This is a genomic window from Enterococcus sp. XAF26B05_ASV22 (assembly GCF_056727285.1).
This window is the reverse complement of the sequence record NZ_CM161538.1, coordinates 2,075,699-2,133,369: the sequence shown is the minus strand read 5'-3', so window position 1 is coordinate 2,133,369 and position 57,671 is coordinate 2,075,699. Positions and strand designations below refer to the sequence as shown.

At 36.1% G+C, this 57,671-nt stretch carries 49 protein-coding genes and 1 pseudogene (1 of these 50 cut by a window edge); 44 read left to right on the top strand and 6 right to left on the bottom strand.

The window, feature by feature from the left end:
• A protein-coding gene (locus tag AC1PU0_RS10585; RefSeq protein WP_206850292.1) for a DEAD/DEAH box helicase crosses the window boundary here: on the top strand, positions 1-230 show its 3' end. 1,123 nt of this gene lie to the left of the window's left edge; 230 of the gene's 1,353 nt are visible here — the last part of the coding sequence; the start codon falls outside the window, past its left edge; it ends in the stop codon at positions 228-230.
• Positions 231-258: 28 nt separating this feature from the next.
• On the opposite strand, the gene AC1PU0_RS10580 is transcribed toward AC1PU0_RS10585, so the two are convergent.
• A complete protein-coding gene (locus AC1PU0_RS10580) occupies positions 259-693 on the bottom strand; it encodes a GNAT family N-acetyltransferase (RefSeq protein WP_111247091.1) in 435 nt (144 codons plus the stop codon).
• 127 nt (positions 694-820) lie between these two features.
• Between AC1PU0_RS10580 and AC1PU0_RS10575 the strand changes: the two genes are divergently transcribed.
• Positions 821-1,927 (top strand): DUF7278 family profilin-like fold-containing protein, encoded by a 1,107-nt coding sequence (locus AC1PU0_RS10575; protein ID WP_206850291.1) that lies wholly within the window; start codon positions 821-823, stop codon positions 1,925-1,927.
• Between the two features lie 137 nt (positions 1,928-2,064).
• Here the strand turns inward: AC1PU0_RS10575 and AC1PU0_RS10570 are convergent, their stop codons facing one another.
• Positions 2,065-2,937, bottom strand: a complete 873-nt coding sequence (locus AC1PU0_RS10570) for a hypothetical protein (RefSeq protein ID WP_206850290.1) — start codon at positions 2,935-2,937, stop codon at positions 2,065-2,067.
• A gap of 594 nt (positions 2,938-3,531) precedes the next feature.
• Between AC1PU0_RS10570 and alaS the strand changes: the two genes are divergently transcribed.
• From alaS to AC1PU0_RS10440, 26 genes are all read left to right on the top strand, one after another.
• Positions 3,532-6,171 (top strand): alanine--tRNA ligase, encoded by a 2,640-nt coding sequence (alaS, locus tag AC1PU0_RS10565; protein ID WP_206850288.1) that lies wholly within the window; start codon positions 3,532-3,534, stop codon positions 6,169-6,171.
• Positions 6,172-6,631: 460 nt separating this feature from the next.
• Positions 6,632-7,342: a tRNA (adenine(22)-N(1))-methyltransferase gene (locus AC1PU0_RS10560; RefSeq protein WP_206850287.1), complete on the top strand. Its 711-nt coding sequence runs from the start codon at positions 6,632-6,634 to the stop codon at positions 7,340-7,342.
• Entirely contained in the window at positions 7,332-8,450 is a 1,119-nt protein-coding gene (locus AC1PU0_RS10555; RefSeq protein WP_206850285.1) for a Nif3-like dinuclear metal center hexameric protein, read from the top strand. The genes AC1PU0_RS10560 and AC1PU0_RS10555 overlap by 11 nt, the downstream gene beginning before the upstream one ends.
• Before the next feature lie 22 nt (positions 8,451-8,472).
• Positions 8,473-9,702, top strand: coding sequence for a peptidase T (pepT, locus tag AC1PU0_RS10550; RefSeq protein ID WP_206850282.1), 1,230 nt, complete (start codon positions 8,473-8,475; stop codon positions 9,700-9,702).
• Positions 9,703-9,832: 130 nt separating this feature from the next.
• Positions 9,833-10,741 (top strand): diacylglycerol/lipid kinase family protein, encoded by a 909-nt coding sequence (locus AC1PU0_RS10545; RefSeq protein WP_206850281.1) that lies wholly within the window; start codon positions 9,833-9,835, stop codon positions 10,739-10,741.
• Between the two features lie 75 nt (positions 10,742-10,816).
• Positions 10,817-11,095 (top strand): DUF1294 domain-containing protein, encoded by a 279-nt coding sequence (locus AC1PU0_RS10540; protein WP_069654242.1) that lies wholly within the window; start codon positions 10,817-10,819, stop codon positions 11,093-11,095.
• A 30-nt stretch (positions 11,096-11,125) separates the two neighbouring features.
• Entirely contained in the window at positions 11,126-12,172 is a 1,047-nt protein-coding gene (locus AC1PU0_RS10535; RefSeq protein WP_069654241.1) for a lysylphosphatidylglycerol synthase transmembrane domain-containing protein, read from the top strand.
• Positions 12,173-12,299: 127 nt separating this feature from the next.
• On the top strand, positions 12,300-13,742 hold the full coding sequence (locus tag AC1PU0_RS10530) for a catalase (protein WP_206850280.1): 1,443 nt from the start codon (positions 12,300-12,302) through the stop codon (positions 13,740-13,742).
• A gap of 398 nt (positions 13,743-14,140) precedes the next feature.
• A complete protein-coding gene (locus AC1PU0_RS10525; protein WP_206850278.1) occupies positions 14,141-15,574 on the top strand; it encodes an amino acid permease in 1,434 nt (477 codons plus the stop codon).
• Positions 15,575-15,849: 275 nt separating this feature from the next.
• Positions 15,850-16,380 carry a transposase gene (locus tag AC1PU0_RS10520; RefSeq protein ID WP_479998306.1) on the top strand — a complete coding sequence of 177 codons (531 nt, stop codon included), beginning with the start codon at positions 15,850-15,852 and terminating at the stop codon, positions 16,378-16,380.
• On the top strand, positions 16,377-17,261 hold the full coding sequence (locus AC1PU0_RS10515) for an IS3 family transposase (RefSeq protein ID WP_479998811.1): 885 nt from the start codon (positions 16,377-16,379) through the stop codon (positions 17,259-17,261). Before AC1PU0_RS10520 ends, AC1PU0_RS10515 begins: the two co-directional genes overlap by 4 nt.
• Before the next feature lie 240 nt (positions 17,262-17,501).
• Entirely contained in the window at positions 17,502-19,010 is a 1,509-nt protein-coding gene (locus AC1PU0_RS10510; protein ID WP_206849601.1) for a hypothetical protein, read from the top strand.
• 287 nt (positions 19,011-19,297) lie between these two features.
• Positions 19,298-20,050, top strand: coding sequence for a trypsin-like serine peptidase (locus AC1PU0_RS10505; RefSeq protein ID WP_242596570.1), 753 nt, complete (start codon positions 19,298-19,300; stop codon positions 20,048-20,050).
• 415 nt (positions 20,051-20,465) lie between these two features.
• A complete protein-coding gene (locus AC1PU0_RS10500; RefSeq protein ID WP_206849599.1) occupies positions 20,466-21,179 on the top strand; it encodes a YcjF family protein in 714 nt (237 codons plus the stop codon).
• Positions 21,180-21,591: 412 nt separating this feature from the next.
• On the top strand, positions 21,592-22,095 hold the full coding sequence (locus AC1PU0_RS10495; protein ID WP_069654235.1) for a DNA topology modulation protein: 504 nt from the start codon (positions 21,592-21,594) through the stop codon (positions 22,093-22,095).
• Positions 22,096-22,291: 196 nt separating this feature from the next.
• Positions 22,292-25,060 carry a helicase C-terminal domain-containing protein gene (locus AC1PU0_RS10490; protein ID WP_206849597.1) on the top strand — a complete coding sequence of 923 codons (2,769 nt, stop codon included), beginning with the start codon at positions 22,292-22,294 and terminating at the stop codon, positions 25,058-25,060.
• A gap of 76 nt (positions 25,061-25,136) precedes the next feature.
• Positions 25,137-25,643, top strand: coding sequence for a cell wall elongation regulator TseB-like domain-containing protein (locus AC1PU0_RS10485; protein WP_069654233.1), 507 nt, complete (start codon positions 25,137-25,139; stop codon positions 25,641-25,643).
• Positions 25,644-25,788: 145 nt separating this feature from the next.
• On the top strand, positions 25,789-26,979 hold the full coding sequence (locus AC1PU0_RS10480) for a pyridoxal phosphate-dependent aminotransferase (RefSeq protein ID WP_206849595.1): 1,191 nt from the start codon (positions 25,789-25,791) through the stop codon (positions 26,977-26,979).
• Between the two features lie 49 nt (positions 26,980-27,028).
• Positions 27,029-28,327, top strand: coding sequence for an asparagine--tRNA ligase (asnS, locus tag AC1PU0_RS10475; RefSeq protein ID WP_069654231.1), 1,299 nt, complete (start codon positions 27,029-27,031; stop codon positions 28,325-28,327).
• Positions 28,328-28,487: 160 nt separating this feature from the next.
• Positions 28,488-29,414, top strand: coding sequence for a hypothetical protein (locus AC1PU0_RS10470; RefSeq protein ID WP_167351513.1), 927 nt, complete (start codon positions 28,488-28,490; stop codon positions 29,412-29,414).
• 240 nt (positions 29,415-29,654) lie between these two features.
• A complete protein-coding gene (gene murC / locus AC1PU0_RS10465) occupies positions 29,655-30,992 on the top strand; it encodes a UDP-N-acetylmuramate--L-alanine ligase (RefSeq protein WP_206849593.1) in 1,338 nt (445 codons plus the stop codon).
• Between the two features lie 140 nt (positions 30,993-31,132).
• Positions 31,133-31,615, top strand: coding sequence for a MaoC family dehydratase (locus tag AC1PU0_RS10460; protein ID WP_111247507.1), 483 nt, complete (start codon positions 31,133-31,135; stop codon positions 31,613-31,615).
• A complete protein-coding gene (locus tag AC1PU0_RS10455) occupies positions 31,608-32,288 on the top strand; it encodes a Bax inhibitor-1/YccA family protein (protein WP_111247506.1) in 681 nt (226 codons plus the stop codon). The genes AC1PU0_RS10460 and AC1PU0_RS10455 overlap by 8 nt, the downstream gene beginning before the upstream one ends.
• A 236-nt stretch (positions 32,289-32,524) precedes the next feature.
• The gene (argJ, locus tag AC1PU0_RS10450; protein WP_206835244.1) at positions 32,525-33,682 is read left to right on the top strand and encodes a bifunctional glutamate N-acetyltransferase/amino-acid acetyltransferase ArgJ; all 1,158 of its coding nucleotides are present in this window, start codon (positions 32,525-32,527) and stop codon (positions 33,680-33,682) included.
• A 146-nt stretch (positions 33,683-33,828) separates the two neighbouring features.
• Entirely contained in the window at positions 33,829-36,186 is a 2,358-nt protein-coding gene (locus AC1PU0_RS10445) for an ATP-dependent DNA helicase (RefSeq protein ID WP_206849591.1), read from the top strand.
• 186 nt (positions 36,187-36,372) lie between these two features.
• The gene (locus AC1PU0_RS10440; protein ID WP_206849589.1) at positions 36,373-37,338 is read left to right on the top strand and encodes an asparaginase; all 966 of its coding nucleotides are present in this window, start codon (positions 36,373-36,375) and stop codon (positions 37,336-37,338) included.
• Between the two features lie 56 nt (positions 37,339-37,394).
• Here AC1PU0_RS10440 and AC1PU0_RS10435 read toward each other — a convergent pair whose 3' ends face one another.
• The gene (locus AC1PU0_RS10435; protein ID WP_111247502.1) at positions 37,395-37,889 is read right to left on the bottom strand and encodes a YajQ family cyclic di-GMP-binding protein; all 495 of its coding nucleotides are present in this window, start codon (positions 37,887-37,889) and stop codon (positions 37,395-37,397) included.
• A 273-nt stretch (positions 37,890-38,162) separates the two neighbouring features.
• On the opposite strand from AC1PU0_RS10435, the gene AC1PU0_RS10430 reads away from it, so the two are divergent.
• From AC1PU0_RS10430 to scrK, 12 genes are all read left to right on the top strand, one after another.
• Entirely contained in the window at positions 38,163-39,092 is a 930-nt protein-coding gene (locus AC1PU0_RS10430; protein WP_206849587.1) for a YitT family protein, read from the top strand.
• A 234-nt stretch (positions 39,093-39,326) separates the two neighbouring features.
• Positions 39,327-40,940 (top strand): alpha-glucoside-specific PTS transporter subunit IIBC, encoded by a 1,614-nt coding sequence (locus tag AC1PU0_RS10425; protein ID WP_206849585.1) that lies wholly within the window; start codon positions 39,327-39,329, stop codon positions 40,938-40,940.
• Positions 40,941-40,962: 22 nt separating this feature from the next.
• Positions 40,963-42,294: a 6-phospho-alpha-glucosidase gene (locus AC1PU0_RS10420; RefSeq protein WP_206849607.1), complete on the top strand. Its 1,332-nt coding sequence runs from the start codon at positions 40,963-40,965 to the stop codon at positions 42,292-42,294.
• A gap of 102 nt (positions 42,295-42,396) precedes the next feature.
• On the top strand, positions 42,397-42,726 hold the full coding sequence (locus AC1PU0_RS10415; RefSeq protein WP_479998302.1) for a MurR/RpiR family transcriptional regulator: 330 nt from the start codon (positions 42,397-42,399) through the stop codon (positions 42,724-42,726).
• Positions 42,674-43,171 (top strand): SIS domain-containing protein, encoded by a 498-nt coding sequence (locus tag AC1PU0_RS10410; RefSeq protein ID WP_479998300.1) that lies wholly within the window; start codon positions 42,674-42,676, stop codon positions 43,169-43,171. Before AC1PU0_RS10415 ends, AC1PU0_RS10410 begins: the two co-directional genes overlap by 53 nt.
• Positions 43,171-43,620 (top strand): hypothetical protein, encoded by a 450-nt coding sequence (locus tag AC1PU0_RS10405; RefSeq protein ID WP_206849584.1) that lies wholly within the window; start codon positions 43,171-43,173, stop codon positions 43,618-43,620. The genes AC1PU0_RS10410 and AC1PU0_RS10405 overlap by 1 nt, the downstream gene beginning before the upstream one ends.
• 215 nt (positions 43,621-43,835) lie before the next feature.
• On the top strand, positions 43,836-44,702 hold the full coding sequence (locus AC1PU0_RS10400) for a class II fructose-bisphosphate aldolase (RefSeq protein ID WP_010760933.1): 867 nt from the start codon (positions 43,836-43,838) through the stop codon (positions 44,700-44,702).
• Positions 44,703-44,947: 245 nt separating this feature from the next.
• The gene (locus AC1PU0_RS10395; RefSeq protein ID WP_206849583.1) at positions 44,948-46,228 is read left to right on the top strand and encodes a UDP-N-acetylglucosamine 1-carboxyvinyltransferase; all 1,281 of its coding nucleotides are present in this window, start codon (positions 44,948-44,950) and stop codon (positions 46,226-46,228) included.
• On the top strand, positions 46,225-47,517 hold the full coding sequence (gene rho / locus AC1PU0_RS10390) for a transcription termination factor Rho (RefSeq protein WP_111247497.1): 1,293 nt from the start codon (positions 46,225-46,227) through the stop codon (positions 47,515-47,517). Before AC1PU0_RS10395 ends, rho begins: the two co-directional genes overlap by 4 nt.
• A gap of 98 nt (positions 47,518-47,615) precedes the next feature.
• On the top strand, positions 47,616-47,885 hold the full coding sequence (locus AC1PU0_RS10385; RefSeq protein WP_069654216.1) for a type B 50S ribosomal protein L31: 270 nt from the start codon (positions 47,616-47,618) through the stop codon (positions 47,883-47,885).
• A 444-nt stretch (positions 47,886-48,329) separates the two neighbouring features.
• Positions 48,330-48,533, top strand: coding sequence for a hypothetical protein (locus AC1PU0_RS10380; protein ID WP_242596569.1), 204 nt, complete (start codon positions 48,330-48,332; stop codon positions 48,531-48,533).
• Positions 48,534-48,796: 263 nt separating this feature from the next.
• Positions 48,797-49,672 carry a fructokinase ScrK gene (gene scrK / locus AC1PU0_RS10375; RefSeq protein WP_206849582.1) on the top strand — a complete coding sequence of 292 codons (876 nt, stop codon included), beginning with the start codon at positions 48,797-48,799 and terminating at the stop codon, positions 49,670-49,672.
• 70 nt (positions 49,673-49,742) lie between these two features.
• Here scrK and AC1PU0_RS10370 read toward each other — a convergent pair whose 3' ends face one another.
• Positions 49,743-50,186, bottom strand: a complete 444-nt coding sequence (locus AC1PU0_RS10370; protein WP_069654371.1) for a VOC family protein — start codon at positions 50,184-50,186, stop codon at positions 49,743-49,745.
• 85 nt (positions 50,187-50,271) lie between these two features.
• On the opposite strand from AC1PU0_RS10370, the gene AC1PU0_RS10365 reads away from it, so the two are divergent.
• The 3 genes from AC1PU0_RS10365 to AC1PU0_RS10355 all read left to right on the top strand — a co-directional run bounded on the left by AC1PU0_RS10365 (position 50,272) and on the right by AC1PU0_RS10355 (position 52,266).
• Entirely contained in the window at positions 50,272-51,213 is a 942-nt protein-coding gene (locus AC1PU0_RS10365) for a helix-turn-helix transcriptional regulator (protein ID WP_206835206.1), read from the top strand.
• Between the two features lie 100 nt (positions 51,214-51,313).
• The gene (locus AC1PU0_RS10360) at positions 51,314-51,913 is read left to right on the top strand and encodes an alpha/beta hydrolase (protein ID WP_206849581.1); all 600 of its coding nucleotides are present in this window, start codon (positions 51,314-51,316) and stop codon (positions 51,911-51,913) included.
• Between the two features lie 98 nt (positions 51,914-52,011).
• Positions 52,012-52,266, top strand: coding sequence for a CsbD family protein (locus tag AC1PU0_RS10355; RefSeq protein ID WP_069654374.1), 255 nt, complete (start codon positions 52,012-52,014; stop codon positions 52,264-52,266).
• Between the two features lie 110 nt (positions 52,267-52,376).
• Here AC1PU0_RS10355 and AC1PU0_RS10350 read toward each other — a convergent pair whose 3' ends face one another.
• Complete coding sequence (locus tag AC1PU0_RS10350) at positions 52,377-52,595, bottom strand: transposase (RefSeq protein ID WP_242596568.1); 219 nt, start codon at positions 52,593-52,595, stop codon at positions 52,377-52,379.
• Between the two features lie 845 nt (positions 52,596-53,440).
• Between AC1PU0_RS10350 and AC1PU0_RS10345 the strand changes: the two genes are divergently transcribed.
• Positions 53,441-55,861, top strand: coding sequence for a MucBP domain-containing protein (locus tag AC1PU0_RS10345; protein ID WP_206849580.1), 2,421 nt, complete (start codon positions 53,441-53,443; stop codon positions 55,859-55,861).
• 77 nt (positions 55,862-55,938) lie between these two features.
• Here the strand turns inward: AC1PU0_RS10345 and spxB are convergent.
• Positions 55,939-57,661 (bottom strand): annotated as a pseudogene (gene spxB, locus AC1PU0_RS10340) (pyruvate oxidase).
• Between the last annotated feature and the right edge of the window lie 10 nt (positions 57,662-57,671).

Sequence of the window (57,671 nt, the reverse complement as noted above, 5' to 3'; positions counted from 1 at the left end):
TGATCGATACTTACGACCGTAATCGAAGAACCAAACGTGAAAAATCAAAAGATGCTTTGGAAGATCCGACCTTGATTGGGTTGGTCAAAAAGAAAAAGAAAAAAATCAAACCAGGCTATAAAAAGAAAATTGAATGGGCAATTTCTGCTAGTAATAAGCAAAAACGTAAGGTAGAACGCCGTCAGCAAACTCGGACAGCGAAAAAGTCTAAAAAAAATAGTTATAAATAATAGTAAGCAGCGAGATGAGTAGTTCATCTTAGCTGCTTAATTTTTTGATCATTTCTACGCAGACAATGCCATCTTCTAGATACTCTTCAGAATTTATTGAGTAATTTAAGGCTTGATAAAAAGACAAAGCAGTTTTTTCAGCAGAAAGAATACTATATTTAAAGCCATCTTTCATAGCTTTATCTTCTAAAAGCAGCAATAAATTTCTGCCAAGGCCTTTGCCACGATATTCTTTTCTTACACAAAAACGATCTGGTTGAATCGTGTCATCGTCTTTTTTTTGATAACGAATCGTTGCAACGGCAAGTGACGCTTCATAAACAACGAAATAATTACGCTCTTCTGTATCTCGTTCATCAAATTCATTCTGTAATGAAATTCCTTGCTCTAAAACAAAAACATCATAACGTAATGCAAAGGCTGCGGCTTGGTGCCAGCGTTCACAACCAAAGTGAGTATGCATATAATTCCTCCAGATAATATTCTTATAGAATGTTTCATTCAATGGTATACTTAATCATAGCAGATAGTTTTGATGTCATCTAGCTTTAGTGACTAGCTCTGTTATTAACATACGAGGAGGGGTTAACTTGGATCTGTTTGAACAAATTGAGTGGGCAAATTGGAAAAACTTAAAAGATACTGAAAAAGAAGCACTTTTACACCAATTATTGATGTATTTTGTTCCACCTACAATAGAAATTAATTCAATGGAATTAGTAAATTTTGAGCTCTATGGCATTAAATGCCGTACATTTGAATTAGAATTAGATGGTGAACTATTTGTTTTTATTCCTGGAAATAAAGAAACAATCCTCGGCTGGGATTTAGGCGCGGAAGGGTTACGACCTCATGAATTGTTAGGTTTTGATGCGGCACATTTTGCCAAGAACACCTTTAAAACCACGCTGACAAATGAAGCCATCGATTCTGTCGCTCAGTGGAATGAAAAAGAATCGACGGATGAGTTGACTTCCTTGGAAGGCATTTCAGCATACATAAACAAACATACAACAGACTTAAGAAAAGTTAAGATTCCTGCGATGATAGTTCAGAAATATGCCTTACCAGCAGGGACAGAGTTTTTAGGGATCTTTGATACAGTCACAGGAACCTTTGAAGGAGAAATTGAGCAGTATGTTCCCTATGAAAAAGAGATTTGCGAAACATTCTTTCCAAGACTGTCCGCTGCCGAAAGCCTCAGTTGGTCATTTCCTAAAACTGTGTTAATAAAAAATAAAGTGTATTTGGAATTCTTGCCTGAATCAGATTATTATTTCGTCTATAGTCATTCAGATTGGACTCATGATGAATTGAAGCATGCTCTTAAGCGTGAGGGTTTTGATTTATTATCAGAAGATCAGTGGGAATATGTCGTTGGTGGGGGGACTCGACGCTTATTCCGTTGGGGCAATGAGTTATTACTCCAAGAGAATGAGTCTGGTCGGCAAATCAAAAATAAGATGGATGGCGCCAATATGTTTGGATTAATGATTCCTACGGAAAAAAATCGTTTTGAGCTAACGGATGATCGAACAATTGTTAAATTAATGAAGCAATCAAAAGATAAAACGCATTTGATTGAAAAAATGTTGCCTTTATCAAGCTATTTTCGATCTTCAAACCCAGTATCTCTCAATCAAAAACTAGATCCGAATGATTATCTATATCGAAAAGTAATCAAAGTTGAGGGCTAAATCAATTTAAATAAGTAAAATCGAATATTAAATTTTGATAATGTATGATTGTAAACATTGATTTCAATCATACATAACTCGTACAAAAGATAAGGGCAAACCATCTGTAGAAGGATTGCTCCTTATCTTTTGTACCTTTATTGTAATGATTTCTTTAGATTATTAGTCGTTTCTGCAAGACTGTCCCGATAGCTGACTAAAAATTCGACTAATGAGTCTTTCCCAATCAACTTTTTGTTGCCGTATTCAGCATATTGTTTTTTCTGGCTTTCAAAAGACTGTTCGTATTGCTTCTTTTGCTCTTCAAAAGTAGTTTGGTCATATAATACGGTGTCTTTGATTACATATTCATAATCAGCTAAGTAATTATTGATAATTGCCTGATACATAGTTAAGTAATCTTCATAGGTTTTGATTGATTTTATCGTTTCATCAGACACATCGGTCGGCTGAAAAGCTGGAGATTCATTACGTTCTGTTTTTTCTTCTTTTTTAGAACTTGCTGAAATATTCTCTCTAGAGTTAGAACTTGAAGTATCCGATGAGTTTTTCGCAGAACTACCCATATACTTTTGGAAATCTGAGTCCGTTAGTAAACTTACTTTCCATGATTTTGGAGAATAATTGTCTTCAAATTTAATTTCGTCACCATCTTTAAATTTAAATCTTTTTTTAGCATTGATGTTATAAAAAGTTTCAAATGAATAATCTTTACCAGAAACTTCTATAGAAACATATGCTTTTTTATCGGTATCTTTATCTCCATGAATTAGTTCTGTTAAGACAACATAGTAGGCACCAGGATTGATATCTGTTCCCACTGTGTAATTTCCTTTAGCCAAAATATCGATTGATATGGGGTTAATCTGTTTATCTTCTTTTGTAGAATTCCCCATTTCTGTGGATACATTTGAACCATTAGGCTCACTAGTTTTTGCCTTTTTTGTAGAATCACATCCTGATAATATCAAGAGACTAACCCCAACAGCCAATAAAATTTTTTTTTCCATTTTTAACTCCTCATTTCTCAATGATATAATTGTAACTAATTTAGTATACCATGGGATGGCGGAGTTATCTATGAGTCAAACGTGATGTTTTGGTAAAAATAAATTATTATTTGTTTATCTTACTTATTTTAAAGGTATTAAAATACGACTGTCGATTTTATGTTAGAAACTAAAGGTTTCTAATTATCTGTATATCTAGATATTTGTGAGTAACATGATAAATGAACAGAATGATAACAATCAACAATTTAAAACTAAAGTTTCGCAAAAAAAATGAATCCATTGACATTTTTTTGAAACTTCATTATAATTTGTAAGGAAACTAAAGGATATGGTTCGTTTTCTCGTGCTTACAGAAAGTTCTTCATTGCTGAAAGAAGAATAGCTCAAAAACGTAATTGCTCCCTTTACGTCATTTTTGATAGAAATATCAACGCTACTCTGCGTTATAGAGTTTAAGAGGTAATGAATGGTTCAAGTGATTTCATTGCAAACAAGGTGGTACCGCGATTTTTCGTCCTTGTATTGCAGTGAGTATCACTTTTTTTATTGCTTAAGATCAACTAATCCAGTGAGGAAAGTAGGAATCGAACAATGAAACAATTATCAAGTAGTCAAGTTCGTCAAATGTATTTAGATTTTTTCAAATCAAAAGGACATTCTGTGGAGCCGAGTGCGTCTTTAGTGCCTGTCAATGATCCAACCTTATTATGGATCAATTCAGGTGTTGCAACATTGAAGAAATATTTTGATGGCTCAGTCGTTCCAGAAAATCCAAGAATCACGAATGCGCAAAAATCGATTCGTACCAATGATATTGAAAACGTTGGGAAAACAGCGCGTCACCATACCATGTTTGAAATGTTAGGGAACTTCTCGATCGGTGATTATTTTAAAACAGAAGCAATCCATTGGGCGTGGGAATTTTTAACGTCTCCTGAATGGATGGCCTTTGATCCTGAAAAATTATATGTCACAGTTTACCCAAAAGACACCGAAGCAAAGCGGATTTGGCATGAAGAAGTTGGGTTATCAATGGATCATATCATTGATATTGAAGATAATTTTTGGGATATCGGTGCAGGGCCTTGTGGTCCAGATTCAGAAATCTTCTACGATCGTGGTGAGTCGTTTAACGATGTTGCCGAAGATGATCCAGAAAATTATCCTGGCGGTGAAAATGAACGTTATTTAGAAATTTGGAACTTAGTATTTTCTGAATTTAACCACCAAGCAGATGATACCTACGAGCCGTTACCTCATAAAAATATTGATACGGGCATGGGCTTAGAGCGTATGGTTTCCATCGTTCAAAATGCACCGACGAACTTTGAAACAGATTTATTTATGCCAATCATACATGCAGTAGAAAAATTAAGCGGACGAGTAACCTATGGCCAATCACCGCAAACGGATATTTCATTTAAAGTTATTGCTGACCATATCCGTGCATTATCGTTTGCAATCGGTGATGGAGCGTTACCATCAAATGAAGGTCGTGGCTATGTCTTGCGTCGTTTATTACGTCGTGCGGTTATGCATGGCAAAAAATTAGGAGTTAACGAAGCTTTCTTGTACAAACTAGTTCCGGTAGTTGGCGAAGTAATGGTAAGTTATTATCCAGAAGTACTACAACAAAAAGAATTTATCGAAAAAGTTGTACGCACAGAAGAAGAACGTTTCCATGAAACAATTAATGAAGGATTAGATATTTTAAATGAGTTGATTGAAAAAGTAAAAGCGACCAAGGAAGATACGTTAAATGGAAAAGATATCTTCAAATTGTACGATACGTATGGTTTCCCTGTGGAATTAACAGAAGAAGTTGCAGAAGATTCAGGCTTGAAAGTAGATCATGCTGGATTTGAAAAAGAAATGGAAGCTCAAAGAACACGGGCTCGTTCTGCTAGAAGTAAAGCAACATCAATGGGTGTTCAATCGGCTGTTTTAACGGATATTAAAGTTGAAAGTAAATTTGTCGGGTATAGTCATTTAGAAGCGACAAGCAAACTTTTAATTATTTTGAAAGAGGAAGAAATTCTTAGCGAGCTTTCAGAAGGGACAGCTCAACTGATTTTTGCTGAAACGCCTTTCTATGCAGAAATGGGAGGACAAGTTGCCGATCACGGAACAATTAAAGATCGAAATGGCACGATTGTAGCTCAGGTAGAAAATGTCTTAAAAGCACCAAATGGCCAATTCTTACACACGGTTCAAGTGACTGGAAAATTAGTTGAAGGTGCAATGTACGAATTACATGTAGATGAAAAAATGCGCAATCGTATATTGAAAAATCATACTGCGACGCATTTACTACACCGCGCATTAAAAGATATTTTAGGGGATCATGCGAATCAAGCAGGTTCATTAGTTGCTCCAGGACATTTACGTTTTGACTTCACTCATTTTGGTCAAGTGACAGCAGAAGAGTTAGTTCAAATGGAAGCGATCGTTAACGAAAAAATCTGGGAAGCAATTCCTGTTGAAACAGTCGAAACAGATATTGACACAGCGAAAAATATGGGTGCTATGGCTTTATTTGGTGAAAAATACGGGAAAGAAGTCCGTGTTGTCAATATAGGTGGCTATTCAATCGAGCTTTGTGGAGGGACGCATGTAACAAATACAGAAGATATCGGTATTTTCAAAATCGTTTCTGAATCAGGAATCGGTGCCGGTGTTCGCCGAATCGAAGCTGTTACAAGTAAAGAAGCGTATGAATTAATGAATGAAGAAGAAAAACAATTAAAAGCAATTGCAGGAATCGTTAAATCACCTCAATTGAAAGAAGTTGTGTCAAAAACGGAACAATTACAACAACAATTACGTGATTTACAAAAAGAAAATGAGCAACTTGCTGGCAAATTAGCCAATCAACAAGCTGGTGACATCTTTAAGGAAATCAATGAAGTTGCTGGTACAACGTATATTGCCGCACAAGTAAACGTAAAAGATATGAATCAATTGCGTCAGTTAGCGGATCAATGGAAACAAAAAGAATTGTCAGATGTCTTAGTTTTAGCAACAGCGCAAGAAGACAAAGTCAGCTTATTAGCAGCGATGTCTAAGGCAGCGAACGAAAAAGGTCTAAAAGCTGGCGACTTGATCAAAACAATTGCACCAAAAGTAGGTGGTGGCGGTGGTGGCCGTCCAGATATGGCACAAGCTGGTGGTAAAAATCCAGCAGGAATCAGTGATGCTTTGAAAGAAGTCGGAAACTGGTTGTCAAAATAAAATGAATAGCAGAGGTTCGGATTTAGCTGGAAGAGTTAGATCCGAACCTCTTTTTTATGATAGAGCACAAACCAAGAAATCGATCTGTATTGGAAGGATCAGAAAATGTGGAAACACTTAGTGAAAACAGCAAAGGAAGAAAATTTTTATTGGCAGAAATGAAGTCGATGATACTTGGATTAATATCAAAAATCAGTTGATCCTCACAAAGTAGGCACCTAGATGTAGTAGAAAAAATGCGCCAAGAAACACCGTTGAAGGCAACGCTTTTTGAATCGTAATTATTCAATCAAAATGAAGGAGGGCGCTAAATATAAGGCAAAAAAGCTGATTGTTGTACTATGTTTGTATCAGCTAAATCATTTAATTGAGCTGAAAAAGAAATTGTAACTAAATTCCTTCTTTCAACGTTTTCAACCTGATTTTTGAATGGTATAATAACCACGGAGGAATATGTCAAATGAATGAAAATCAATTATCAAAACGTTTAGCACGTGTGGGAGAATTAGTTCCTGAACAAAGCCGTTTAGCAGATATCGGTTCTGACCATGCGTATTTACCAGTAGCATTAGTTTTACAAAAGAAACTTAATTTTGCGGTGGCGGGGGAAGTCGTAACAGGTCCGTATGAAGCAGCCAAAAAACAAGTGAAGAAAAATGGTTTGACAGATCAAATCGTTGTTCGCTTAGCGGATGGTTTAGATGCTATAGAGAAATTAGATAAGATCACAGCTGTTACAATTTGTGGTATGGGAGGTGTCTTGATTCGTGATATTTTAGATGCAGGTTGGAATAATCAGCGTCTTCAAGGAAATGAACGTCTTGTATTACAACCCAATATTGGGGAGAAACCATTGCGTGACTGGTTGACAGTGCACGGGTACACCATTATAGAAGAAGATATTTTAGAAGAAAATAATAAAATTTATGAAATAATTGTAGCTTCTAGACACGAGGTAAGAGTCGCATACTCAGAAAAAGAGCGACTTTTCGGCCCTATTCTACTAAAAAAGCAATCACCTATTTTTCAAAAAAAATGGCAAGGAGAATTAAAACAGAGAGAAACCATTTTAGCACAATTAGCTAAAGCAGCTGGAGATCAACAAGCAAGAATACAACAAATAGAAAATGAACTCACTGAAATCAGGGAGGTTTTGCAAAATGAGTCTTGATGGGACTGTTTTTATTGAACGTTTTGAAGAGTATTGTCCGCAGTGGCTAGCTGAAGCAGGTGATCCTGTAGGGTTACAGATTGGAACAGTGAATAAAAAGATCAATCGAGTGATGGTGACACTGGATGTTCGACCGGAAGTAGTTGCTGAAGCAATCGAAAAAAACGTTGACTTGATTATCGCCAAGCATCCCCCTATTTTCAGACCAGTCAAACGGTTAGATACAAATGATTTACAAACCAACATGTACGCTGATTTATTAAAACATGATATTGCTGTTTTTGCAGCGCATACGAATATGGATATTATTGATAATGGCTTGAATGACTGGTTTTGTGAATTGTTGGGGATTCAAGATACGAGTTATCTAACGAAAACGCATACGATAGCATATAAAAAATTAGCTGTTTTTGTACCTGTAGATGATGCAACAAAGATGCGTAAAGTGCTAGGTCAAGCAGGTGCAGGACTTCAAGGGGATTATATCAATACAAGTTATTCATTGATTGGAACAGGACGATTCACACCAACGGTTGGTGCGAATCCAACAATTGGCTCGATTGGCAAAGAAGAAGCAGTACAAGAAGCAAAAATCGAAGTGATATTCCCAGAAACAATCGAAAAAAACGTCATTCAAGCAATGTTGGAGGCACATCCTTATGAAGAACCAGCATATGATGTGTACCCAATAGAAAATATCACTAAAGAATACGGTTTGGGCCGAGTTGGAAACTTAAACAAAGCAGTCTCTTTAAAAGAGTTTGTTTCCTCTATAAAAGAAACCTTTGATTTAGATGGTCTGAGAATTGTAGCTGAAGATGAGAACAAGCGGATTCAACGCGTTGCAATTTGTGGAGGCAGTGGTGAAAAATTCTTCCGAGATGCCCTTAAAAAGCAGGCAGATGTTTATATTACAGGAGATGTCTATTATCATACTGGGCATGATATGTTAACAGAAGGATTAACTGTAATCGATCCAGGGCATTATATCGAACAATTATGCAAACCGAAGTTGGTCGAACTATTCAATCAATGGAAAAAAGATTATAATTGGGATATAACCTTTATCGAATCAGAAGTAAATACGAACCCGTTTAAATTTAGATAATGTAGAAAGAAGGAACCGACGAATGTATGAAAATTTATTGCCACGTTTTTTACGCTACGTAAAAACAGAAACACGCTCTAATCCAAAAAGTGAAACAACGCCTTCAACGCAAACGCAAGTTGATTTTGCCCAAATGCTAAAAAAAGAGTTGGAAGAAATTGGTATGAGCGATGTTGTATATAACGAAACAAATGGTTTTGTAGTGGCTACTTTACCGAGTAACGTAGACAAAGAAGTTCGTTCAATCGGCTTTATTGCTCATATGGATACAGCAGATTTTAATGCGGTAAACGTTAATCCACAAATTATTGAAAAGTATGATGGTGAGTCAACAATCAATTTAGATAGCGAAGGAAAATACACGTTAAATACGAAGGATTTTCCGAACTTAAAAAACTATGCAAATCAAACGTTAATCACCACAGATGGTACGACGCTTTTAGGTGCCGATGATAAATCTGGGATCGCCGAAATTATGACAGCTATGGAAATTTTGATTAAAAATCCCTCAATCAAACATGGAACGATCCGAGTAGCTTTTGGTCCTGACGAAGAAATCGGTGTTGGAGCGGATAAATTTGATGTAGCGCAATTTAATGTTGATTTCGCTTATACAATGGATGGTGGTCCAGTGGGTGAGTTACAATATGAAACATTCAACGCAGCACAGGCTGAAGTAACGATACAAGGGAAAAATGTACATCCAGGAACAGCCAAAGATACGATGATCAATGCGCTACAATTAGCAATCGATTTTCATAACCAATTACCGCAAAATGAAGTTCCTGAAAAAACGGAGGGTGACGAAGGATTTTTCCATTTAGCACAAATGAGTGGAACGCCAGAAGAAGCGCAAATGACGTACATCATTCGTGATCATAATCGTGAAAAATTTGAAGCACGGAAAGCCTTGATTCGTAACATTCAAGAAATCATGAATCAGCCATTTGACCATGAACGAGTTCAGATTGATTTGTTTGATCAATATTACAACATGGGGGAAATAATCGAGAAAGATATGAGCATTATTGAATTAGCGAAAAATGCGATGATCGAGCTTGATATCGAACCATTAATCGAACCTGTCCGAGGCGGAACGGATGGCTCTAAAATTTCATATTTAGGTATTCCAACACCTAATATTTTTGCTGGTGGCGAAAATATGCATGGTCGTTTTGAGTTTGTCTCATTACAAGCGATGGAAAAAGCAACGGATGTTATCGTGAAAATTGTAGAATCCAACGCAAAATAAAGGAAATCACTATTCATAATTGTAGTAAAATTTAAAAAGAGGGAGTAATGTTACAGGTAGTGACTTACTTCCTATTTTTCTGTCAGAGCAGGATGAGCCCGCTATACTTTAAATTTTAGGAGGAACTTAAATGGAAAATGTAATGATACTTTTTAATAAAACATCTGGTAAAGATAAAGGCAAAGAATTAGCCGAACAGTTTGTAGACTATGCCAAAAATCATGGTCAAACAGACACGCATTTTCTATTAGAACAAGTTGGTCCAGATTGTGATAGTCAAAAGACCGTTAAAAAAGCAAAGACTGAAAATATCGATACACTGATCTTTATCGGTGGTGATGGTACGATCAATCATAACGTTGAAGACTTTCAAAAAGAATTACCACATCTAAATGTTGGATTATTGCCTGGTGGTACTGTTAATAATATGGCAAGGGTTTTGGGAATCCCGCTAAAATTTGAAGCAGCCGCTGATGTGATTTTAGATGGAGTAACAAGAAAAATCGATTATGGCATGATCAATCAAAAAGTCATCGTTAGCACCATGACGATCGGTATTTTAGCAGATACAGCGGCTCGAATTAGCCAAAAAGAGAAACAAAAATATGGTAAACTTATTTTTATTAAAAACTTTTTCAAATTACTCGCAAAGAAAAAACGTTATCGGTTAGAAATCAAAACAGAAAAAGAGCAGTGGCAAGGGAAAACACAGCTTGTTACCGTGACGATGACTAATTCTGTGGGTGGCTATACGAATTTTGATAATTCAGCATCTCCAGATGATGGTTTGTTTCATCTAACGATTTTACCAAAATTAAACTTTTTTAAACTAGCTTTTTACTTACCCAAAATTATTTTAGGCAAAATCTATGAACTTCCTGGAATCAAGTATATGACGGCAGCTGAAATAACCATTAAAAGCTTGAGCGAAAAGAAAGTTGGGACTCGTGTCGATGGAGATCCAAGTGAGGATCTACCGATTCAAATGACTGTTATTAAACACGGCTTGACCGTATTTGTTCCAGAAGAACAAGCGTAAATTTTTATGAAATACGTTACATGACTTGGTCTTTCAAGATGTTCCATTAAGAGACTAAAAGTTGGAGGAAAATCAATGACAGGTTTGTTGAAACATTTGCCATGGGTGTATTTGCTCATCGTAAATTTGGTTGAATTTTTTGTTATGTATCTTGATAAACAACGAGCTAAAAGAAGAAAATGGCGGGTTCCTGAATTTGATCTTTTGTTTATAGGGTTGATAGGTGGAGGAATGGGCGGCTTACTCGCGCAACAACTTTTTCATCATAAAACGAGAAAATTACGCTTTTATTTTTTCTTTATCTTTGGTACACTTGTAGCTATTGCAATTAGTTTTGTTAGTTATAAAAGATAATCGTGAATTTAAATTTAGTAAGGAGAGACTATGAAAAGCAATTCAAAAACAAAGGTTTTCCTGAATATCGGCTTGTTGGCCATTATTATCGGAGTAATTATTTATGTAATGGATAATTCTCTTAGCGATATATTTGCTCAATTGATGAAAACAAGTTGGATCGTTGTCGCTCTTGTTATTTTGTTAGGTGTCATTTATCAAATTGTTGAAGGTCGCTCTATCAAAGAGATTGCTTCTTATTTTCAAAAGGATTTCTCAACAAAAGATGGTTTTTTCACGTCTTGTTACGTGGCCTTTTATCGTGTGATCTCGTTTGGAACGGGAACATTACTTTCTGAAATTTACTTTTATAAGAAAAAAGGATTGGCCGTTTCTCAAGGAGTCGGTGTAACGGCCTTGCATATGATTATGTATAAAGCTGCTGTTATTTTTTTGTCAGTCCTAGGACTGATTGTGCAATTTTCATTATTTTATGAGCATGCACCAAAAATGATTCCGTTCATTTTAGTAGGTGTTGTTTTGACGTTTGTGATTATATTGTCACTACTGATTCTTTCAAGTAGTATCAATCTTCAAGTTTTATTGATTAGTTGGAGTAACAAGCATTTTAAGAGAAAAAAATTGCGAGATTGGGTAGATAAGTGTAATTTGCAAATCTATTCATTGAGAGAAACAGTTCAAACAATTACGAAAGATCGTTCAGCGATGATTCGGATTTTCGGTTGGAATGTAGCGAAGTTACTTTTTTGGTACGTGATTCCATATGTTGTATTGGTTGAAAATCATCCGAATATTGATTTACTGCTAGTTCTTTCTTTTACCAGTTTTTCAGTTATTTTATCGGGAGTATTTCCAACGCCAGCTGGAATTGGTCCATTTGAATTTGTGTATTTATTACTATTTAAACCTTTAGTGGGAACGGTCGATGCAGTGTCTTCTTTGTTATTGTACCGTTTTGGTAGCTTTGTATTACCATTTTTGATTGGGTTTATCTACGTTTTAGTTCAAAAAAGACAAGAGATAAAACTAGGGCTTCATGCTGTTAGAGAAGAAAAAAACGAAGCTGCTGATGAGTAATGCAGTTAAAACGATTAATAGAAGGAGAGTCGGTTGAAACCTTTACGTTTCAAGCGACTCTCTTTTATTTGAACAAAAAACTCGTTAGAGTTATTATTATGTAAAGAATATATAGGAGAGTGAAAATATGAGTAAAAAAATGACCACAAGTGAAGGACAACCTATTGCCAATAATCAACACTCGCAAACTGCGGGAAAAAGAGGACCAGTATTGATCCAAGATGTTCACCTTTTGGAAAAACTAGCTCATTTTAACCGCGAAAGAATTCCTGAAAGAGTCGTTCATGCTAAAGGAGCTGGTGCTTTTGGGGAGTTTGAACTAACAAATGACATGAGTAACTACACAAAAGCTGGGCTTTTTAACGGGGTAGGAAAAAAGACAAGAGTTGCGATCCGTTTTTCTCAAGTTGCTGGGGAATCAGGATATATCGATACGTACCGTGATGTCAGAGGTTTTGCAGTCAAGTTTTATACAGAAGAAGGAAATTATGATATTGTCGGCAATAATACACCAGTTTTTTTTGTTCAGGATCCATTGAAATTTCCTGATTTTATTCATTCTCAAAAGCGCGATCCTAAAACACATTTACGCGATCCGTATATGCAGTGGGATTTTTGGTCTCATTCCCCTGAATCTGTCCACCAGGTAACGATTTTGATGGCTGATCGTGGCATCCCTGCAAGCTACCGCACGATGCACGGATACGGTAGTCACACATTTAAATGGGTTAATGATCAAGGCGAAGTATTTTGGGTAAAGTATCACTTTAGAACCAATCAAGGAGTGAAAAACTTAACAGATGATGTTGCTGCCCAAATTGCTTCTCAAAACACAGATTATTTGATGGATGAACTATTTCAAGCGATTGAAACTGGAGACTATCCTTCATGGACACTTTGTGTACAGCTCATTCCATACGAGGAAGGGTTGAACTACAAGTATGATTTATTCGATGTAACGAAAGTCGTTTCACAAAAAGAGTATCCTTTAATCGAAGTCGGTACGATGACATTAAACGAAAATCCTCAAAATTATTTTACAGATGTTGAAGAAATCGCTTTTTCACCAGCAAACTTAGTGCCTGGGATAGAAGTTTCACCAGACAAGTTATTACAAGGAAGACTATTTGCCTACAAAGATGCAGCTCGCTATCGTCTAGGTGTTAATTACGATCAATTACCTGTCAATAAACCACACAATGAGGTCAATAACTATGAAAGAGATGGGTTCATGCAAGGGAATAATCAGGGTGGGGCAGTTAACTATGAGCCAAATAGTGAAGGAGGACCCGTTCAAGACGAATCTGCGGCGATTACGCCATTTGATGTAGAAGGGCAGGCTGGTACGTATGAATATGGACCAGACCACTATTCTCAAGCTGGTGACCTTTATCGTTTGATTCCAGAAGATGAAAAAGAACGTTTAGTTCAAACCATTAAATCAAATTTAGGCCAAGTGGACAATCGAGAAATACAGATTTTAGAAATCAAACAATTTTATCAAGCGGATAAAGACTATGGGACAAGAGTTGCTAAAGCGTTGAACATTCCAATAGAGGAAATTCAATAGTAATCTATAGTTTAAACAAATACCATGGGAGTCATTTTGGTCCAGGCGCTCGTTAGAAGGGACCCTTTGAATCTGAGAGTTATTGCTCTTTTATGCTTAGAACAGTTCATTGGTTAAATTTAGTTTTATTCTTAATGGTCAAACTCTAATCTTCATGAGAAAAAAGTAAATGATCTATACAGTAATATATAAGACTGAACCTTTGTTTTATCAAGGTTTCAGTCTTATTACATGTTAAAGAAAAAGTGAATCATTAAAAAAGATGAATCATTGGATTTTTTATCTAATAAATTGCTGATAAGATCGATATTTAGGCATGTGAATGCTTGTTTAAAATCTTAAAAATGATTATGCTTAAAAAGTAATTTTATACTTAATGATGGATAGGAGCTGTTTTGATGGGACAAAAGCAGATGCGGTGGTTTACCGTTGGTCTGATAGCGTTCAACATGGTTTGGGGCTTGGGGAATGTCGTGAATAACTATGCACAACAAGGCATATCAGTTGTAACATCCTGGATCTTGATTTTGGTCTTATATTTTATTCCGTATGCATTGATTGTCGGACAACTAGGTTCAACATTTAAAGATAGTAGTGGGGGTGTCAGTTCCTGGGTTCAAAATACTAGTACGAAGAGTTTAGCGTATTACGCAGCTTGGACATATTGGGTCGTACATATTCCCTATTTAGCTCAAAAACCTCAGTTAGTATTGATTGCCTTTGGTTGGGCAATTCAGGGAAATGGAGATATTGTGAATAATTTTTCAGTTGTAGGTATTACAGTAATCTCGCTTGCCATTTTCTTACTCTTTTTACTATTGTCGACGAGAGGGTTAATGACATTAAAAGTTATTGGTGGCATGGCCGGAACTGCAATTTTTGTGATGTCGATGTTATTCATTCTTTTAGCAATTGGTGCGCCAATGATGAATTCTACAGTTGAATTTGCAACGCCTCACATGGATAAAATCAGTACGTATATTCCTAAATTTGATTTTAGTTACTTTACGACTGTTTCCATGCTGGTCTTTGCTGTTGGTGGAGCAGAAAAAATTTCACCTTATGTCAATTCAATGAGAAATCCAGCCAAAGAATTTCCTAAAGGAATGATTTTTTTAGCGTCAATGGTTGGTGTTTCAGCTGTATTAGGCTCTTTTGCCATGGGTATGTTATTTGCAAGTAATAATATCCCAGAAGATTTAATGGCAAATGGTGCGTATACTGCTTTCCAACTATTAGGTGAGTATTATGGTGTTGGAAATTTATTAATGATCATTTATGCAATCACAAACGGTATCGGACAAATTTCAGCATTGGCTTTTTCGATCGATGCACCATTACAAATCCTTTTAGCCGATGCAGATCCAGATTACATTCCTGCGGCGTTACGTAAGAGAAGTAAAAAAGGAACGTTGATCAATGGGTATCTATTAACGGGTATTTTAGTGAGTATTATCATCGTACTGCCAATGTTTGGGATCGACAACATCAAAGAACTAGTGAAATGGTTGACTAACTTGAATTCAGTTGTGATGCCAATGCGTTATTTATGGGTATTCTTTGCTTATATGATGTTAAATAAAGCGTATAAAAATTATTCCTCTGAATATAAGTTTATAAAAAATCCCAAAATCGCCTTTGGTTTTGGGTTATGGTGTTTCTTATTTACAGCGTTTGCTTGTATTTTAGGAATGGTTCCGAAATTTGATTTTGCAGCTGACCCTAAAGCTTGGCTCTTCCAATTAAGTTCTAATATTATCACACCAGTTGTCTTGATTTTACTAGGGATGATTTTACCAGCTATAGCAAGACGTGAAAAAAAGAATGCATAAATCAATCAAAGAGAGTGAAAGGGTCACAACTTTTCGAGTCGTATCTCTCATGGAATCCGGATAAACGGTGGGAGCAGAAGTAACCCCTTCGGAAATAAGCTGAAATTGCTGTAAAACACAACAAGGAACAAGTTGATGTTGCACAGTACCTACTTGGTCACAAAAATTTGAAGAACAATTTTCGTAAATTTCCTCTTATTTCTCAGGGTTAAACACTTCTGATGTGACCCCCAAAAGTTGTACGTGAAAAATACAATTTTTGGAGGTTATTTTTTATGAGTTATTATGAGGTAGAATTCAAATTAAAGCTAGTGAAAGAGTACCTAGAAGGCCCTCTGGGCGGACGAGCCTTGGCTAAAAAATACGGACTCCCATCAAATGCCTTAATTTACAATTGGAAACACTCCTATCAATTATTTGGGAAAGAAGGGCTCAAAAGACACCGTTCACTGACAAAATATACTAGTGAATTTAAGCGAGATGTATTACACTTTATAGAAACGACAGGTGCTTCTTTCGGTGAAGCAGCAAGACAATTCAAGCTGCCTAATGGGTCGATGATTTCTCGTTGGCAAAAGAAATACATCGCTGGTGGTCAAACGGCTCTGTCTAATCAAAAAGGGAGACCCAAAAAAAGGATGAATAAACCAACAAAAAAACAGCAAGAAACAAGCAAACTATCTCGTGAAAAGGAATTAGAGCGTGAGAATGAATGTTTACGAATCGAGGTTGAGTATTTAAAAAAGCTACGGACTTTCCAACAAACTATTATGGCGAAGCGAAAAGACGAGTTCAAACCAGAATAGCCATAGAACTTATTGGAAAGTATCGTCAAGATCACGTATTACAAGCGATTAAGCTACCGCGTTCTACCTTCAATTACTGGAAAAAACAGATAATGAGCGAAGAAAAAATGACTCACCTAGAGAAATTGATTCAAACAATTTTTGAAGAGAATGATCGCAATTATGGCTATCGTCGAATCAAACTGGCTTTAGTGAATATGGGCTATCAAATCAATCATAAGAAAATCCGACGAATTATGAAGAAATATAACTTAGTATGTATAAGCTTTACTCGTCGTTCAAGAAGGTATCGATCTTACAAAGGTTTAGTGGGAACCTTGGCAAAGAACAAGGTGAATCGTCGCTTTTTTAGCACGATGCCAAAACAAAAAATCTTTACAGATATTTCAGAATTCCACTATACTGAACGAAATTCCGAAGGAATTAAACTAAAAAGAAAAGCCTATCTCAGTCCTTTTCTTGATGGTTTTAATGGAGAAATCATTGCCTATCAATTTCAGCAAAAACCAACGTTGGATTGTGTATTGATTCCTTTAAAAACAGCCATTAAAGAAAGTAAAAAGACCAACTTTCGAACAACAATCCATTCCGATCAAGGGTGGCATTACCAAAATCAACAGTATGTTAGACAATTGAAGCAAGCAAAGTTATACCAGAGTATGTCACGAAAAGGAAATTGTTTGGACAATGCATTGATGGAAAATTTCTTTGGTCTAATGAAACAAGAAATGTATTATGGTCGTAGTTTTTCTAGCTTTGAGGAATTAAACCGAGCAGTTACAAATTATATTGATTATTACAATCATCATCGGATAAAAGCAAAATTGACTGGTATGAGTCCGGTTCAATACCGAATTCATACCAGTCGAATGACAAGTTAATCTACGTACAACTTTTAGGGCGCACATCATTCTGTCCCATCCTCTTTTTTTCTTTTAAATTGCGGAGTTAAGTATTTTTTAGGTGTTAAAAATATGATTTCAAGCGTTGTTTTTCTTTTAATTTAATATATTTGTAAAAAAATGAGAACATTTTTTTGTTTTTATCGGTATAATAGAAGTGGAAGTCTGTTTTTTTTTCTAAAAAAATGATACGATTTAGACAGGAAAAAAATTGAGGAAGTGAGAACAATCAGTAAACGACAACGTCAATCAATAAAAGAAGAAAGATCAACCTATATTTGTAAAGAAGTTGATCCTGACTATCTTGGGCGTGAGATATATGCCGATAATGTGGATACGCCATATTCATTTTATTTAGTTCGAAAATTGAATCTAGCAAAAGATTATCAAAATCTAGCTGAAGGAGAGGCATTTTTTGATGCAATTTGTGACAGCTGGGATGAAACGGAAGAATTCGAAGAATTAGTCGTTAAAAAGATTTATATGTATGTTGAAACGGAAATCATGTTTTACACCTTATTGATAGGTAGTTTTGAACCAACTAGAAGAGAACTTCGCATGAACTTGAAACAATGGTTTGAAGAAATTGCGCTTGACAAAGAAGAGCATTCACTGGTTTATCGAAATGAAGCGACATTGAACGCTGGAGAGATACAGGGAATGATGAAGCAAATGCTCGAGACGTCAAATGAGATTTTTCGTCTACGGAAAATGATGAATGATTTAACAGAAACAATCAATCAAGGAAAAGTTGAATGGCATGCACCGAAAAATAATCCGATTATCTCTAGAAGTATTCAGACAATCCATCTTAAAAGAGCGCAACCTTTAGTTGTTGAAGAAGATAGAGCCGAAAAGCCAACGATTGAACAGACTGAAGCGGATAAAAGTGTAGATGTCGAGGTTGATTTGATTGATGAGGCGTTAGTTGAAGAAGCTGTCGAACAAGAACCAGTGGAAGAATTAGGCGAAGAAACGGAAAAAAAGTTGCCGAACGAATTGGCGAAAAAACCAATTCAAGAAGATTTCCAAGTAGAAGACGAGCCTACAATATCACAAGACCTAGACGCGGAAAATAACGAAGCACCAAAAAAAGAACGTACTTCAATCAAATTGAAGCGTCAACAACTAGAGACAACAAAAGCAAGTGTCGAGTCGGATGTAAAAAAAGAAACCGAAGAGCAAATTGGTGCGTTTGAACCATTAGATCTGGATTTGTTAGTTTTCAAAAAAGGAAAAACGCAAAAGGCAACGCCAAGCAACTGGCCACGTTTCTCTAAGCAACTGAAATTAAGAAAAAGAATTGTAGCTCCTGCGAGAATTCCAAATTTTTCTAAGAGTGAGATGGAAAACTTAGAAGATGAAATTTACTTGTGTTTTATGAATAAACGCATGCGATTAGGGACAAAGAAAAATAAACCACAGAAAAAAAATATCCTCCGTTCAGAGTTACTTGCTCAAATCAGCCAGGCAGAATATTTAAATTATTCATGGGGGCAAGTATTAAGACAACGAAAAGAAGATGTCTTGATATGTGGTCGCTTAAGTTGTGGAGAGTTAGTATCTTCTTTAGATGACTTTTTACAAGAAATGCGTGAAATTGCCTACAGTCGTTCGTTGTTTGGTAAAAAAGTTCGCTGTTCAGTTGACTTATTACGTCGCTTAGAAGGATATATTTTAATGGATCAATATATGCAAAACCTAAGCTTGATGCCAGTCGAAAAATAACTACGAGATAGAAAAAAGTGAATTAGATGTTTAAAAGACTAGGGTAAAACTGGATCAGTTTTGCTCTAGTTTTTTTGGTGAGTGTGACGATTCACAGGTCTCTATTTTGCGATACGTTGAAAGACGATTCATTACTATTTTTATTTAAAAAGGGAGTAGATGATAGCTATTTAAAAAACTATATAATACTTATTGACAGAAATAATTTTATGTATTACACTTTTATAAAAGTACTATCCTATATTTAATAGGTGAATATTTTTAGATAAAGAAAGGGGTTAATTCGTTTGAAATTGTTAAAAATAGGTTTTATTGGTGTGTTTTTATTAGGCGCTACATTTTTTAGTTTTGCTCCTAAATCAGAAGCGGTAGGTGTAGAACATCGTTCCATTATTGGTGTCGATGAACGTTCTCGAGTTTTTGACACCACACTTGCACCTTATCAAAGTACGGTTTATGTCTCATCAAATGGATACATGGGATCGGGTGCTGTTATTGGGAAAAATACTGTATTGACTGCTGCACATGTTGTAAAAAGAATTATGGAAAATCCGACCAAAGCCACTAATTATGTTATTCCTGGGAGAAATGGCGCTACTCTTCCTTATGGTAAGTTCAAAATCAAACAAGTTCACATTCCTCAAAGATATTTGGATAAAGTTGATCTTGACCATGATATTGCTGTACTTACACTTGAAGAAAACAATGGTCACAGTATTGGCGATGTTGTTAAGCAAAATCCAATGGTTCTAACTAATACTGTATCGATTGGAAATACCATTTCAAGTATGGGGTATCCTGGTGACAAACCGTTTGGAACGATGTGGGAGTCCAAAGGAAAAATTATAAGACAATCGACGAATCGCATCGATCATGATATTGATACTGTTGGTGGACAATCTGGTTCACCCATTTTCAATGAAAATCACGAAATAATAGCTGTACATGTTTCAGGCGGAAAATATAATAATTCAAGTGTAAAATTAAACACAGAACATATTGAATTTGTTTTAAAATACATTAGTGATACTTCAAACTAGTCATTATATGCGTGGAAAGGGAAGCAATTATCGACAGATGACGTGATGTAAACAATAGAGCGCCTATAGCATAATGAGGAACAAAATTATAATTATGCATGTAGATGAGAAAAATGCAAAAGACCATTATTCATATAGAAATGAAAGCAATTAGTGAGAATAAAAAAATCCAGGTATCAGTCATATGCGATTGATACCTGGATTTTTTAGAAGAATAGTTATCCTAAACGTCTGTAAATGAATGAGCAAAGAAAAAATTAGCGCTTATTTTCATTCGATAACAGACTTTTATTTTCAGATTATATTCAAAAGTGCTGTCTTTTGGTGAAATAAGATTTCTATTGTATGATTAAAGTATAGAAGCATTACGTGTATGTATACATAGTTTATGAAACATAATTGGAGGTAATGAATGATGAAGAAACGTTTAAAGAAAAAAACGACAGATGAAAAAAAATCATTCCTAAAAAGGAGCAAAACGAATACACAAAAATATGAAGAAAAAAACGCAAGCTCAGATGAAAAAGAATTTGAATCATTTTTTTCTGAAGTAATAAAAAAATTTCCAGCAAAAACATCAACAGTGATCCTAAATAGTTATGGGAAATCGAAAGATCGTGCTGAAAAAATCTTGGCTAAAAGCAAAACACAATTCGATAGTATTTTTGATGAATTTTTGGAAGGTGTCGATGAAGAAACGAAAAGAAAATGCCATAAAATAGTCCATGCGGCGTCATTAACAGCTGCTATTATAGGCTGTTCACCAATTCCTTTTTCAGATGCCTTGTTACTTGTTCCTATCCAATTGACTATGATGGCTCGTTTGCATAAATTATTTGGGCAATCTTGGTCTGAAAGTATGGGCAAGAGTATTGGGAAAGAAATTGTTGTCGTAGGGCTTGGGAAAAGTGCAGTTGGCAACTTAATAAAACTTCTTCCAGGTGTGGGAACAGTTGCTGGTGCTGCCATAAATGCTACTGTTGCAAGTTCGATTACAGAAACGCTTGGTTGGGTGACTGTCAAGATGTTAAATGATGGAGAAGATATTTTTGAGCAAACAATGACATTTAAAGGTCAGTTCCAAACATTGTTTAAAGCAGTCCAAAATTCAAGCAAAAAGTCAAAATAGAGAGTACGAATAAAATAATAGATTAGTAGATTTAAAATTAGAAAGAAATTTTTTTAAACAATCAACCATTCACATAGCTTAAGTAGTTGATGATCAAGACGAAGCAATTGCTTTTTACACTTTGATAGAAAATATATCCCCACCTTCTCCCCTCTGATATGTTTCAACTACTGATTTTTAAAGTCATAATCATATTTAGCCACTATAAAAAGCCCCCTAAGTTAGATTTTCTGGTCTAACTTAGGGGGCTCACTTCAGAACTTTGAACGGCTCTTTTTTTATTAGTTTCAAAAGTAGTATATGTTAAAAAGTTCTTTTATAAGCTGTACGTTCAGTTTAACTAAACTATACCAAGTTACGTTATTGATGGTATAATAAAATTTCCGAAAAAATTTTATTGGAGGGAATACTCATGAAAAAGATTATTTTAATCGGCTCAAGTGGAGCTGGTAAGTCAACCTTGGCACTTAGATTAGGTGAGAAATTAGGTATTGAAGTTTTTCATTTAGATAAATTACTTTGGAAACCGAATTGGGAAATGACAGATAGAGAATACCAAATTGAAGTACAAAATAATTTGATCATGAAACCTTCATGGATCATTGACGGAAACTATGGCGCAACACTTGGTATGAGAATCAAAGCGGCAGATACTATACTATTTTTAGATAGAAATAGATATGTATGTATTTATCAGATTTTGAAAAGAGTAAAAAAATTTAACGGTTTGACCAGACCTGATATGCAACCAAATTGTCCTGAGAAGTTTGATTTAAGTTTTTTAAAGTGGGTATGGAATTTCCCAAACAAACAAAAGGTTGAGATTCTTGAAGAGATACAAAACCTTCCTAAAACTAAAAAAGTAATAGTTCTAAAAACTAAAAAACAGATTCAACTTTTTTTAGACGAGCTATAAAAAATCAAAAGAATCATTCTAACAACTAATCAAGAATGATCCTTTTTTTTGTTAACCAGAAAAGAAACGAATGTGACAGTTGGACAGAACTAAGATAACCCAAACACCTTCACTACCAAACCTTTCAAACTAATACTAAAAAAAAAGTTCATTTTGTAGTATAATTTTCAAGGGTAGAGGAAAGGCGGGGAAGTCCATGAAAAAAAAGCAGACATATGCAGTAGTTGATCTTGAAACAACTGGGACCGATCCGTTGGTCGACCGGATTATTCAATTCGGCTGTGTATTGATCCAAGAAGGAAAAATCGTTTCCCGTTTTGCGACTGATATCAATCCTAATCAGGCGATCTCCAAACAGATTCAGCAACTTACTGGCATTAGTAATTCACGTGTGCAAAAAGCGCCATATTTTGAAGATGTGGCACTAACGATTTATAATTTACTAGCAGATACAGTATTTGTTGCACATAATATTTATTTTGATTACTCCTTTTTAACACAGGAATTGCTTCGTTGCGGTACACCTAAATTAAAAATTCCTGGAATTGATACAGTGGAATTAGCTCAAATATTTTTACCGACAGAAAAAAGTTTTCGTTTAGGCGATTTATCTGAAAGTTTAGGGTTAATTCATGACAATCCTCATCAGGCAGACAGTGATGCACAGGTGACGGCCGAACTTTTGTTATTGATTGAAGCCAAGATGCGTCGCTTACCACTGATTACGATGGAAGCAATCGATCATTTGAGTCAGCAAACAGGCATGGATACAAGTGCTTATATCCATCATATATATGAAGAAATGAAACAGGATATTCAACCGCTAGCAAAAGAACAACACGTTGTGTCAGGCATTGCTTTGAGAAGAAAAGAAGTTCCGCTTTATGAAGAAAAGTTATATGGAAAATCAAGTTTCCCGCAAAAGAAAAAAGCAAAGGAAAAAGTTTTTGCAGATACAATCAGCTATCGTTCAGAGCAGAGCCGGATGATGAATTTAGTTTACGAACATTTTACGAATGATGAAAATAAAAATTTGTTTATTGAGGCTGCGACAGGAACAGGAAAAACATTGGGTTATTTATTTCCATTAAGCTATTTAGCTAAACCAGATAACCCAGTTATTATCAGTACAGTATCGATTGTTTTGCAAAATCAATTAATGGAAAAAGATATTTCACTAGCAAACCAAATTTGTCCCAAGCCGATTCAAGCTGTAATCATTAAAAGTCATCGTCATTACATCGATTTACAACGATTTAAAGCTACGTTAAAAAATCCAATACAGCAAAAGCAATATGCGTTGTATCAAATGGGTGTTTTAGTATGGTTGGTGGAAACAGAAACGGGAGATCTTGATGAATTACAATTAACGAACTTTAACCATATCTTTTGGCGGGATGTTGCCCATCGAGGCATCGATTTTTTATCAGATCAAGATGCGTTGTATCAAGAAGATTTTGTGCGTTTTCTCTATAAAAAAATTAGACAAAGCAACGTATTGATTGTCAATCATGCATTTTTGGCACAGGAAACGCTCAGAGAATTGCCACTTTTACCGAAAAGTTCGTATTTGATTATTGATGAGGCTCATCATCTACCGGATATTGCAGGGAAGATTGCGAATCGTCAATTTAACTATGTTTCCTTTAAAAAGCAGGCAAGTCTTTATCTGGAAGAAGATCAGTTGTTTGATCAAGTCAACCAAATTTTCGAATCTGAAACACAAGAACAGCGTTTGTTGCGGATTTATTCTAAAGCATTAAATGATCTAGTGGAAGAATTTAGTGATTTATTTTACGAAATAAATCAACTCTTTAACAAGGATCATTTATCTAATTTAGAAGCAATGTTGCTAACAAAGCCGATATTTGATCATTTATCACTTAGTGGTGAGACGTCGATTCAAAAGATCGAGATTCTCTTAACTGAAATGCAAGAAATTCAAAATAGGTTGAATCAGTCGATTGTGAATGCTTTGGAAAAATATACTGCTTCAGAGCGAATTGTATTCGTTAGCTTGCTGCAATTCTTTGAACGGATTGAATGTTTAGCGGATTGTTTTGCTATTTATGTCAATGAATGGCATCCACGTTGGATCAAGGAATATAGCATCACACCACAAGGATACGGGCTGCTTGCATTGAATGATTTAGAGGCAAGTATTTTGCCAGAGACGACTTGGTATGATCGTTATCAACGAATTTTGTACACAGGTGGAACCTTGAAGTTTGGGAATGATAAGAAGTATTTGCCTAATAAATTAGGATTAACAGATGTGTTGTTTAAAACGTTACCTGATCCTTATGATTATGAGCAAAATGCACGTTTGTATATTCCAACAGAAGCAATAGCAATCAGTCAGGCGAATGCTACAGAATTCTCAGCTTATATCGCATCCGTGATTCAAGAATTGTCACAAGAACATGACCGATCCATTTTGGTTTTATTCACGTCGCATGAGATTTTATCTAGTGTTTATTATCGTTTGCATCCTCAATTTTTAAATGAAGGAAGAGACCTTTTAGCCCAGGGAATTAGCGGTAGTCGGGAAAAAATTCTAAAACGTTTCGCGCATTCAAGAAATAGCGTCCTACTTGGAGCTGACAGTTTTTGGGAAGGTGTCGATTTACCTGGGGAAGCATTATCTCTGTTGATCGTGACACGTTTACCATTTGAAAATCCTAAACGACCGTTTGTCAAAGCACGTTATGACTATCTTGAAGAAAAAGGAATCAATCCCTTTACTCATGAGGCTTTGCCAAAAGCCGCGTTACGATTACGTCAAGCCTTAGGCCGCTTGATTCGTTCCGATGATGATAAAGAAGCTCTAGTTGTCCTAGATAGGCGTTTAGTAACAGCTAAGTATGGCAAGCGGATGGTAAAGGCTTTGCCAAAAGATTTGGTAGTGAAAGAAGAATCATTAACTGAAATAGCATCAGAGCTAAAAGAATTTTTAAATAAATAAATTTAGTTACTATCTATTAAATCAAACCGATTTTCTGCTATAATGGTAGCCAGTAAGTTTGGAAAGGGCGAGAAGAGTGCAAGAACAAGAAGAACTCAGAGAAGCGAGAAAAACCAAGATTTTAGTTGGTGTAATTGCGGTTTTATTAATGATTATTGTCCTAATCACTATTTTCTACATTCGCTCAACACAGCCAAGAACACAAGCGAAAAAAGAAGCGACAGAAATTGCTAAAGAATATGCAAACTTGGAGACAGTGGATCACTTTTATTGGTTTACCCGAAAAGATACGTACTTTAGTGTGACAGGTAAAGATAATAAAGGGGAAGAATTAGCTGTGATCATCCCGAAATCGGGGGACAAAGTGACTGTTTTAAATCAGAAAGATGGTGTTGACGAAGACCACATCCGCCAAATCGTTGAAACTGATTACAAAGAGAATAACATCCAAAAAGTCAGCTTAGGTCTGTATAAGGATAAACCAACGTGGGAAGTCGTTGCAAAAAACGATGACGGATCATTAAGTTATTATCTATTAACATTTGATAAAGCTGAAGAAATTATGATCATCAAAAATGTCTGACGAGACGTTTTAATGAAGAGCGTTAGCTAAAATCAAATAAACTTAAAGAATTAGCTGATGAATCAAGATAGACAGCGGTAGGAAATGAGCTCGATTGTTAGAATAGAATCCCTACCGTGCTCTAGAAAATGAAGGGAGCAATCATATGGACATATCAAAACGCGCACAAAAATTAGAACCCTCTGTTACGTTAGCAGCTGCTGCCAAAGCCAACGCATTAAAAGCAGAAGGAAAAGATGTTCTAAGTTTAACCGTAGGTGAGCCGGATTTTAGCACACCAAAAAACATTCAACAAGCAGCGATTCAAGCCATCGAAAGCGGAAAAGCCAGTTACTATACACCTTCTGCTGGGATCAAAGAATTGCGAGAAGCTGTTGTCGAACATATTGAAACTTACTATAACTTGAGTTATCAAGTCAAAAATGTAATCGTAACAGATGGTGCAAAATTTGCATTGTATCTTCTTTTTCAAGCGGTATTGAACCCAAATGATGAAGTCATCATTCCAGTGCCATATTGGGTAAGCTACGGTGAGCAAGTAAAATTAGCTGAAGGAGTACCTGTTTTTATCTCATGCGATCAGGAAAAAGAATTCAAAGTAACGGTGGAACAATTAGAAGAAGCTAGAACAGATAAAACGAAATTATTGATTTTAAATTCCCCTTCTAATCCAACGGGAATGATTTATTCTGAAGCAGAATTACGTAAAATAGGTGAGTGGGCTGTCCAAAATGATATTTTGATTGTATCAGATGATATCTATGGTAGACTCGTTTATAACGGAGCCACTTTCACACCAATAGCAACATTATCCGAAGCAATCCAAAAACAAACAATCATTATCAATGGCGTTTCTAAAAGTTATGCGATGACAGGTTGGCGTATCGGTTATGCTGTCGGTGATGAAACGATCATCTCAGCAATGAATGATATCGCATCACAATCAACCAGTAATCCGACGGCTGTCAGTCAATACGCTGCGATTGAAGCATTGATCGGTGAACAAGATACAGTTGAAATCATGAGACAAGCATTTGAAGCACGTCTAAATGAGATTTATCCGTTGTTTGCAGCGTTACCTGGGTTTAAAATCGAAAAACCGAATGGTGCATTTTACTTGTTTCCAAATATCAAAGATACCCTAACAATGTGCGGCTATACAGATGTCACGCAATGGGTAGATGATTTATTGGCTGAAGCGCAAGTTGCATTAGTTACAGGTGCAGGATTTGGCGCACCTGAAAACGTTCGGATTAGTTATGCAACCGATTTAGATACATTAAAAGAAGCCGTTAAACGTATCAAAGCCTTTATCGAGAAAAAAGCAACAAACTAAACTACTTAATTCGGGATAGGTAAAAGAATAAATGAATGGAGAGACGATTGTGGAACAAATTCAAATTATTGATTCAAAAAATCATGTAGGGGAAACAGTAAAGATAGGGGCTTGGATTGCAAATAAACGTTCAAGCGGGAAAATTGCGTTTCTACAATTACGTGATGGGACAGCTTATTTTCAAGGCATTGTAGTGAAAAGTGAAGTTTCAGAAGAAGTCTTCCAGTTAGCGAAAAGTCTAACGCAAGAAACCTCTGTTTGGATCACTGGTGAAATCAGAGAAGATAGCCGTTCAAAATTTGGCTACGAGATCGGAGTAACAGGAATCGAAGTCATTGGTGAAAGTCATGATTATCCGATCACACCCAAAGAGCATGGAACAGACTTTTTGATGGATCACCGTCATTTATGGTTGCGTTCATCTCGTCAGCATGCAATCATGCAAATCCGTAACGAAATCATTCGCGCAACATATGAATTTTTCAATAATCATAACTTTGTTAAAATCGACCCACCAATCCTAACTGCAAGTACAGCAGAAGGGACGACTGATTTATTTGAAACAAACTATTTTGATCAAAAAGCTTATCTATCTCAAAGTGGACAATTGTATATGGAAGCCGCAGCATTAGCTTTCGGGAAAGTATTCTCATTTGGACCAACATTTAGAGCTGAAAAATCAAAAACGCGTCGTCATTTGATTGAATTTTGGATGATCGAGCCTGAAATGGCGTTTATGCATCAAGAAGAAAGTTTAGAAGTACAAGAACAATACGTCGCATTTCTTGTTCAAAGCGTGCTAGACAATTGTGATCATGCCTTAGATGTTTTAGAACGTGATAGAGAAGTCTTGAAAAAATATACACAATTACCTTTCCCACGTATTTCATATGATGAAGCAGTGGAATTATTAAAGAAAAATGGGTTTGATGATATTGAATGGGGCGATGATTTTGGCTCGCCGCATGAAACGTTTATTGCCAACTCATTTGATCGACCAGTCTTCATTTTAAACTATCCAAAAGCAATCAAAGCTTTCTACATGAAACCACATCCTACTCGCGATGATGTTGTAATTTGTGCAGATATGATTGCACCAGAAGGGTATGGAGAAATCATTGGGGGTTCTGAGAGAGCAATCGATCATGATTATTTGTTAGAACAAATTCGTAACCATAATCTAGATGAAAAAGAATATTCTTGGTATTTAGATTTACGTCGTTACGGTTCGGTTCCACATTCAGGTTTCGGCCTAGGATTAGAACGTACGGTTACATGGTTAGCTGGAATTGAGCATGTTCGTGAAGCAAGCCCGTTCCCACGCTTGTTAAACCGTATTTACCCATAGCAATATAAAAAAATTAGTCATTGAAACCAAGTTTCAATGACTAATTTTTGTTGAAATTGAAATTTTCAGTTAAATTGCAACAAGAAAAAAGAAAAAGTAAGGTAATATGTTTAGAATTCTATTGTTTTATGGTAGAATTGACACAAAGTACAATAAAGGAATGACTCGAATGGGAAACCCAACTCAAATTAAACGAAAACATTTTCGCTTTCCAGCCTTTGATGATGAATCAGGTGTGAAATTAGTTTCTGAAAATAAAAGAACATTATTTCAAGATGAGCCGATGCTTACTAAAGCGGTGACACAGACAACCAATCAAGCACAAAGACAGCCAAGTGCGCCGGTAATAGATCCAATAACCGTTCAGCCAGTACTGCAAAAACAACCAACTCAAACAAATAATCAACATGTGTCTCATAGTGAAGAACAACTAGCAGAATTAGCACGTCACAAATCTAATCTGCCTAATTACATGATGGCACACAATAAACCAACATCACCAAAACAAAAAAATAATTTATTTGGTAATATGCCAAAAAGAAGTTCATATGGTTTCGGTTCACAGCAAACTTCTAACAAAAATAAAGCCGCGTTTTCAAAAGATTTTACCTATGATACCCGATCGTATTTTGTACCGAAATATATTCCAGCATCTGTTATTCCAGAGGAGAAAACCCCCACTTTGACAGAGCAGGACTTAACCGAAGCAATGAAAAAAGATCAAAATTCTTATTTGCTTTTTGACGATGAACCAGCAGCTTTTCAAGTGAAAGGGAACGAAGATCCGACCGTTCAAAAATTCAATATTCCTAAAGGTTCACCAGAAATTCCGGTAACAAGACGCCAATACCAACAAATCAAACCTGACATGGAACGATTTGGCAAAGAAGAAGATATTAGTCATTCTTTACCACGCTCTCGAAAAGAATTAAAAACAGCTAAAGAAAATGCCAAAAGCCAAACGGCCTATGGACAAAAAGTAGCGGAAGCTGAACAGGACAAAAAACGTGGAATATTAGATAAGTCGTTAAGCGGTATAATTGAAGATTCAAGTATGGAACTAGAAAATAGCAAGTATTTTAAGTAAGCATGATCTGAGACAAAACTCTATTTGGTTTTGTCTCAGCTTTTTACTGCAAATCAAGACGAACACACTAATATAGAGATACGCAACTATCAATACAAGGGAGTCTCTTTAACTCTTGTAAGAAGAGGGACAGTTTTTTTTGGTTGATTATTTCACAATTTTGTATGATAATGGGTTCCGTATGATTGAAAAAGACCTAAAAAAGACGTTTTATATAGAGAATAAGAGAAGAGGATTAAAATGAGCAATCAAGAGAATAAATTACATCATTTTGTCGGGATCAAAGGATCAGGAATGAGTTCGTTGGCGCTTGTGTTATTTGAAAAAGGATACCAAGTACAAGGTTCTGATGTGGATGAATATTTTTTCACTCAACGTGATTTAGAAAAAGTTGGTATTACAATTTTACCATTCAATGCGGACAATATTGCAAAAGATATGATCGTTATTGCTGGAAATGCATTTCCAGATACACATGAAGAGTTGGTTCGTGCCAAAGAATTAGGTGCGGAAATCATTCGTTATCATGATTTTATAGGACGTTTTATCCAACCGTACACAAGTGTTGCTGTAACAGGTTCACATGGGAAAACAAGCACAACAGGTTTACTTTCTCATATTTTGACAGGGATCGCGCCAACAAGTTATTTGATCGGTGATGGGACAGGTCATGGTGACCCTAATGCTGAATTTTTCGCTTTTGAAGCTTGTGAGTACCGCCGTCATTTCTTAGCGTATTCTCCGGATTATGCAATCATGACGAATATCGATTTTGACCATCCTGATTATTTTAAGAGTATAGAAGATGTATTTTCTGCATTTCAAACAATGGCAGATCAAGTCAAAAAAGGAATTTTTGCTTATGGTGATGATAAGTACTTACGCATGCTAAAAACAGATGTACCGGTCTATTATTATGGCTTAGCAGAGGACGATGATATCCAAGCTAAAAATATTAAACGGACAACACAAGGTTCTTCTTTTGATGTTTACCATAAAGACGATTTCGTTGGGCACTTTGTTTTACCTGCCTTTGGTCAACATAATATTATGAATGCGTTAGGTGTAATTGCTGTAGCGTATTTTGAAAAATTAGATATGGAAAAAGTAGCAGAAGAGATGCTAACATTTGAAGGGGTTAAACGCCGCTTTACAGAGAAAAAAGTATCTGACATGATCATAGTGGACGATTATGCTCATCACCCAACTGAGATTATTGCAACGATTGATGGGGCGCGTCAAAAATACCCAGATAAAGAAATTATTGCAGTATTTCAACCACACACGTTTACACGTACAATTGCATTGATGGACGAGTTTGCTGAAGCATTAGATTTGGCAGATGCTGTTTACCTTTGCGATATCTTTGGCTCTGCTAGAGAACAAAAAGGTGATGTTAAAATTGAGGACCTAGGAAATAAAATTCAAAAAGGTGGGCAAGTCATCAAAGAAGATAATGTATCTCCACTTTTAGATCATGAAGATGCTGTAATGGTCTTCATGGGTGCCGGTGATGTTCAAAAATTTGAACAAGCATACGAAACATTATTAAGTAATACAACAAGAAGCGTATTATAAAATAATTCTTTCTTAAAAAGCTATTGCTAAGAAGGGATTTCAACGAAGAGTTTTAGGATTTGTTGAAGCCCCTTCTTTTTAACTTGCCTTTTGTCGTCATTTTGGTACAATTATCTTATCATTAGTGGAGGTGTACTAATTTGAATATCGGAAAACCGAGAAGATTAGGCAAAACCATCGAAGATATTGAGGAAGGCGATTCGCTGTCTTTAACCGAATCCATTGAAGATAAAGAGTTACTTCTTTATTTGGGCTTAACAAACGATGCCAATCCTTTATATATCCAACATGATTATGCCCAAAAAACAGAATATGGCAAACCAATCGTCCCATCGATCATGCTGATGGGAATTATTACAAGTGCTATTTCCAAGCATTTACCAGGACCAGGATCTCATGTGGTCAATTTTTCGGTGAATTTTGTAGAGCCAGTATTTCATTATGAAACGTTGACATTCAAGTTCGAAGTGATCAAAGTGGATAAGATGAAAGACGTTGTAACGATTTCGATTGAAGTCGTAAATGAGGAAGAAGATCGAGTACTTGATGCGGTTGTAATGGTGCAGCCACCTCAAGTGACAATAACAGATTTAGAAGAGAAAGAAGGAGAAATAAATGAATAATGGAGCAGTAGCCAATGTTGGCTTGAATAAATTCTATTCGAAGATTTATGCGTTTTTAGCGATGGGAATCGGCGTTAGTGCTTTAGTTTCTTATCTGATTTTAAATGTATTTCCAATGGTTCTGGTAACATTGTTGAATTCAACAGCGTTATTTTTTGGCTTATGGATCGTCCAAATTGGGCTAGTACTATTTCTAGGAGTTCGAGCACAAAAGAATCCTAGTTTAGCGGTCGGTGGATTTTTAGTTTATTCTGTTTTAAATGGTGTAACAATATCTGCGACACTGCTACTATATGCGCAAGCGACAGTTGTGAGTGCATTTGTTAGTGCGGCAGCAACATTCGGTGCAATGTCACTAGTTGGTATGTTTACAAAAAAAGACTTATCTGCAATGGGTCACGCAGCGTATAGTGCGTTGATCGGAATTATCATTGCAATGGTGATTAATTTCTTTTTCCTACGCAGTAGCGCAGTTTCATTTTTCATCTCAATTTTGATGGTGTTGATTTTTGCAGGAATTACAGCGTATGACAATCAAAGAATTCGTCAAGTTTACAATGAGACTGGTGGACAAGCAGGTACAGGTATTGCTGTATTTTTCGCATTACAGTTATATCTTGATTTCATTAACTTGTTCTTAGCATTCTTACGTATTTTTGGTAAAAATAATTAATTCGTCGATTGACTTGAAAACACCCAGATAAATCTGGGTGTTTTTTTGTATGTAAATACTCTTTTTAGTACATTTTTATGCGTAATATTCCTATTTAATTGCATAAAAAAACTTTATTAAGTTAAAAAGTGATATAAAATACATTGACTATCTTCACTTGTTGTTTTATACTTTTATAAAATTGGATAAATAAATTTTTTTAAAGTAAGTTGATCATGTACGGGAAGGTGTTATTAATGAAAGAGTATGAAGTTACACCAAAGGGATTTAAGTTCTATGGGACACATGTTGGGATCAAGAAAAAAAGAAAAGATTTTGGGTTGATCGTAGCAGATAACGTCTGTCACGCTGCGGCCGTTTTTACAAAAAATACATTTTGTGGAGAGTGTATTCCCATCGGCAAAGAACACGTGAAAAATGCTGAATTACAAGCAGTCGTCGTCACAAGTGGTATTGCGAATGTTGCGACTGGTAAAATAGGCAGAGAAAATGAATATAAAATTTTAGATAAACTATCAAAGCAGTTCACAATCAAAAAAGAAAATATCTTACCTTCTTCTACAGGTGTAATTGGACCACAGCTTCCTATTGATAGTATTGAGAATTTTTTAGAGGCGGAGTCAATTGATTTACAGGAAAATTATGAAGATTTCGCACATGCGATTTTAACTACGGATCAACGAATCAAGGTACGTAGCTTGTCGGTTGGCGATGCAACGATTTTAGGGATTGTCAAAGGTTCAGGCATGATAGAACCGAATATGGCAACGATGTTGGCATATATTTTAACAGATGCAAAAGTAGCAAAACAAGAGATTTATCCTATGTTGAAAATAGCGGTTGATCAATCATTTAACACCATCAGTATCGATACAGATACAAGTACAAGTGACACAGTAGCCTTTTTAGCCAGTGGTCATCATGAAGTCGAAAATACGGAAATGCAAAGTGCCTTGAATCAAATCTGTAAGGAATTAGCGTTAGATATAGTAAAAGATGCTGAAGGCGCAACAAAGACGATGTTTGTCACTGTCAAAAATGCAGAAAATAAAGAGCAAGCCAAGAATGCTGGAAAATCGATTATCAACTCTCCTTTAGTAAAAACCGCGTTATTTGGCCATGATCCTAATTGGGGACGTATTGCAATGGCACTTGGTAAGACAGAAGGGTTAGTGTTTGATCAGAATAATGTAGAAATCTATTATGGCCATTATCCAATTTTCTCAAAGAATAATGAAGAGAAACAAAATATAAACAAGATTGCTGAGTACATTAAACAAAATGAAGATATTTATTTAACAATTGATTTGCATCAAGGGAAGGAAACAGTTGAAGTGATTGGTTGTGATTTAAGTTATGAGTATGTCAAAATAAATAGTGATTATTCAACTTGAGTTCCACCTTTCGGAAGTAAGGCTTTTCAAAAGAGAATAGAAATGTTTGAACTCCCCACCTTGATTCTAAAAATAAAAGTTTCTTTCTCCTCTTTTATTTTGCGAATGTATGTTCTATAATAAGAACATGATAGGTGGGATCGAACATGCAGAACACGCAAAGAATCGCAGTCCGCAGATTAGTGGAATTTATTTTGCGCAGAGGGAGTATCAACGCTAGGCATACAAGTGAACATACAGCGCTGGAAGGAGCAAAGATCCATCGGAATCTTCAAAAAACAGCCGGAGAGAAGTATCAAAAAGAGATCAAACTTGCTATAAACATAGAATTAAACGAACAAACATACATAATTGAAGGTCGTGCAGATGGAATTTTTATTGATGATAAAAAACGAACTGTAATTGACGAAATCAAAACCTCGGAACCAGCTTTTTCGGAGTTGTTGCAAGAGCAAATAGATATGTATTGGTATCAAGTGATGTGCTATGGACATATTTATTGCCAACAAGAAGACTTGGCTGAAATCACGTTACAGTTGACCTATTACCAAACGACAACCGAAGAAATTACTCGACAAGAACAAACATTGACGAAAGAAGAGCTCAAAGGATTCTTTGATGAGTTAACACAGAAATACGAACAGTGGCTGATTTTTAAAGCGAATTGGCGCAATATTCGGAATCGATCTTTGCAACAATTGCCTTTTCCTTATGGCGATTATCGAACGGGTCAAAGGGAATTAGCTGTTGCTGCTTATAAAACGATACTAAGTGATCAAAAACTATTTGTCGAAGCACCGACTGGAACAGGTAAAACGATTTCGACATTATTTCCCACCCTAAAAGCAATCGGTGAAGAACATGCAGAAAGAGCTTTCTATTTAACGGCCAAAACAATCACTCGTCAAGTCGCGGAAGATGCTGTAGAAGCAATGAAACAAAAAGATATGCAGTTAAAAAGTGTCACGTTAACAGCTAAAGATAAAATCTGTTTTTTAACAGAACGAAATTGTACACCAGAAGCTTGCCCTTTTGCAAATGGGTATTATGATCGTTTGAATGAAGGGTTGTGGGATTTATTAAACAACGAAAATCAATTTACACGTGAAACCATTGAAAGATATGCACGCAAGCACACTTTATGTCCATTCGAATTGTCATTAGATGTCAGTTTGTGGTGTGATTTAGTGATCTGTGATTATAATTATTTATTTGATCCAGTTGTTTATTTAAGACGCTTTTTTGAAGAGCAGACCGAAGTAAAAGAAAACATCTTTTTGGTAGATGAGGTTCATAATTTAGTTAATCGTTCTAGGGAAATGTATTCAGCCGTTTTGTCTAAAAGTAAGCTACTATCACTGAAGCAGATACTGGGAAAAAAGCAGACTAAATTGATCCGAGCATTGAATAAAGTTGAAAAAGAATTTGAAAAAATCAAGCAAGTCTGCGATGAAGAAGGAAAAGAGTTTTTACACCAGAATGCGCCGATTGACTCTCTTGTAAAAGCTGCTTATGGACTAGCTGAAAAAATCAAAGAATGGCTCCCCGAAAATCAAGAGCATGTTGAGCTAAATCAAATCTTGTCCATTTATTTTGAGTTGCTGAATTATACGAAAATCAGTGAGGGGTACGATGATCATTATTGTACATATGTGAATTGTCAAAATTATGATATCCTCGTCAAGCAATTTTGTATCGATCCAAGCTATCTCTTGCAGCAAAAGTTAGACAAAGGAAAGGCCAGTATTTTATTTTCAGCAAGTTTAACCCCATTAGATTACTATCAGGAAATTTTAGGGGGAGGAGAGGAGAGTTTACGTTATCGAATTCCTAGCCCTTTCCCAAAAGAAAATCAATTATTAGTGATTGAGAAGTACATCCAAACGACCTATAAAGAACGTGAAAAGAGCTATGAAAAAATCATCGAAAGTTTGACGAACATGATTGAGCAAAAGCAAGGCAATTACTTCGTTTTCTTTCCGTCCTATTCCTATATGGATATCATTTATGAGCAGTTCCGAGAAAAAAATCCCCACATTAAAACAAAGATTCAAGCGAGTATGATGAATGAAGCAGAACGAGAAGCCTTTTTAGGGGACTTTGTTCTAGAACCAACAGAAACAGTCGTTGGCTTCTGTGTTCTAGGTGGTATTTTTTCAGAAGGAATCGATTTAAAAGGCAATCGCTTGATCGGCACGGCAATCGTTGGTGTTGGTTTGCCGCAAATCAATCATGAACAAGAATTGGTCAAAGGTTATTATGATCAGCAGAAAAATCAAGGCTTTCAATTTGCGTATCAAATTCCTGGAATGAATAAAGTATTGCAGGCAGCAGGGAGAGTTATTAGAGATACAGAGGATAAAGGCGTCGTATTACTTTTAGATCAACGTTTTTCAACAGCTGCTGTTCAACGATTTTTTCCTCCTCATTGGAATCAGGTTCAAATATCTAGTTCCCATGAGCAGACCAAGCATCTTATACAGCAGTTTTGGGATTTAAATTAAGCAGAAGATAATAGGAAAAAAGCTCTCTTACTGGTATACTAAAAAAGAGTTGAGTTGTAAAATTTACTCTTTGTTTTTTATTAAGTATAATGACTATAAAAAAAGCCGAAGGTCTAATTATCGGCTCTTTTTTGAGCAAAAATTCACCAAAATATCTGAATAAAATGATCATAGGGAGACTAAAGTATGAAAACAATCCTAGTATTACATACAGGTGGCACGATTTCGATGTCAAAGGAGGTAGATGGCAATGTCACGACAAACAATAGGAATCCGCTTCTCAATCAAGAAGAATTAGTAGCAGGGAAAGTAAATTTAGTTGTAGAAGCCATTTTTAATATTCCTTCACCTCATATGACCTTAGAAAGGATGTTGGAATTAAAAGAGCGAATCCAAAAAGCATACAAAGAAAATATCGATGGAGTCGTAATCACGCATGGCACAGATACATTAGAGGAAACAGCCTATTTTTTAGATATTACGCTTGAAAACGAAATTCCTGTTGTCTTAACAGGCGCTATGCGTTCAAGCAACGAAATTGGGACAGATGGTTTATACAATTTTATTAGTGCAGTTTGGACAGCATGTTCAGATGAATCTTTTGGTAAAGGTGTGCTTGTTGTGATGAATGATGAAATTCATACCGCTCGTTATGTCACGAAAACCCATACTACAAATGTTGCAACGTTTCGAACACCGACATTTGGTCCAATTGGTATGATTGCGAAAGAACGAACTTTTTTTGCTAGTGAAGTACGCCCGCAAGAAGTCTGCGATATCCAAAGTGTGACGGGCGAAGTATACGTGATCAAAGCCTATGCTGGAATGGACGGTAGTTTATTTGATTTAGTGGATAATGATCGGACAGACGGTATTGTGATAGAAGCTTTAGGTGCGGGGAATCTTCCGCCAGAGACATTACCATCATTAGAGAGACTCTTGGCTAGGAATATCCCTATTGTTTTAGTTTCTCGCTGTTCGAATGGAATTGCTGAAGATATTTACGACTATGAAGGCGGCGGTGTTAATTTAAAGAAAATGGGTATTATTTTTTCTAGAGGATTAAACGGACCAAAAGCTCGAATTCGCTTGATCGTTGGCTTAAATAGCGGGAAAGATCAACAGGCGTTAGCTGATTTTTTGAGTGAATAAAATAAAAAGCATAACAAGCTTAGAAACAAATTGTTTCAGCTAGTTATGCTTTTCAATTAACGGAAATTCGTAAACTGTAATTCTACAGGTAAATCTAAATTTCGAAGCAATGTAATCACTTTTTGTAAATCATCACGACTTTTCCCGGTGACTCTGATTTGATCTTCTTGAATTTGTGATTTGACTTTGATACCAGAATTTTTGATTGCGACATTGATTTTTTTAGCATTATCACGATCGATCCCGCTAATTAAATCACCATACTGACGTGCAGAACCACCAAGTGCTTTTTCACTTTCTGAGAAATGGATGTTTTTTATCGGAACTGCTCGTTTAACTAGCTTACTAAACAAGACATCTTTTACTTGTTCAATTTTATAGTCGTCTTCTGCGACTATCATTAACTTGTTATTTTCTAATTTTATATCAGCAATCGAACCTTTGAAGTCAAAACGATTTTTGATTTCTTTCAGTGCGATTTGGATCGCGTTTTTGACTTCTTCTATATTCATTTCAGATGTTACATCGAAACTTGCTTCTTTTGCGGCCATTGGGTGATCTCCTCTCATTATTTCTTACTTTATAGTACCATTAAATAGGGAAGAAACAAGTCTAAAATACTTTTTTAAGACAAAGTTCTGTTCTAGAAAAAGAAACGATGGAATTGAGAGTGAGTGAGACTAAAATAATCCTCATTTTTATCGTTTTTTCTTTTCTTTTTTTTGGCAAACTGTTATTCTAATTCGTGGGAATTTATCTATTGAAGTAAGTACCCTATCTATTAATGTAGATTGAGGTTTTTCATATAAGGAGGCGGTTTTGGGATGAGTAAATGGGTTATTTCTTATAAACAAAGTGAGACGTTGAAAAAGTTCGCTGTTATTTTTGTGACTGGGATATTAGTAGGAATCAGTTTGAATTTCTTTTTGATTCCAGCAAAAGTTTTTTCTGCTGGTATGAATGGTGTTGCGCAAATCATCGCAACTTTATTGTACACACATCTTGGAATTACTATAGATACAGGTCTATTTATTTTGTTATTAAATATTCCGATTTTTGTTTTAGGGTTTATGAGGCTTGGGAAAGAATCAACAATTTACAGTTTTCTAAATGTCGCATGGGTTTCATTAACGACCATTTTGATCCCAATCGAAGTGATTACTACCAATCCATTGATGAATGCCATTGCAGGTGGCGTACTGATTGGCATCGGTGCAGGTTTATCTCTTAAAATGGGGTTTACAACTGGAGGAATGGATGTTATTTCATTAGTTCTATCGAAGACGACTGGGAAAACAGTTGGTAATTATATGTTTATGTTGAACGGTATCATTGTGGCGATAGCTGGTTTTGTTTTTGATTGGGAAAGTGCATTATATACGATTATTTCAATTTATTGTATGACCCAAGTTGTTGACACGATCCATACGAGCCACCAAAAAGTTACCGCAATGATCGTAACCGTTCAGCCTGAGGTTGTGACTCAAGCGATTTCAAAACAAATGATTCGTGGGATGACGTTACTACCATCAATGGGCGGTTATTCTGGTGTCGAAGGACGGATGATCATGATGGTGATTACGCGTTACGAACTTTATGATTTGGAGCAAATCGTTTATGAAGTGGATGAGAATGCTTTTATGAATATTATTCCTACCAATTCTGTTTTAGGACGCTTTGCCAATGAAGATGAACAACGAATTTTTAAAAGTACTGGCAGTTTCCCGGAAATGAAGAAACACAAAACAAAATAAAAATAGAATCGCTTTTTCAAGTTCCTCAAAAATTCCGGAATCAATCGGCGTTTTTGAGGAACGTTTTTCTTTTTTTAAAAGGCAATAGTTTGTCTGATAAATTTCCCAGACATTGACACTTTTTCTCTATCAAATAACTAGCTTCCCAGAACCTCTTCAATCTATTGATAGCGGATTCATACGATGGTATAACTAACTTGTAAAACAAATGAATAGAAGGAGGGTGTTTCACTAGTGATGGAGAAGGTGCAACGATTTGGAGGCGCAATGTTCACCCCAGTCTTATTATTTTCATTTTCGGGAATAATGGTAGCGCTTGCGATTATTTTTAAAAATCCAATTATTGTTGGAAATATCGCAAATGAGGGAACGGTTTGGTATGGTGTCTGGTCTGTTTTAGAAAGCGGTGCGTGGACAGTATTCAATCAAATGGAATTATTATTTGTTATTGGGTTACCAATCGGACTTGCCAAAAAAGCCAATGCTCGAGCAGCAATGGAAGCTTTTGTGATTTATCTGACCTGTAATTACTTTATTAGTAGTATGCTAGAATATTTCGGTCCATTCTTTGGTGTCGATTTTGCCCAAGAAGCTGGTGGCGATAGCGGGATGAAACTGATTGCTGGCATCAAAACATTGGATACAGGTATTATTGGTGCCATTTTTATTTCAGCAATCGTAGTTTGGCTGCATAATCGCTACTTTGATACTAAGTTACCAGATTTTTTAGGTATTTTCCAAGGGTCATCGTTGATTGCGATTTTAGGATTTTTCGCGATGTTGCCGATCGCGTTTCTAATCTGTCTCGTATGGCCAAAAATTCAAATGGGTATCGGCTCCATGCAAACTTTCTTAGCGAGTGCTGGTACGTTCGGTGTTTGGTTGTATACATTTTTAGAAAGAATCTTGATCCCTACTGGGTTACACCATTTCATCTACACACCATTTGTGTATGGTCCTGCGGTGGTTGAGAACGGTATTACAAAATATTGGATGGCTCATCTTAATGAGTATGCACAAACGACAACGCCGATTAAACAGCTATTTCCACAGGGAGGCTTTGCTTTACATGGAAATTCAAAAATTTTTGCTTCACCAGGAATAGCAGCAGCGTTTTATTTTACTGCAAAGCCTGATAAGCGAAAAAAAGTATTAGCGATCTTGATTCCAGTAACATTAACAGCTGTTTTAGCAGGTATTACTGAACCGTTGGAGTTTACGTTCCTATTTGTGGCACCGCCGTTATTTGTTTTACATGCAGTTTTAGCAGCAACGATGGCAGCAACGATGTACTTCTTCGGTGTGGTAGGAGATATGGGCGGTGGTTTCATTGATTTATTGGCAAAAAACTGGATTCCGTTATTTGCCAATCACAAAGGGATGATTTTTACCCAGTTGATTATCGGGTTATCCTTCACGTTGATTTATTTTGTCGTTTTTAGAGCCTTGATTTTGAAATTTAATTTTGCGACTCCTGGAAGAGAGGAAGATCAGGAAGTTAAATTGTATAGTAAAAAGGATTATAAGGAAGCAAAAAAAGCTGGCATTTTAGGTGACGTTGCAATTGCAGGAGCGAATCAATACACAGATCAAGCAGCTGTCTACTTAGAAGCTTTTGGCGGTAGTGATAATATCGAAAAAGTAACAAATTGTGCAACACGTTTGCGGATCACTGTGAAAGATGAAGGAATTGTGTTGCCTGATGGCGCCTTTAAAGAAGGCGGGGCACATGGTGTGGTCAGAAATGGAACTGCTTTTCAAGTCATTGTCGGTTTGGATGTGCCACAGGTCAGAGAGCAATTTGAGAACTTATTAGCATTAGGAAATGAACATCAAATAAATGATTAAACATGAAGGAGCTGGACAAAAAATGAAAAAATTTTCAATCGTAATTGCAGGTGGAGGAAGTACTTTTACCCCAGGAATCGTTTTAATGTTATTAGATAATTTAGAGAAATTTCCGATTCGACAAATCAAATTTTATGACAATAATCCAGAAAGACAAAAACAAATTGCTGATGCTTGCGAAATCATCATCAAAGAGCAAGCGCCAGACATAGATTTTCTGGCAACAACCGATCCAAAAACTGCATTTAGTGATGTTGATTTTGTAATGGCGCATATTCGTGTCGGTTTATATGCGATGCGAGAGAAAGATGAGAAAATCCCTTTGAAATATGGGGTGATTGGACAAGAAACATGTGGACCAGGAGGGATTGCTTATGGCATGCGTTCTATTGGCGGTGTATTAGAATTGATCGATTATATGGAAAAATACTCTCCAGATGCGTGGATGTTGAACTACTCAAATCCAGCAGCAATCGTGGCTGAAGCTACGCGGAAGTTACGTCCTACTACTAAAATTATCAATATTTGTGATATGCCGGTTGGGATTGAAGAGCGGATGGCAAAAACTGTTGGGTTAAGTTCTAGAAAAGAAATGGTGGTTCGATATTATGGGTTGAATCACTTTGGTTGGTGGACAGACATCAGAGATAAAGAAGGCAATGATTTAATGCCAAAAATTAAGGAGCATGTGAGAGATTACGGATATTCTTTGAAAGAAGAAATCGAAGAATCACAACATACAGACGCTAGTTGGATGCATACGTTTGCTAAAGCAAAAGAAGTCTTTGCAGTTGATCCAACAACACTACCAAATACGTATCTGAAATATTATTTTTATCCTCAAGATGAAGTAGCGCATGCAAATCCAGAATATACCCGAGCAAATGAAGTAATGGCTGGACGTGAAAAGCATGTCTTTGGAGAATGTAATCGTATTACTAAAGTAGGAACAGCGAAAGGAACGACATTGGAAGTAGACGAGCATGCATCTTATATTGTGGATTTAGCAAGAGCAATTGCCTATAACACTCACGAAAGAATGTTATTGATCGTAGAGAACCAAGGAGCTGTTGTCAATTTTGATGAAACAGCAATGGTAGAAGTTCCATGTGTTGTAGGCAGTAACGGACCAGAACCGGTCGTTCAAGGAAAAATTCCTCGTTTTCAAAAAGGGCTCATGGAGCAACAAGTGGCTGTCGAAAAATTAGTTGTTGAGGCTTGGACAGAAGGATCGTATCAAAAATTATGGCAAGCCATAATGTTATCTAGAATTGTGCCAAATGCTCGAATTGCCCAAGAAATACTAGATGATTTAGTGGAAGCGAATAAAGAATTTTGGCCTAAGTTGTCGTGATTACCTTTCAGAATAGTTTTCCTTAGTAGATTCCCTTAGTATCGTTTTGAATTTTCATCCTTTATACTAAGGGAAGAATACGAAGGAAAAGAGGGATCAGTTATGGATTTAGAAACATTGATGCAAAAACATCAAAAACAATTAAGTGAAATGGATTGGACTATATTAGGGTATATTTTGGAAAATGAACAAGATCTTATGCACTTGAGCATTATTGAGTTAGGTGAAAAAGTCCATAGTTCTAAGTCTTCGATATTACGTTTAACAAAAAAATTAGGATTTTCTGGTTATTCAGAGTTTAAATATTTTATGCGGCAATCCAAGCAACATACTATTGCCACAACTGGAACAGATTTAATCGCTCTACAAACAAAAGATATTGAAAATACAGTCAAGTTGGCGCAAGCAGACAGATTTTACGTTACTAAGTAAAGCAATTCAAAAAGCCAATACTGTTTATTGTTACGCAACAGGTTATTCACAAAGAAAAGTAATTGAAGAATTTTCAAAGATGTTGATGATTTGTGATAAGCGTTCAATTATAATCCCTGTTAAAACAGAACTGGATATCAGCATGTCAATGATCACAAAAGAAGATATTGTGTTGTTTGTTTCTTTAAGTGGTGAGACGGATGATGTCAAACAAAATATTTTATCGTTAAATGCAAGAAAAATCCCAGTGGTAGCAATCACGACGTTTTCACATAATTTTTTTGCAGAACATGCACAATATGCTTATTTTTATTATTCAACCCCGTTCACTGTTTCAGGGAAAGAACACATTGCTCAGTCATTAGTTGGATTGAGTGTATTGGTGGATTTGATTTTTAGAAAATATGTGACATATTTGAATAAAGAATTTGAGGAGGGGATGTAATGGCATTGTTTCTGCAACCAACTAAAATGAGGCAGCTATTATGTGGATACTGGTTGCTCGTTCCGTTATTATTTGGTGCATATCTTTTCACTTTAGCAACAGTTAAAAATGTTCCAATGGGGATGATTTTTACGAGTATACCAAGTTTGACTTTAGCGAGTATTGTCGTGTTGTTGATGATTTTTCAGTTGTATGGCCTGTACATCATTGGTCATTCAAGTGAAAGTCGGCATTCTTTATTGGGGAGTTATTTAATAGTCAACACCATTCAGCAATTATTATCCTTTAATATTCCTGGATTCGTTATATGTTTGCTTTTTTATCGAAGTTTACACAATGAGAAAGAAAGATCAAGAGTGCCGAAACAAATTAAATGGACCATCTATGGTTTAATGAGCTTTATTTCTTTCATGACAATGATAATTCTTTGGCTTCAGTTATCGTTATAATGTTACGAATAATGTGAGTGTAGCAGCTTAGCTGATACACTCTTTTTTTATACAAAAAGCAGTAAGTGTCTACAGTTTTGTGAAAGTCTGGACAAAAGTTTTCTGAAAAAGTCAATTTTAGTAGAAAAGTACTAAAAAGTCTGCTAAAATATAACTGTTGATTAAGGATATCCTTAACAAATAAAGTTTTTTTAAAACTTAGGAGGAATTTTATTATGCCATTAGTATCAGGAACAGAATTTCTTAAAGCAGCTCGCAAAGGCGGCTACGGTGTCGGAGGATTTAACACAAACAACCTAGAATGGACAAAAGCGATCCTTGAAGCTGCAGAAGCTAAAAAAGCGCCAGTTTTGATCCAAACTTCTATGGGTGCGGCTAAATACATGGGCGGATACCAAGTATGTTACGATTTAGTAAAAGACTTAATCGATTCAATGGGTATTACTGTACCAGTAGCTCTTCACTTAGATCACGGTGAGTATGAAGATGCATTAGAATGTATCGAAATCGGCTACACATCAGTTATGTTTGATGGTTCACACTTACCATTCGAAGAAAACATCGAAAAAGCAAAAGATGTTGTTGCAAAAGCACACGCTAAGGGTGTTTCTGTAGAATGTGAAGTTGGTTCAATCGGCGGCGAAGAAGACGGAATCATTGGTTCTGGCGAATTAGCTGACGTACAAGAATGTGTACAAATGGTTGCTACAGGTATTGATTACCTAGCATGCGGAATCGGTAACATCCACGGTTCATACCCAGACAACTGGACTGGTTTAGCATTTGACCACTTACAAGAAATCGCTGACGCTGTTGGTGACATTCCATTAGTATTACATGGTGGATCAGGTATTCCTTTAGAGCAAGTTCAAAAAGCAATTTCTATGGGCGTTTCTAAAATCAACGTGAATACTGAGTGTCAAGAAGTATTTGCTGCAGCAACGCGTAAATACATTGAAGAAGGCAAAGATCTTGAAGGTAAAGGCTTTGACCCTCGTAAATTATTAGCACCAGGCACAAAAGCTGTTACTGAATTAGTAGAGCAACGTATTGAATGGTTCGGTTCTGCTAACAAAGCATAATGAATTAAAAAAAGAAATAACAGCATTGCTGTTATTTCTTTTTTTTGTTTTGGAAAATAATCGTTTAAATCTCATGTTTTGCTCGAAAATATTCGAAAAATACATTAAAATCGAGTAAATCAATGAAAATTACGAAAAGCGAATCACTGTTGTCTTTTTTATTGTCCTTTAATGTGTTAGAATAGTTTGGGTATATTACAAAAAAATAAAACTATTTGTTTTACATAGATAGGTGAGAATAATAAATGAAAAAAATCGTAATCAATGGCAATCATCCATTAACAGGAGAAGTATGTATCAGCGGCGCAAAAAACAGTGCAGTGGCATTGATTCCCGCAGCTATCTTAGCTGATTCACCAGTAACATTAGATGGTGTACCTGATATTCAAGATGTTCATTCTTTAATTGAAATATTAGAAATTATGGGTGCTAAAACAACCTTTACAGATAATACACTAGTGATCGATCCAACAGAAATCGTTTCTGTTCCCATGCCTAAAGGCAAAATCAATAGTCTTCGTGCGTCCTATTACTTTATGGGTTCATTACTTGGAAAGTTTGGTGAAGGGGTGGTTGGCCTTCCAGGAGGCTGTTACCTTGGACCACGTCCAATCGATCTTCATATCAAAGGATTTGAAGCACTTGGAGCTCAAGTGACAAATGAACATGGTGCCATGTATTTAAGAACAGAAGACGGACTTCATGGAACGAGAATCTTTATGGATATGGTTTCAATCGGAGCAACGATCAATGTGATGTTAGCGGCTGTTAAAGCAGAAGGCAAGACAATTATTGAGAATGCTGCACGTGAACCGGAAATTATCGATGTTGCAACATTATTGAATAACATGGGGGCAAACATCCGTGGTGCTGGAACAGATATCATTAGAATCGAAGGTGTCAAAAAATTACATGGTTGCCGCCATTCCATCATTCCTGATCGAATCGAAGCGGGTACTTACCTAGCGTTGGCTGCTGCGATGGGTGAAGGAATCAAAGTTCGTAATGTGATTTATGAACATCTAGAAAGTTTTATTGCGAAATTGCAAGAAATGGGTGTTAAAATGACGATCGAAGAAGATATGATCGAAGTCCACCCATCTCATGATTTAAAAATGACTACAGTCAAAACATATCCTTATCCAGGTTTTGCAACTGATTTACAACAACCAATTACCCCTTTGATGTTAAAAGCTAAAGGAACAGGTGAAGTTATTGACAGTATTTATGCGCAACGCACGAAGCATATTCCAGAATTAGTGCGTATGGGAGCAGATGCATCGATAGAAGGTAATATGATCGTGCTCAATGGCCCTACACAATTACATGGAGCAGAAGTTGTCGCGTCAGATCTTAGAGCCGGTGCTTGTTTAGTAATCGCTGGATTAATGGCAACAGGTACAACAACGATTTACAATGTAGAGTATATTTTGCGTGGCTATGACCATATTATCGAAAAATTAACAGCACTTGGTGCTGATATCCAAATGATTGAGACTGAGGAAGAAAACGAGGTGGCTAAATGAGTGACTATTTAACAATGGCGGAACTTGAAAATAGTACATTAAAAGATATCTATTCTTATGCTAAAGAATTCAAGATCCCTTATTATAGTCAAATGAATAAAAAAGAGTTATCTTTAGCTGTTATTAGAGCACAAGCTGAGAAACAAGGCTTTTTCTTTATGGAAGGAATTTTAGATATTGTCTCTCAAGATGGCTATGGTTTTTTACGCCCAATCAATTATGGACCTAGTGCAGAAGATATTTATATCTCATCTTCTCAAATACGTCGATTTGGCTTACGTAATGGGGACAAAGTTGCAGGAAAAGCTCGTCCGCCTAAAGAATCAGAACGTTATTATGGCTTGATGCATGTTGAAAGTGTCAACGGGAAAGATCCAGAAGAAGCAAAAGAGCGGCCGCATTTCCCAGCATTAACACCGCTTTACCCCGAAAAACAAATCAAATTAGAAACAACTCCTGGTAGACTATCGACGCGTATGATCGACATTTTTTCTCCTGTTGGATTTGGTCAACGTGGATTGATCGTTGCACCTCCAAAAGCAGGTAAAACAAGCGTGTTAAAAGAAATTGCTAATGGTATCTCGGAAAATTATCCAGATGTAGAATTAATCTTATTATTGATCGATGAACGGCCTGAAGAAGTGACCGACTTAGAACGTAGTGTCAAAGGTGATGTTGTCTCTTCGACATTTGATCAGCAACCACAAAATCATACTCGTGTTTCTGAACTAGTTTTGGAACGAGCGATGCGCTTGGTGGAAGATAAACGAGATGTGGTTATTTTGATGGATAGTATTACCCGTTTAGCTCGTGCCTATAACTTGGTGATCCCAGCTAGCGGTCGTACATTGAGTGGAGGGATCGACCCAGCTGCTTTTTATAAACCTAAGCGTTTCTTTGGTGCTGCTAGAAATATTGAAGAGGGCGGAAGTTTAACGATTCTTGCCACTGCTTTAGTAGATACGGGAAGTCGGATGGACGATGTTATTTTTGAAGAATTTAAAGGAACAGGGAATATGGAACTACATCTCTCTCGTGATTTGGCAGATCGTCGTATTTTCCCTGCAATTGACATCAAAAAATCAGGTACACGAAAAGAAGACTTATTAATGTCAGCGGAGCAGTTAGAAGAGACATGGAAACTGCGTAATCATATGACGGGTGATTCTTTAGAATACACAGAACAATTCGTTAAATTTTTACGTAAAACGAAAAACAATCAGAAATTCTTCGAAGAATTTCATGATGTTTCTTTCGGTCGACAAGCAAAAAAAAATATTAAAAGATAATTGCATCGATAAACAAATCATGCTATTATAGTACTGTTGTATACCGACAAATAAACTCTGATGCAGCAAATGGATCAGGGCAAAGGAGCGAAAAGACTATGAAACAAGATATCCATCCAGAATATCACCCAGTTATTTTTATGGACTCAACTACAGGTTTTAAATTTTTATCAGGTTCTACTAAGCACTCTGATGAAACAGCTGAGTGGGAAGACGGAAATACTTATCCAGTAATCCGTGTCGAAGTTACATCTGACTCTCATCCATTCTATACTGGACGTCAAAAATTTACACAAGCAGACGGACGTGTGGACCGTTTCAACAAAAAGTATGGTATCAAAGATGCCAACGCCAACCCAGAAGGTTAATTCAAACTGCAATAGTTATAAGACTCAGCTCATTTATGAGCTGGGGCTTATTTTTTGTACTATTTGAAAACACAGCAAGAGCTAATAGCATGTTAATAGGATCTAAATGAACTCGACAGAACTTCAAGAAAGAGGATAATGTCCAAAAAAAAAAGCAGAAATTTTATAAATACTTTCATGATTTGTTTTTTAAAGTAAAATGTGTCTGCAGTCTTCCACTTGGATCGATGTCTATAAATGTCTCAAGCTCTTCACGTTTATAAGTGCAACGTGACAAAAAAATGGTAATTATAAACAAAAGTTACTTAAAATAAAATTTGAATCAACAAATTTAGGAAAAAATGATAAAATAGGGTTAGTTTACTCAACTGAAAAATTGGTTTTAAACGGAAGAGAGATGAAGTAGTTAGAATCGATAATCAAACATTTGGTGAAACGGCAGTTTTGTATTCGCTTACGAATGACAACGACCTGACTGTGAATGTTACGAACTTAGGAGTCAGAATCGTTGAATTGATTGTACCAGCTAAAGTAAAAATGCAGAATATTGTATTAGGATTTATATCTTGGCGCAACAGTCGGGCGTGTTGCTGGAAGAATCAAGCAGTAATTACTGTACCAGATAAAGAGATTTCTGTTAACATGTAGACTGATCAACTAGCAGTAGTAGTTTCTACAGCCCAATTTTGTGACGACTGCCAGGAGGTTCGTGGGAAGAAACTAGTCAACCATTGCGGACTGACATTAGAGACACAAATCAGTCAAGGAGCCATTGAATTTGATGATTTTAGCGGTATTCGTCTATTTCCAGAAACAGTATACAAAAGTCGAACAATCTACAAGATCAACTGATTTTAAATGAATGTAAGTTTAGTTTCAAACTATACGAAATATATGTAGGAGTGACAAAGATGACAGAAAAATTGTTAGGCAGTATCGAAGCAGGCGGCACAAAATTTGTATGTGGTGTTGGGACTGATAATCTTGATATCATTGAGAAAGTCAGTTTTCCCACAACAACACCTGAGGAAACAATGCCATTAGTGATTGAATTTTTCAAAAAGTACAATTTAAAAGCGATTGGAATCGGTTCGTTTGGTCCAATTGATATTCAAAAAGAATCAGCTACGTATGGTCATATCACCTCGACACCCAAAATAGCTTGGCAAAACTACGATTTTGTTGGAGCAATGAAAAAAGAATTTGATCTTCCTATTGCATTTACAACAGATGTAAATGCTGCGGCATATGGAGAATATGTCGCTGGTTGTGGGAAAGATTTATCTAGTTGTGTTTATTATACGATTGGTACGGGTGTCGGAGCGGGTGCTATTCAAGATGGACGCTTTATTGAAGGATTTAGTCACCCTGAAATGGGGCATATGATCGTTCGACGCCATTCGGATGATCAGTTTAAAGGCTGCTGTCCATTTCATGATGATTGTCTAGAAGGAATGGCAGCAGGACCGGCAATTGAAAAAAGAGCTGGAAAAAAGGGGCAGGAATTAAGTGAAGAAGAGCCAATTTGGGATATTGAAGCGTATTATATTGCGCAAGCAGCATATAATACGACATTGATACTTTCGCCGGATGTTATCATTTTTGGTGGTGGAGTAATGAAACAGCGCCACATGCTAGCGAAAGTTCATCAGGAATTTGAAAAGTTGATCAATGGATATGTCAAAACACCTCCGTTAAAAGAGTACATTGTAATCCCAAAACTAGACGATGATCCGGGAACAATTGGTTGCTTAGCTCTGGCTAAAAAAGAAATTGAATTTTCGTAAAAAAAATAAGAGGCTGGGATAAGACGCATAGCGTGATATCCTAGCCTTTTACTTATCCTTTGGAAATTACTCATTTCAAGCGGTTATCATACATCAACTGAATTTGTACACCAAAAGGATCTTGGACGATACCATAAGCACCACTGAAAACATTTTGTTTCAACGGGACAATGATTGTTACTCGGTCATCTGAGGTTAAATTAGAATAAAACATTTGGATTTCTTTTTGATCTGCACTTTGAATGCACAAAGAGAAATTATTGCCAATTCTAAACGATTGACTAGCGTCCATTGCTTCTTCTGCAATCATTAGTTTAGTCTTACCCACTTTCAAAACTGAATGAGAAATACAGTGTTTATTTTCTTCTGTTAGTTGGAAATTAAGTTCTCTTTTTGCCATGTCTTCATATGTCACGACGAGTAATTCTTCAGCACCTAAATTCTGTTTATAAAAAGCTATTGCTTCCCCAGCACGTCCATTCATGGACAAAAATACGGCAATTTCTAAAGTCATTTGAATTCCTCATTTCTTTTATTTTCTTTCTGCCTTTAGTATACTGTTTAAAGGTATCAAAACATGCTACCTTTTAGGAGGGGTTATGAAAAAAGCAGAACGCATCAATGATATGATCCTTTTTTTGGCAGATAGAAATAGCTTTAATTTAAAAGAGTTGATCGAGCGCTATCAAATTTCAAAAAGTACTGCCTTGCGCGATATACAGTCTCTTGAAGAAATAGGGTTACCGATTTATTCAGAACTCGGCAGATATGGTAAATATCAATTATTGGATACACGAATTGTAGCCCCTGGTTTGTTTACAGAAGGTGAAATATATGCGCTCTATTTTGCGTTATTGACGCTGAAAGGGTATCGTTCTACTCCCTTTACTATCGAAAGTAGCACACTTGAATTAAAATATAGCCAAGTTTTGCCAGAGAAATTGCGCCAAGAACTTCAATTAATGCGTGAAATCGTCTCGCTTGAGCAAGTAAATCATAGCAATACGAGTCAATATTTGAAAGAAATCGTCCAAGGTATCCTTCATGAAAAAGTTTTTAACGTTCGATATGATAAAAAACAAGAAAGTGTGATGATCAAAGCTCAGTTTGTGAAGCTTTCTTCTAAATTGGGGCAATGGTATGCTAGAATTTGGAATGTTGAAACGCAACAAATACGTGTCATTCGTTGCGACAAAATCACGTTACTTGAAGAAGAAGAATCTCAGGTTTCTTTATCGCTTGAAGACTTACTGGAGAAAGATGAGACTTTCTATCAAAATGAACAACTGATACCATTTTCAATCAAAGTGGATGAAAAAGGAAAAGATATTTTTTCTAAAGAAAACTACCCGTCAATGTCAATCCAAGTAACTGAAGGTGGCTATCTGATCAGTGGTTCTTATCATGCGGCGGAAGAAGAATTTATTACGAGTTTTATACTAAGGTTTGGAAAATCAATTTTACAAATTGAACCGGATCATTTAAAAGATAGTCTAGTGAAAAAAGCATCCTCTCTGGTCCAATACTTGAATCATTTATAGTTTTTGTAAAGTGACAAAAGATATAAAGGATGTTAAAATGTAATTCACTTACAAAAAGTAAGTTTTGGACTTGAATAAAATAAAAGAAGGAGGAGGAAACATGCACTATCTATTTGAAAAAGGTCAACTACACGGGAAAAAACTACTGTTACTTCACGGCACTGGAGGAGACGAAACATCCATGCTAGAGATTGCTCGTTTCTTGGATGAGGAGGCTACTTTACTTTCTTTTCGTGGGACAGTTCAAGAAGACGGTATGAATCGTTTTTTCAAGCGGAATGGATTGAATCAATTTGATTTAGTCAGCCTAGAAGAAGAAACTGATCATTTGATTCAATCAATCAGATCTGTTAGTGAAGATAAGGGCATATCATTAGACGAATGGATTTTTGTTGGCTATTCAAATGGTGCCAATATTGCAGCTCATATTTTGCTGGAACGTGAACTTGCTGTTAAGAGTGCGATACTGTTTCATCCCATGTCTTTAGGTGTAGATACGCAAAAATTCTCACTTTCTAATAAAGCATTTTGGTTATCTGTAAGTGAAAATGATCCTATCGTTTCAAAAGAGGCATCCAATCAGTTGATTCACCAGTTACAAATTCGGGAAGCCAAAGTTACTATTGCAGCTACTCATTCCGGTCATCAAATAACCATGGATGAAATCAATCAGGCAAAACAATGGTTGAGTAAACACTAAATTTTTCTTTTTAAAAAAACAAAGCGAATCGTTTGAAGCAAGCGTAAAATGATGCTATGCTAGTTATGTAATATAATTTAACTAGGAGGGATTTTCACATGGCAGATTTAAATGGACGCGTAAATGATGCAAAAGACAAAGTTGAAGGATCAGCTAAAGAAGTTCAAGGCAAAGTGACAGATGATAAAGGGAAAGAACTTGAAGGTAAAGCGCAATCAGCTTTTGGCGATGTTAAAGACAAAGCTCGTGATGCCGGTGACGATATCAAAGATGGCGCAGAAAAATTAGGTGACAAAATCAAAGATGGTTTTGAAGATATCAAAGAAAAATTCCACAAACATGATGATAAGTAATAAGATGAATTAGCAATTAAATAGAAATAGTTTTTTATCAAGAATAAAGGCTCTTTGTCCACTATCGTTGGTGGAGAAAACCGAAAGAATTAAATCAATTGTTATGAGTCCTAGAGGAGAAGACCTCTAGGATTTTTTTGTTGAAAAAGAACTGAGCCGAAACATAAAGCAATTCTTAATTTAACGTCATAGAGATTACAAAACCCATCAGCATTTCTCTTTAATACTTTGATGAGGCTGTTCAAACATTCAAATGGTGCAATAGAACAAGGCAGTTTTAGGGGACGTTTGATTTTATTTTGAACGTTCCGAAAGGTCGAAAATACCATGTGGTAATAGGTAAGAAGCATAAAATAATCTTGTTCTAATAGCGAGTGAAATCTAGTAGGAAAAAACCTGATAACAGGTGTAGTAAGCTTTTAGTTCTTCATCGTACGCAAATAATCGACCCACGAGTTTTGTTTTTGTTAAATAAGTAGAGAAGGAATGATGGCATTGGCTTTTTTTTAAATAGAGGATCGATTTTTTTTTTTGATTCATACAACTGTTTCAATACGCGATAAACAGAAGAAACGATGTTTCTTTAAGCGTAAATAGGTTTTATAATCAGAAAAATCATTCAGTAAAATGAGGCAGGTTGTGAAGCCCCACCGAATAATGGTGGATGAACCGTTTACTAATGATGGCAAGAGTGAGCAGAATAATCGAGTGAATGAGAAAAAAGTAACCTATTCTATTTTTAATCCGTTCTTTTTTGAAACAGTTTTCATTAAAAAAGATATCGTTGACTTCTCACTAATATCAAAAAGTATAGTCCTGGAATAAAAAGCTACTTTTATCTAAGCTATTAATATTTATTTTAAATTAATGAGATGAAACTCAACTGAGTTTGGTCTCATTAATTTTTTTCATATAATATTGAGAATATTTTTATAGAAAGTTATCAGCCAATATTAGCCACTTATCAAAGAAGGAAAATCTACTGAAAAAGTGATCTGTAGTTGGTATATAAAGGTTATTATTTAAATTAAAAGGTATAAATAATTTTTACTTAAAGGTAGTTTTCTCTTTTTTTTAGATATTTCATTAAAAAAAAGAGAAAAGGAACTCTGTAAATACGATATAATTAATATTGAAAAACCATAATAATAATTTCAAGAAAGGAAGGATAAATATGAAAAAGTGGACACACACACTATTAGTCTCAACGATAGTTTTAGGGGCGCTACCATATAGCGCTATAAACTCATCCATTCAAGCGAATGCTGAGGATATAGCAGAGCAAGCAACTGCCGAAAAAGAAGAAGCTGTAACTGAACCGTCAGAATCAGTAACTGAAAATATAATTGAACCAGAAACGATTGTACCGATTGAGACTTATGACCTTGAAGTTACTAAAGAAATATCGGATGAATCTGTTTTAAAAAGTGACATACAAGAAAGTGATCTACAGGAAGTGGAAAATGTTCAGCAACAGGAGCCGTTGAAAATCTCTCCTAGAAAAACAGAGGATTTTAAAGTTAATGTTGACGGTGTTGAACTACCGATTGAAAAAAATTATTTCTATACAAATATCTCAAGCTTAGTATTTGAAAGAGCATTAGCTGATGAGTTTTCCCATGACTACCAATATTCATTAACTTATAATGATGTTCCAATACATGGTTATATAAGTGGCCGTTCCGTGAATTTCGCTGACTATACTGAAGAGGGAATTTATAAAGTTTCTATGAGAGGTCTAACAAGTGGGGAAGACATAGATACAGGTTTCTTTTACAATAATATTCAAAGAACAGCTTCATCTGTAAACATTGACGGAGTAATCAATTCCCTAGGGACAGTTGTAGAGAATCCATCCTCTATTACAGTTGGAAGAGATGCAAAAGATACCTATGGCGATATTGAAGAATACAGTTGGGTGATTTCTGGTACGGATAAAGATGGCAATCCTATTGAGATCAAAGGCAAGGATAGACAACCGACTCAAGAAGAAATTAATAGTTTACCTACTGGGGACTATATTATTACTAATACAGTAACTGAAAAGCTACCAGACGGCTATGTTTCAAAAAAACCTATCTCAGATACCACTCAAGGGGCATTCAAAATAACAGCTGGAAAAGTTATTGTTGAGCACATCTTATCAGATAAAGATGGAAATGAAATCAAAATCCATAGTACAGATAACACCACTTATAACGGCAAAATCGGAACGGATTATACAACAAGCCCTATCAACATTCCGGGATATGAGCTTGTGCAAGAAAAAATACCGAATAATGAAAATGGAAAATATACTGCTGCAGACCAGACAGTTAAATACTATTATAAAAAAATAATTACGGATATCAATGTTGAATATGTAGATACAGATGGTAACCCATTGAAACCGAATGATAAGATTACCAATGAATATGAAGCTCCATATAAAACAACACCGAAAGACATTCCAGGGTATGACCTAGTAGCTACTTCAGGTAATGTAACTGGAATTCATACAGAAAATGATCAAACAGTTAGCTACGTATACAAAAAGAAAGAAACAAAAGTAACAGTCAATTATGTTGATGAAAAAGGAAACCCATTAGCTGACAAAGATTTAATCAATGGATTTTTTGATGATCCATACAATACAGCACCAAAAGAAATTCCAGGCTATACGGTCAAAACTGCGCCAGATAATGCTTCAGGCAAACATACAGTGGATCCAACAGAAGTAATGTATGTCTATACAAAAATCAAAACAGACATCAATGTTGAATATGTTGATGAGAAGGGTAATCCTATTTCATCAAATGAACTAATTCCGGGCGAATATGGTGATGACTACAAAACAACACCTAAGGAAATACCAGGATATGAGCTAGTAACAGTTCCAGTTAATGCTGATGGTACACACACTGATAAAAACCAAACTGTGAAATATGTTTATAAAAAGAAAAAAACAAAAGTAACAGTCAATTATGTCGATGAAAAGGGTCAACCACTAGCCAATGGTGATTTGATCAACGGACTGTTTGATGATTCGTATGATACTAAACCAAGAGCGATTCCAGGTTATATTTTAACCGCTGTTCCAAGCAATGCTTCAGGCAAACAAGCTGTTGATCCGACAGAAGTGACATATGTTTACAAAAAAATCGAAGCACCGACAGTTAATGATTCATTGGAGGGAGCAAAAGAAGTTTCAGGAACAGGTATGCCAAACTCTCAAGTAGTCGTTACATTTCCAACTGGTGCTCAAGTAACTGTGGACGTCGATAAAGATGGTAAATGGACAGCGGCTGTTCCAGAAGGTGTAGAATTGAAAAAAGGCGATAAAGTAACAGCGGTCACTTTAGATCCATCAACGGGTGTTACCTCAGATCCAGGCGCTGGAAAAGTAATACCATTAACAACCAAAGTACCAGAAACAGGTTCTTTAACTAACACGAACAAACCTAATTACTCTGGTAATACGGAAACAACTACGCAAGCTAAACATAAACTCCCAAATACAGGAGAAACTAGTAATGCGGATGTAGTAAGTATTGGTTTGCTAAGTTTAATCATAGCATTTTTTGGAAAATGTCTGCACAAACGTAAAACAGAATAAAGTAGTGTTGTAGTCAAAATAAGCAAAAAGCCCCAACTCCTAAATTTTTTAGCAGTCGGCGCTTTTTGCTTGTTTTATTATTTTAATAACTGATTTAATACAGGCATACCGTGAACCTCATATTTTTCCTTAAAAGCATTGATTTCTGACTCACTAAATTTGTCAGGATCTAATACTAATTCTTCAACAGGTAAAGGACGAGTATTTCTGATTTTCACATCGATCACAACTGGACGGTTACTTTTTCTAGCAGCATCAAAAGCAGGTTCTAATTGACTATATTCTGTAATGGTAAACCCTTTAGCACCAAGTGCTTCGCCAACTTTACCAAAATCTGCTCCTTCTAAATAGACACCAAATTTCTCTTGCTCACTATCTTCTTGTTCCGCTTCTATAAAACCAAACAATTCATTTGAAAATACCACATTGATAATGGGTAGCTTGTATTTTACTTGGGTAATGATATCTTGCATGACCATAGCAAATGCGCCATCGCCACTTAGGGTGAACACTTGCTGATTAGGATAACTGAGTTGTGCCGCGATACCGCCTGGAATGCCATTGCCCATCGTAGCAAACCAACCAGAAGTTGTAAATTTTTGTTTGCCGTTCAAGTCCAAAAGACGAATCGCATGAACCGTTGTATTGCCGACATCTGTTACAAAAATGGCTTCTTCATCCGCAATTCTACGGATTTCTTTAAAAACAGGTTCTACACGAAGTGGTGTATCCGATTTATCGTCGAAACTTCTTAACCATGCAAGCCAATTTTCTTTATTCTTCTGATTGGCTTTTAGTCACCTATCGGCTGGACGAGAATCTCCTAATTCAATCAGTCGTTTTAAAGATTCTTTTGCGTCGCCTAAGATCGCGACATCTGTTTTGTGCCGGCGACCTAATTTAGATGAATCGAGATCAACTTGAATGAATTTTGCATCTGGATTAAAGAAATACGCTGCAAAAGGAAAATCACTACCAACAAACACGATTAAATCTGTTTCAGCTAATGCTTCATTGGCTGGTTTGGTAGCAACACGAGCGGCAAAACCAAGGGAATTTTCATAAGCATCAGGAACGATTCCTTTTCCTAAAACAGCTGAAATAACAGGCATTGAAAAGTGTTCGGAGAAGGCTTTGATTTCAGACCATGCATTGCGAGTACCTTGGCCGATATAAAGAATGGGTTTTTCTGCGGCCTCTATAAAAGGAATGGCTTTTTTCAGATCATCATAATTCGGCATGATCAATCCTTTTCGATGGTTTTTGGCAGTTGATACGTCTTGTTTGGGAATTTCTTTTGTGCCGAAATCCACTGGAATCGTCACAACGGCGATACCGTTGTTCTCATACGCTGCTTTGATTGCTTCATCCACGACATGAGGCAAACTTTCAGGTGTCATAACGGTTCGGTTATAGACACTTACGTCCGCAAATAGTGGATTTTCATTTAATTCTTGAAAGGCATTGTAGTTCATCGAATTGGTAGCGACTTGTCCTAGAAGAGCCAATACGGGGACATGGTCCATTTGCGCGTCATATAGGCCGTTGATCAAATGCGTTGCACCTGGACCTGCTGAGCCAAACGATACCCCAATTTTTCATGTCAATTTAGCGTCTGCAGCAGCTGCTAAAGCACCAACTTCTTCATGACGAACTTGAATATAATTGATTGTCTCTCTCTTTGTATAAGGCATCCATGGTGGAGTTGAAAGAGCCACCAGGAATTCCATAAATATGGTCGATAGCCCAGCTTTCCAATACGTTGATCATCGCAACAGCGGCATTGATTGTTTCTGTCATTTAACTCACT

Coding starts and splice junctions, on each gene's coding strand:
- alaS (WP_206850288.1), top strand. CDS start 3,532: ATGAAACAATTATCAAGTAGTCAAGTTCGTCAAATGTATTTAGATTTT.
- AC1PU0_RS10570 (WP_206850290.1), bottom strand. CDS start 2,937: ATGGAAAAAAAAATTTTATTGGCTGTTGGGGTTAGTCTCTTGATATTA.
- AC1PU0_RS10415 (WP_479998302.1), top strand. CDS start 42,397: ATGGATTTAGAAACATTGATGCAAAAACATCAAAAACAATTAAGTGAA.
- AC1PU0_RS10405 (WP_206849584.1), top strand. CDS start 43,171: ATGGCATTGTTTCTGCAACCAACTAAAATGAGGCAGCTATTATGTGGA.
- AC1PU0_RS10540 (WP_069654242.1), top strand. CDS start 10,817: ATGACAGGTTTGTTGAAACATTTGCCATGGGTGTATTTGCTCATCGTA.
- AC1PU0_RS10560 (WP_206850287.1), top strand. CDS start 6,632: ATGAATGAAAATCAATTATCAAAACGTTTAGCACGTGTGGGAGAATTA.
- AC1PU0_RS10495 (WP_069654235.1), top strand. CDS start 21,592: ATGAAAAAGATTATTTTAATCGGCTCAAGTGGAGCTGGTAAGTCAACC.
- argJ (WP_206835244.1), top strand. CDS start 32,525: ATGAAAGAGTATGAAGTTACACCAAAGGGATTTAAGTTCTATGGGACA.
- pepT (WP_206850282.1), top strand. CDS start 8,473: ATGTATGAAAATTTATTGCCACGTTTTTTACGCTACGTAAAAACAGAA.
- AC1PU0_RS10545 (WP_206850281.1), top strand. CDS start 9,833: ATGGAAAATGTAATGATACTTTTTAATAAAACATCTGGTAAAGATAAA.
- AC1PU0_RS10535 (WP_069654241.1), top strand. CDS start 11,126: ATGAAAAGCAATTCAAAAACAAAGGTTTTCCTGAATATCGGCTTGTTG.
- AC1PU0_RS10370 (WP_069654371.1), bottom strand. CDS start 50,186: ATGACTTTAGAAATTGCCGTATTTTTGTCCATGAATGGACGTGCTGGG.
- AC1PU0_RS10555 (WP_206850285.1), top strand. CDS start 7,332: ATGAGTCTTGATGGGACTGTTTTTATTGAACGTTTTGAAGAGTATTGT.
- AC1PU0_RS10365 (WP_206835206.1), top strand. CDS start 50,272: ATGAAAAAAGCAGAACGCATCAATGATATGATCCTTTTTTTGGCAGAT.
- rho (WP_111247497.1), top strand. CDS start 46,225: ATGAGTGACTATTTAACAATGGCGGAACTTGAAAATAGTACATTAAAA.
- AC1PU0_RS10350 (WP_242596568.1), bottom strand. CDS start 52,595: ATGGTATTTTCGACCTTTCGGAACGTTCAAAATAAAATCAAACGTCCC.
- AC1PU0_RS10500 (WP_206849599.1), top strand. CDS start 20,466: ATGAAGAAACGTTTAAAGAAAAAAACGACAGATGAAAAAAAATCATTC.
- AC1PU0_RS10490 (WP_206849597.1), top strand. CDS start 22,292: ATGAAAAAAAAGCAGACATATGCAGTAGTTGATCTTGAAACAACTGGG.
- AC1PU0_RS10470 (WP_167351513.1), top strand. CDS start 28,488: ATGACTCGAATGGGAAACCCAACTCAAATTAAACGAAAACATTTTCGC.
- AC1PU0_RS10445 (WP_206849591.1), top strand. CDS start 33,829: ATGCAGAACACGCAAAGAATCGCAGTCCGCAGATTAGTGGAATTTATT.
- AC1PU0_RS10355 (WP_069654374.1), top strand. CDS start 52,012: ATGGCAGATTTAAATGGACGCGTAAATGATGCAAAAGACAAAGTTGAA.
- AC1PU0_RS10430 (WP_206849587.1), top strand. CDS start 38,163: ATGAGTAAATGGGTTATTTCTTATAAACAAAGTGAGACGTTGAAAAAG.
- AC1PU0_RS10385 (WP_069654216.1), top strand. CDS start 47,616: ATGAAACAAGATATCCATCCAGAATATCACCCAGTTATTTTTATGGAC.
- AC1PU0_RS10480 (WP_206849595.1), top strand. CDS start 25,789: ATGGACATATCAAAACGCGCACAAAAATTAGAACCCTCTGTTACGTTA.
- AC1PU0_RS10525 (WP_206850278.1), top strand. CDS start 14,141: ATGGGACAAAAGCAGATGCGGTGGTTTACCGTTGGTCTGATAGCGTTC.
- AC1PU0_RS10420 (WP_206849607.1), top strand. CDS start 40,963: ATGAAAAAATTTTCAATCGTAATTGCAGGTGGAGGAAGTACTTTTACC.
- AC1PU0_RS10435 (WP_111247502.1), bottom strand. CDS start 37,889: ATGGCCGCAAAAGAAGCAAGTTTCGATGTAACATCTGAAATGAATATA.
- AC1PU0_RS10530 (WP_206850280.1), top strand. CDS start 12,300: ATGAGTAAAAAAATGACCACAAGTGAAGGACAACCTATTGCCAATAAT.
- AC1PU0_RS10395 (WP_206849583.1), top strand. CDS start 44,948: ATGAAAAAAATCGTAATCAATGGCAATCATCCATTAACAGGAGAAGTA.
- scrK (WP_206849582.1), top strand. CDS start 48,797: ATGACAGAAAAATTGTTAGGCAGTATCGAAGCAGGCGGCACAAAATTT.
- AC1PU0_RS10400 (WP_010760933.1), top strand. CDS start 43,836: ATGCCATTAGTATCAGGAACAGAATTTCTTAAAGCAGCTCGCAAAGGC.
- AC1PU0_RS10360 (WP_206849581.1), top strand. CDS start 51,314: ATGCACTATCTATTTGAAAAAGGTCAACTACACGGGAAAAAACTACTG.
- murC (WP_206849593.1), top strand. CDS start 29,655: ATGAGCAATCAAGAGAATAAATTACATCATTTTGTCGGGATCAAAGGA.
- AC1PU0_RS10455 (WP_111247506.1), top strand. CDS start 31,608: ATGAATAATGGAGCAGTAGCCAATGTTGGCTTGAATAAATTCTATTCG.
- AC1PU0_RS10580 (WP_111247091.1), bottom strand. CDS start 693: ATGCATACTCACTTTGGTTGTGAACGCTGGCACCAAGCCGCAGCCTTT.
- AC1PU0_RS10345 (WP_206849580.1), top strand. CDS start 53,441: ATGAAAAAGTGGACACACACACTATTAGTCTCAACGATAGTTTTAGGG.
- AC1PU0_RS10440 (WP_206849589.1), top strand. CDS start 36,373: ATGAAAACAATCCTAGTATTACATACAGGTGGCACGATTTCGATGTCA.
- AC1PU0_RS10520 (WP_479998306.1), top strand. CDS start 15,850: ATGAGTTATTATGAGGTAGAATTCAAATTAAAGCTAGTGAAAGAGTAC.